This window comes from Microbacterium sp. zg.Y909, from assembly GCF_024626565.1.
In genome coordinates this window covers 1-48,225 of sequence record NZ_JANJFJ010000010.1, presented here as the reverse complement: position 1 = coordinate 48,225, position 48,225 = coordinate 1, and the positions used below count along the sequence as shown (strand labels likewise).

40 protein-coding genes, 1 tRNA gene and 1 pseudogene are annotated in these 48,225 nt (G+C 67.3%); 16 read left to right on the top strand and 26 right to left on the bottom strand.

Going from position 1 to position 48,225, the window contains the following annotated elements:
* A partial coding sequence (locus NQ160_RS02105) for a helix-turn-helix domain-containing protein (RefSeq protein WP_257513582.1) occupies positions 1-1,970 on the top strand: 1,970 nt, incomplete at its 5' end.
* Between the two features lie 99 nt (positions 1,971-2,069).
* On the opposite strand, the gene NQ160_RS02100 is transcribed toward NQ160_RS02105, so the two are convergent.
* Together NQ160_RS02100 and NQ160_RS02095 are read right to left on the bottom strand one after the other, a co-directional pair.
* Entirely contained in the window at positions 2,070-2,579 is a 510-nt protein-coding gene (locus NQ160_RS02100; RefSeq protein ID WP_257513581.1) for a hypothetical protein, read from the bottom strand.
* Positions 2,580-2,589: 10 nt separating this feature from the next.
* Positions 2,590-3,114 (bottom strand): hypothetical protein, encoded by a 525-nt coding sequence (locus tag NQ160_RS02095; RefSeq protein ID WP_257513580.1) that lies wholly within the window; start codon positions 3,112-3,114, stop codon positions 2,590-2,592.
* An 82-nt stretch (positions 3,115-3,196) separates the two neighbouring features.
* Between NQ160_RS02095 and NQ160_RS24825 the strand changes: the two genes are divergently transcribed.
* Both NQ160_RS24825 and NQ160_RS02085 read left to right on the top strand, forming a co-directional pair.
* Positions 3,197-3,337, top strand: coding sequence for a helix-turn-helix domain-containing protein (locus NQ160_RS24825; RefSeq protein WP_257513579.1), 141 nt, complete (start codon positions 3,197-3,199; stop codon positions 3,335-3,337).
* 87 nt (positions 3,338-3,424) lie between these two features.
* The gene (locus tag NQ160_RS02085; protein ID WP_257513578.1) at positions 3,425-4,141 is read left to right on the top strand and encodes an NAD(P)H-binding protein; all 717 of its coding nucleotides are present in this window, start codon (positions 3,425-3,427) and stop codon (positions 4,139-4,141) included.
* Between the two features lie 22 nt (positions 4,142-4,163).
* Here NQ160_RS02085 and NQ160_RS02080 read toward each other — a convergent pair whose 3' ends face one another.
* Entirely contained in the window at positions 4,164-6,449 is a 2,286-nt protein-coding gene (locus tag NQ160_RS02080; protein WP_257513577.1) for a hypothetical protein, read from the bottom strand.
* Between the two features lie 968 nt (positions 6,450-7,417).
* Here NQ160_RS02080 and NQ160_RS02075 point away from each other — a divergent pair.
* From NQ160_RS02075 to NQ160_RS02055, 5 genes are all read left to right on the top strand, one after another.
* Positions 7,418-7,591, top strand: a complete 174-nt coding sequence (locus NQ160_RS02075; protein ID WP_257513576.1) for a hypothetical protein — start codon at positions 7,418-7,420, stop codon at positions 7,589-7,591.
* 104 nt (positions 7,592-7,695) lie between these two features.
* A complete protein-coding gene (locus NQ160_RS02070; RefSeq protein ID WP_257513575.1) occupies positions 7,696-8,610 on the top strand; it encodes an ABC transporter ATP-binding protein in 915 nt (304 codons plus the stop codon).
* Positions 8,607-9,479, top strand: coding sequence for an ABC transporter permease (locus tag NQ160_RS02065; protein ID WP_257513574.1), 873 nt, complete (start codon positions 8,607-8,609; stop codon positions 9,477-9,479). The genes NQ160_RS02070 and NQ160_RS02065 overlap by 4 nt, the downstream gene beginning before the upstream one ends.
* Before the next feature lie 49 nt (positions 9,480-9,528).
* On the top strand, positions 9,529-9,945 hold the full coding sequence (locus NQ160_RS02060; RefSeq protein WP_257513573.1) for a GNAT family N-acetyltransferase: 417 nt from the start codon (positions 9,529-9,531) through the stop codon (positions 9,943-9,945).
* Between the two features lie 66 nt (positions 9,946-10,011).
* Positions 10,012-10,950, top strand: coding sequence for a CPBP family intramembrane glutamic endopeptidase (locus NQ160_RS02055; RefSeq protein WP_257513572.1), 939 nt, complete (start codon positions 10,012-10,014; stop codon positions 10,948-10,950).
* Here NQ160_RS02055 and NQ160_RS02050 read toward each other — a convergent pair.
* Both NQ160_RS02050 and NQ160_RS02045 read right to left on the bottom strand, forming a co-directional pair.
* A complete protein-coding gene (locus tag NQ160_RS02050) occupies positions 10,928-11,092 on the bottom strand; it encodes an ester cyclase (RefSeq protein ID WP_257513584.1) in 165 nt (54 codons plus the stop codon). The two genes, NQ160_RS02055 and NQ160_RS02050, sit on opposite strands and share 23 nt — an antisense overlap.
* An 82-nt stretch (positions 11,093-11,174) precedes the next feature.
* On the bottom strand, positions 11,175-14,015 hold the full coding sequence (locus NQ160_RS02045) for a cell wall-binding repeat-containing protein (RefSeq protein ID WP_257513571.1): 2,841 nt from the start codon (positions 14,013-14,015) through the stop codon (positions 11,175-11,177).
* Positions 14,016-14,399: 384 nt separating this feature from the next.
* On the opposite strand from NQ160_RS02045, the gene NQ160_RS02040 reads away from it, so the two are divergent.
* Positions 14,400-14,672, top strand: coding sequence for a DUF4242 domain-containing protein (locus NQ160_RS02040; protein WP_257513570.1), 273 nt, complete (start codon positions 14,400-14,402; stop codon positions 14,670-14,672).
* Between the two features lie 9 nt (positions 14,673-14,681).
* On the opposite strand, the gene NQ160_RS02035 is transcribed toward NQ160_RS02040, so the two are convergent.
* Positions 14,682-17,576: a helix-turn-helix transcriptional regulator gene (locus NQ160_RS02035; RefSeq protein ID WP_257513569.1), complete on the bottom strand. Its 2,895-nt coding sequence runs from the start codon at positions 17,574-17,576 to the stop codon at positions 14,682-14,684.
* Between the two features lie 154 nt (positions 17,577-17,730).
* Here NQ160_RS02035 and NQ160_RS02030 point away from each other — a divergent pair, with 154 nt between their 5' ends.
* On the top strand, positions 17,731-18,495 hold the full coding sequence (locus NQ160_RS02030; protein WP_257513568.1) for a hypothetical protein: 765 nt from the start codon (positions 17,731-17,733) through the stop codon (positions 18,493-18,495).
* A 59-nt stretch (positions 18,496-18,554) separates the two neighbouring features.
* On the opposite strand, the gene NQ160_RS02025 is transcribed toward NQ160_RS02030, so the two are convergent.
* Positions 18,555-19,169, bottom strand: a complete 615-nt coding sequence (locus NQ160_RS02025) for a hypothetical protein (RefSeq protein WP_257513567.1) — start codon at positions 19,167-19,169, stop codon at positions 18,555-18,557.
* Positions 19,170-19,494: 325 nt separating this feature from the next.
* On the opposite strand from NQ160_RS02025, the gene NQ160_RS02020 reads away from it, so the two are divergent.
* Positions 19,495-19,806: a hypothetical protein gene (locus NQ160_RS02020; RefSeq protein WP_257513566.1), complete on the top strand. Its 312-nt coding sequence runs from the start codon at positions 19,495-19,497 to the stop codon at positions 19,804-19,806.
* A gap of 92 nt (positions 19,807-19,898) precedes the next feature.
* Positions 19,899-20,036, top strand: a complete 138-nt coding sequence (locus NQ160_RS02015; protein WP_257513565.1) for a hypothetical protein — start codon at positions 19,899-19,901, stop codon at positions 20,034-20,036.
* Positions 20,037-20,081: 45 nt separating this feature from the next.
* Here the strand turns inward: NQ160_RS02015 and NQ160_RS02010 are convergent, their stop codons facing one another.
* Positions 20,082-20,549 carry a VOC family protein gene (locus NQ160_RS02010; RefSeq protein WP_257513564.1) on the bottom strand — a complete coding sequence of 156 codons (468 nt, stop codon included), beginning with the start codon at positions 20,547-20,549 and terminating at the stop codon, positions 20,082-20,084.
* 100 nt (positions 20,550-20,649) lie between these two features.
* Here NQ160_RS02010 and NQ160_RS02005 point away from each other — a divergent pair, with 100 nt between their 5' ends.
* The gene (locus tag NQ160_RS02005; protein WP_257513563.1) at positions 20,650-21,654 is read left to right on the top strand and encodes a helix-turn-helix transcriptional regulator; all 1,005 of its coding nucleotides are present in this window, start codon (positions 20,650-20,652) and stop codon (positions 21,652-21,654) included.
* A gap of 124 nt (positions 21,655-21,778) precedes the next feature.
* A complete protein-coding gene (locus NQ160_RS02000; RefSeq protein WP_257513562.1) occupies positions 21,779-22,459 on the top strand; it encodes a DUF3626 domain-containing protein in 681 nt (226 codons plus the stop codon).
* Positions 22,460-22,506: 47 nt separating this feature from the next.
* On the opposite strand, the gene NQ160_RS01995 is transcribed toward NQ160_RS02000, so the two are convergent.
* The 11 genes and pseudogenes from NQ160_RS01995 to NQ160_RS01940 form a co-directional block, all read right to left on the bottom strand.
* Positions 22,507-23,280: a hypothetical protein gene (locus tag NQ160_RS01995; RefSeq protein ID WP_308211433.1), complete on the bottom strand. Its 774-nt coding sequence runs from the start codon at positions 23,278-23,280 to the stop codon at positions 22,507-22,509.
* Positions 23,281-23,717: 437 nt separating this feature from the next.
* Positions 23,718-24,329, bottom strand: a complete 612-nt coding sequence (locus NQ160_RS01985) for a hypothetical protein (protein WP_257513560.1) — start codon at positions 24,327-24,329, stop codon at positions 23,718-23,720.
* Between the two features lie 14 nt (positions 24,330-24,343).
* Positions 24,344-25,462 (bottom strand): DUF4062 domain-containing protein, encoded by a 1,119-nt coding sequence (locus NQ160_RS01980; RefSeq protein WP_257513559.1) that lies wholly within the window; start codon positions 25,460-25,462, stop codon positions 24,344-24,346.
* Positions 25,463-25,647: 185 nt separating this feature from the next.
* Positions 25,648-26,783 (bottom strand): annotated as a pseudogene (locus NQ160_RS01975) (IS3 family transposase).
* Between the two features lie 328 nt (positions 26,784-27,111).
* Positions 27,112-27,873, bottom strand: coding sequence for a DUF4435 domain-containing protein (locus NQ160_RS01970; RefSeq protein ID WP_257513558.1), 762 nt, complete (start codon positions 27,871-27,873; stop codon positions 27,112-27,114).
* 64 nt (positions 27,874-27,937) lie between these two features.
* On the bottom strand, positions 27,938-29,245 hold the full coding sequence (locus NQ160_RS24820) for an AAA family ATPase (protein ID WP_257513557.1): 1,308 nt from the start codon (positions 29,243-29,245) through the stop codon (positions 27,938-27,940).
* Positions 29,246-29,848: 603 nt separating this feature from the next.
* A complete protein-coding gene (locus NQ160_RS01960) occupies positions 29,849-32,404 on the bottom strand; it encodes a GIY-YIG nuclease family protein (protein ID WP_257513556.1) in 2,556 nt (851 codons plus the stop codon).
* Positions 32,397-34,001 carry an Eco57I restriction-modification methylase domain-containing protein gene (locus tag NQ160_RS01955; protein WP_257513555.1) on the bottom strand — a complete coding sequence of 535 codons (1,605 nt, stop codon included), beginning with the start codon at positions 33,999-34,001 and terminating at the stop codon, positions 32,397-32,399. Before NQ160_RS01955 ends, NQ160_RS01960 begins: the two co-directional genes overlap by 8 nt.
* Entirely contained in the window at positions 33,998-36,157 is a 2,160-nt protein-coding gene (locus tag NQ160_RS01950) for a GmrSD restriction endonuclease domain-containing protein (RefSeq protein ID WP_257513554.1), read from the bottom strand. The genes NQ160_RS01955 and NQ160_RS01950 overlap by 4 nt, the downstream gene beginning before the upstream one ends.
* On the bottom strand, positions 36,154-36,756 hold the full coding sequence (locus tag NQ160_RS01945) for an SAM-dependent methyltransferase (RefSeq protein WP_257513553.1): 603 nt from the start codon (positions 36,754-36,756) through the stop codon (positions 36,154-36,156). Before NQ160_RS01945 ends, NQ160_RS01950 begins: the two co-directional genes overlap by 4 nt.
* A gap of 181 nt (positions 36,757-36,937) precedes the next feature.
* Positions 36,938-37,009, bottom strand: a tRNA-Arg gene (locus tag NQ160_RS01940).
* 172 nt (positions 37,010-37,181) lie between these two features.
* Between NQ160_RS01940 and NQ160_RS01935 the strand changes: the two genes are divergently transcribed.
* Positions 37,182-37,463: an iron-sulfur cluster biosynthesis family protein gene (locus NQ160_RS01935; RefSeq protein WP_257513552.1), complete on the top strand. Its 282-nt coding sequence runs from the start codon at positions 37,182-37,184 to the stop codon at positions 37,461-37,463.
* 89 nt (positions 37,464-37,552) lie between these two features.
* On the opposite strand, the gene NQ160_RS01930 is transcribed toward NQ160_RS01935, so the two are convergent.
* The 6 genes from NQ160_RS01930 to NQ160_RS01905 form a co-directional block, all read right to left on the bottom strand.
* On the bottom strand, positions 37,553-40,966 hold the full coding sequence (locus tag NQ160_RS01930; RefSeq protein ID WP_257513551.1) for an error-prone DNA polymerase: 3,414 nt from the start codon (positions 40,964-40,966) through the stop codon (positions 37,553-37,555).
* Between the two features lie 30 nt (positions 40,967-40,996).
* Positions 40,997-42,532, bottom strand: coding sequence for a DNA polymerase Y family protein (locus NQ160_RS01925; RefSeq protein ID WP_257513550.1), 1,536 nt, complete (start codon positions 42,530-42,532; stop codon positions 40,997-40,999).
* A complete protein-coding gene (locus NQ160_RS01920) occupies positions 42,529-43,233 on the bottom strand; it encodes a hypothetical protein (RefSeq protein WP_374113619.1) in 705 nt (234 codons plus the stop codon). The genes NQ160_RS01925 and NQ160_RS01920 overlap by 4 nt, the downstream gene beginning before the upstream one ends.
* A 290-nt stretch (positions 43,234-43,523) precedes the next feature.
* Entirely contained in the window at positions 43,524-44,021 is a 498-nt protein-coding gene (locus NQ160_RS01915) for an HNH endonuclease (RefSeq protein ID WP_257513549.1), read from the bottom strand.
* 312 nt (positions 44,022-44,333) lie between these two features.
* Positions 44,334-45,125, bottom strand: coding sequence for a M23 family metallopeptidase (locus NQ160_RS01910; RefSeq protein WP_257513548.1), 792 nt, complete (start codon positions 45,123-45,125; stop codon positions 44,334-44,336).
* A gap of 362 nt (positions 45,126-45,487) precedes the next feature.
* The gene (locus NQ160_RS01905; RefSeq protein WP_257513547.1) at positions 45,488-46,189 is read right to left on the bottom strand and encodes a metal-dependent transcriptional regulator; all 702 of its coding nucleotides are present in this window, start codon (positions 46,187-46,189) and stop codon (positions 45,488-45,490) included.
* Positions 46,190-46,297: 108 nt separating this feature from the next.
* On the opposite strand from NQ160_RS01905, the gene serC reads away from it, so the two are divergent.
* Positions 46,298-47,410: a phosphoserine transaminase gene (gene serC, locus NQ160_RS01900; RefSeq protein ID WP_257513546.1), complete on the top strand. Its 1,113-nt coding sequence runs from the start codon at positions 46,298-46,300 to the stop codon at positions 47,408-47,410.
* Positions 47,411-47,530: 120 nt separating this feature from the next.
* Here the strand turns inward: serC and NQ160_RS01895 are convergent, their stop codons facing one another.
* Positions 47,531-48,223: a DUF3027 domain-containing protein gene (locus NQ160_RS01895; RefSeq protein WP_257513545.1), complete on the bottom strand. Its 693-nt coding sequence runs from the start codon at positions 48,221-48,223 to the stop codon at positions 47,531-47,533.
* Positions 48,224-48,225 lie beyond the last annotated feature (2 nt).

Genomic DNA, 48,225 nt, shown 5'->3' with positions numbered 1-48,225 from the left:
GCCGATCCCGCAGCCTGCCCGCCGACACCCAGCTGCTGCTGCTCGCCGCGGCAGCGGACCCCACCGGAGACGCGGCGCTGCTGTGCCGCGTGTCGGCGCAGCTCGGCGTCGCTGAAGACGCCCTCGCGCCTGCCGAGGCCGCCGGGCTGCTGGTTGTCGACAATCGGGTCACCTTCCGGCATCCGCTCGTACGCTCGGCCGTCTATCGTGATGCGCCGCCGCCCGACGTGCGTCGCGCGCACGACGCCCTGGCGGCCGCCACCGACCCCGACACCGACCCTGACCGCCGCGCTTGGCACCGCGCCCAGGCGGTACAGGGCACCGATGAGGATGCCGCCGCCGAGCTGGAGCGGTCGGCGGGTCGCGCACGTGCCCGCGGCGGGCTGGCCGCATCGGCGGCGTTCATGGCGCAGGCGGCGACGCTTACTCCGGAGCCGGGCGCCCGGGCGCGCCGGGCGCTGGAAGCTGCGTATGCCAAGCACGAGGCCGGTTCGTCCGAAGCGGCATCCGAACTGCTGGCGATGGCCGCCGCGGGGCCGCTCGACGCGTTGCAGCGGGCCCGCGTCGAGCTGCTGCGCGCGCGGATCGCGTTCCACGTCGCACGCGACGGTGAGGGGGCGGTGATGCTGTTGAAGGCGGCCGAGAGCCTTGCCCGCCTGCATCCGGCGCTCTCACGCGAGACCTACCTCGACGCACTCGACGCCGCGATCAGCACCGGCGACCCCGGGATGGGCTCCGCGGTGCGGGACGTGGCTGAGGCCGCCCGCAGGGCACCCGTCCCCCCTGGGCCACCACGACCGGCGGATCTGCTGCTCGACGGGCTGGTGACCACGTTCACCCGGGGGCACGCGGCGGGCGTGCCGGAGTTGCGGCAGGCGCTGACCGCATTCTGCGACGGCGTAAGCGGTGACCCGGCGGCCGACGCAGACATCCGCCGCTGGGGATGGCTCGCGGCGCGGACGGCGATGACGGTCTTCGACGAGGACCTCTTCTTCACGCTCGGCGCGCACCATATGCGGTCGGCCCGTGAAGCCGGCGCGCTGGCCACGCTCCCCGCGGCTCTCCTCGTCCAGTCCGTCATGCTCGTGCTCTCCGGTGAGTTCACCCGGGCGGCCGAGCAGACCGAGGCCGCAGCGGCCACCAAGGCCGGACTCCACCTCCACGCGCGCCTCATCCTGGCTGCGTGGCGCGGCCATGCCGGAGAGACCGCGGAGATCACCTCAATGATCGGCCTGGCGGGCCCCGCCCGCGGGCGCAGCGCCGAGATGACCATTGCCGGGTACGCCTTGGCGGTGTTGCACAACGGTTCGGGCGACTACGCGGCGGCACACAGCGCCGCGGCACGGGGCATCGAATGCGAAGGCCTGAAGTACAACAACCTCATCTACTCCGAACTCGTCGAGGCGGCCAGCCGTTCCGGCCAGCCGGAGAGCGCGACCGAAGCACTCGCAGAGCTCACCGCACGCGCGAACGCCGCCGGCACCCCCTGGGGCCTCGGACTCGCCGCCCGCTCCCGGGCGCTGACCACGACCGGTCCGGCCGCCGAGGACCACTACCGCGAGGCGCTGGATCACCTCGCGCGCAGCCGCATGGCGACCCACCTCGCCCGCACGCACCTCGTCTACGGCGAGTGGCTGCGCCGCGAAGGCCGGCGTCAGGATGCCCGCGAACATCTGCGCTCCGCTCACGACATGCTGACGGCCATGGGCGCCGAGGCGTTCGCCGCCCGCGCGGCCCGCGAGCTGCGCGCCACGGGCGAGCACCCGCAGAAGCGCACCGCACAGCCGACCGACGCACTCACCGCCCAGGAGCTGCACATCGCCCGGCTCGTGGCCGCGGGGGCGACGTCACGTGAGGTCGGCACGCAGCTGTTCCTCAGTCCCCGCACCGTCGAGGCGCACCTGCGCAACATCTTCCGCAAGCTCGGCATCACGTCCCGACGGCAGCTGCGCGACATGCCGCTGGCCTGACCTGCGTTCACGCCCCCGCTTGACCCGGTGCCGGGAACCGGGGGTGGACTCTCCCCTGCGTCGTCTTCGACGAAGGGAGCAATTAGCCGCCGACACCGCTCAGTAGCTGGGTTCCTCCCAGACCGTGATTGACCGCACGTCTTCGACCTCTTCGGGCGACGCAGACTCGAATGGGTCTCCACGACCAACGACCGAGTCCTTGGGATCGATCTTGCGGGGCGAGTTCTTGTCGAGGGTCAGCTTCTCGACCTTCTCGACGTACTCGGGCTCCTGCATACCTCTAGCGATGGCACCGAAGCCGAGGGCACCGGTGCCGCCAACGTTGACTCGTCGCGTGCGGAATGTTCGGGCAAGCGTGAGCTTCGGTGCCACCTCGATCGCGCGGACCACGATCTTCACCATCTTGATGTCGCCGAGCGTTTCGCCGGTGTCCGGATCCGTGATCCCCACGGCGGACGGGTCGAGGATCGCGAAGTACATGCCCACATGTACACCGTGTTCGCTCCCGCGATTAAGAATGACTTCTCGATCGCTGACGACTTCTGCGACCTTCCCGTAGATGCGCTCATCCGGATCGACAACTTCTGCCAATTCGATCGCGTCGTCCATGTATTGCTCCTCATCCATTTTCTTCAGCCTGCTTCGCCAGAAGAGCGAATGCCTTCTGCCCCTCGCCACGTAGACGGTTGACCTCATCCAGAGACCCAGGCGCCACCGAGTTCCACTCCGCCATGGAGGTGTAAAGCGCCACGCGCACGGCTTGAAGCCGATCCTGCACATCCACCAGGCCGAGCGAGACGCGCCCGTTCTTCGGGTTTGCCGCTTGCGAGAGCTGCGTCGCCAGCAGCTGCGCGTTCTCCACCTCTTCGGCAATCACGAGCAGGCCGCGCACGGCGCTTGCTCCGTTTGCGGTGAAGTCCCGCTCGCGCGGGGTCGTCTGAAACAATGCTCCGAGCAATGCGCCGAGCACGCCAGCAACTCCGATACCCACGCCCGCCCAGCCGTTAGCCGGAGTAACCCAAACACCCAGCCCGATCAGAAGAGCTGCCATTACGCATCCCGCCCAAACCTTCGGGCCGAGCACGAGCTCGGAGTGTCGGAAGCGGAGGACCGGCCGCGTGTCTTTGGGCTTACCGGTCGTCATGGCCCTGAGCCTATCGACCTGGCTGTCCGCAGGCCGCCAACAACGCCAACCGGGCAGATTGTTCCTGCATATCGCCCGGCTGGTGGACGCCGGAGCGACGTCGCGCGAGGTCGGCACGCAGCTGTTCCTCAGCCCTCGCACGATCGAGGCGCACCTGCGCAGCATCTTCCGCAAGCTCGGCATCACCTCTCGTCGGCAGCTGCGCGACATGCCGCTGGCCTGACCCGCGTCCGCACCCTCTCTTGACCCGGTGCCGGGAACACGGGGTCGGCTTCGCCCTACGTCGTCTTCGACGGAAGGGAGCAGGTGCATGAGGGTCTTCATCATCGGGGTCAGCGGCGCGATCGGCGGCCTGCTGGCGCAGGAGCTGCTGGACCGCGGCGACCTCGTCTCGGGTCTCGTGCGCCGCGAGCAGCAGCGCGCCGACCTCGCGGCCCGTGGCGTCGAGACGCGCGTCGGCGACCTGGCCTCCCTGAGCGCCGACGACCTGGCATCCCTTCTGACGGGGATGGATGCCGTCGTCTACACCGCCGGTTCGAACGCGGGCGCCCGCGACGTCACGGTCGCGATCGACGGCGAAGGCGTGGTGACGGCGCTGGATGCCGCGTCGCTCGCCGGGGTGCGGCGCTTGGTGCTGGTATCGGTGCTGCCCGAGGCGGGCCGAGGGCAGAACCTCAGCGCCGACGAGGAGTTCTACTTCGCGGTGAAGAAGCTCGTCGACGTGACGGTCAGCATGAGCGAGCTCGACTGGGTGATCCTGCGGCCGTCGCTGCTCACCGACGACCCCGCCACCGGCACCGTGGCGCTCGGGCCCGCGCAGCCGCACGACGAGATCCCCCGCGCCGACGTCGCCGCAACCCTCGCCGAGATCCTCCACGAACCGCGCATCTCCCGGCAGATCCTCGAACTCACCCAGGGCGCGACCCCGATCGCGCAGGCGGTGCGGGCCGCGCGTCCCGCCAGACAGGGAGATGGACCTGACTCAGGAAATGAGGATCGTCCGCACCGAAAGGTTGAACTCGCGTAACGACGCGCCCACGGGCGCGGTGCTAGCGGACCTCTCCACTCAGCGCTTCGAGCATCTTCATTAGTCGTGCAAAGTCGCGTGGCAGAGAGGTTCTGTCGGCCGCTCGGCGCAGCACCGCAGGGTTAATGTCAACCTTTCTCCGCACGGCAAGCCACTTCTTAAAATCGGTCGGCGGGCGCCGGTCCGGGCGTGCGGCTGCGAGTTCGTCCTGATGCTGCTTGTCTAGTTCGTCCCAGCTTTCCGCGTCCGGGACGATTTCGGCCACCGAGAGGTACCGAATGATGTCAACCTCCTCCAGTCCGTAGGGGGTCGCCCGCGACGCCAGCCCAGCGTCTATAGCCTTAGTGAGCCAGGATCGCATGTATCCGGCTTCGTCTCCCTTGCGTTTCTTGTCGTCGGGAAGCCCGTCGAGGACGGCGGCCTTGGCTTTCATCGGTTCACCCCTCGCAGCGAGATCGACCGCGCGCTCCCACACTTCTCTCAGTCTCGCTGCGCGCATGTTGTCCAGGACCGCCACCACGTGCGCGTCGGTGTGCTCGAACAGCACCTGACTGTCGACGGTTCCGGGCAGCTTTGATCCGCCGTGAAGCGGGAGCACACGTACCCGAGCGGCGCGCAGGCGATCGCCGAGAAAGTGGTCTAGGAGGACATCGTCGTGCTCCCCCTCTACGAGGAGGATCACGCGAGGCCAGCGAAGAAGATCGCTAGGCATCAGGCCGAGTTCGGCGAGAGTCGTCCTGTCGGACTGGTCTAGTTCATGGATGAGCGATCGGCCGTGGGATCCACCCCCTCGTTTCACTTCGATCACACGTCCCTCGGGTGCGTCAAGGAGCTCGGGAGAATGTGTTGCCGCGACGAGGATCACGTCATCGCACGCGCGGCGCCGTAGCGTCGCGGCCATGTGAGCTTCCGCTCCGCGATGGAGCGCAGCCTCGGGCTCATCCACGATCAGCATTGTGGTTCGGCTACCCGACTCACCAAGAGCGAGGTCCCGCATTTGAGCGTGAATCGCCTCGTGAATTGCGCGCGAGGCCCAGAGCTGCTCAGCTCGCGAAAGGTCGCGTAGCCGCAGGCTTCTGCGCCCGAACTTCCATACCAGCGGTTCTCTCACGAATCGCAAGAACGGCGATTCGATATGCAAGGACGCTGCTGGCGCGTCAAGCAACACCGACTGGAGGATGGCGTTCACGCGGACCTCCAGTTCCGATGTCACCTCCTTCATCACTGCTTCGACGGCAGTGATGTCCACCCCAGAATCGTGTTCTTCCTCGTGTGCCGGGAACAAGCGCTTGAGCTCATGACTCCAATCGACTTCGGGCTCCGCGTCGGCGACGAGTCGTTCTCGGACGTCCGGGTCCAAGAGACGGATCCCGCCTTCGCGGAAAGTCCGGAGAGATAATGCCGCTTTATCCTCCCCTCCGGCCGCGGACGACAGATAGGAATGAAGCACACCAAAGTGGGCACGCGTGGCATCGTTTGCTTCACGAGAGGTATCAACTAGTTCGAGCCCAAAGTCGATCTTTCCGCTCACACGGACTGGTTCCACCTGATCGGCACTGTGCTCTCCGACCTGGTATGCCATCAGTGGGGTCGGTTCGAGCAAATGACGATTGAGCCCCAGGGACCAAATCTCGTTCCACTCCGACGCGAAGAGCGGGGAATTAGAAGCGGCGTCCTCTAGATCCCCGTGCGCGTCCAACATGTCCGGATTGTCACCCAGCATATTTGCATAGCGCTCATGGAACTCGTCCAGTTCCCTCAGTGCCGCGCTGGCTTCAGGCTTTCGCATGTCTGCCACTGGCCAGACGTTCCATGAGGGCACGGATCTCGTGCCCGTTGGCGCGAGCAAGAAGAGACTATCTTTGCTGATCTCACTAGCAACCGGAGTACCTTCACCAGCACGCGCTCGCACCCATTCGTCGAGCAGCTCTCGTACCGCGCCGGGGCGAGGGCTCCGCTGATCAAGAGGCGCTGCGAACTCGCGATCCTCCAACGGAAAATCGCGTGGCGTCGCGAGCGCAGCAGCGATCGCTTGCGCCGGCGTCCGTCCGTACGCGCGAATCTGTGCCAGCGCTCCTTCTTCTGTGGTCACCTCCTCCTCGCCGTCCCTATGAATCCGAATGACGAGAGCAACATTTGTGGCACCGTCAGCCCCGAGGAGCGCATTCTCAATCGCGGCGAGTAACCGGGACTTGCCGGCGCCGTTGAGTCCGTATACGACGTTGAGTCCGGCGCCCAGCTCGAGAGGCTGCTGGGCCTCGAGCAACACGTCTCGAGAAATGATCAGGCCGACAATCGCGGTGTCCACATCGTCACGGTATCGGACACTTCCGACGGGGGCCGGAAGCAGGGGAGAAAGGAAGGCAACCCGCGACCGTTCGGCGGTTGCTCACTTCGAGCTAGGCGGCATATCCCGCGCAGTGCCCACGACTCGTTCGTTGTCACGGACCGCTAGCGCTTGACCCACGGGCCGCCGCCGCGCCGCGGGCACTCCACTCAGAGTATCTTCGCTCAACGATGGCGCTTGGGCCACAGATCTCTAGCTTGGCGATGGCGGATGTGGGCGCCCGCTGTCAGCACAGCAGAAGACCCGCGTCAACCCAGCGCGAATCGTGCAGTCGCGACGCAGCTCCTTAGCGGATCCTTCAACAGCCACGCAGGGTCGCTTTACCTCGGAACCGGCGTGTCAACTGGGCGAGTATGCGCGCTTAGCCAATGGTCGCGCAGCCGCTTCACTGCACGATCGCGATTGTACGTGAACCATCTAGCAGCACAGGTTCCGCAGCTCGTCGTCCACGCTCGGCCGGGACCCGTCTGCAAGGTCAGCCCGTAGACAGTGCCACCTTGGCCCTCTCCCCGCACTTCGCCACCTTCGGTGATTTCCACATGGGCTATGCGTCGGAGCATCGCGGGCCTCCCCAAATGACGCGGCTACTTCGATCAATATTAGGCGCTGTCCCATCTTCAGCTCGCCCTTTTCCGCCCGATCGGACCTTTCCATATGGTGAGCGCGACGGTCACGGTCGTCGCTGCGATATCCAGCGCGATCCAGCCCGGGACGCTCTACCCCGACCCGGTCTACGCAGGTAGCACATCGCCGTTGTCGAGAGAAGACCATGCGTTCCGAATGGTGCGGTTGAGTCGCTCGCCGTCAGCGCCATAGGCCCGCCAGGCGCTTCGCTTGGCTCCCCGTGTGGGAGCGCGTCTGATGCGGTGGCCGCGACTCATTGCCGTGTCGCTGCAGGCGGCGGATGAACAGCCTGGCGGGGCGAGGTCGTGGACACCGCGCCCACCGAGCACCGACTCGTCTTCGACCTCGGCATGGTGTCGTCCATCGACGACGTATCCCGCCGCATGCTGCGCGAGGTCGTGTACCGACTCAGGTCAGAAGGACACCGCGTCGAGGTCGCCGACCCGGAATCGGTCATGGGCGATCGCGCCCGCACTTGACCCTGTGCCGACCACACGGTGTCCACTGGGTGGGCCCCCGCGGGAGCCGCCTCGGCCCCCGCCCGCACGGCGTCCTCGGACACAGAAAAACCTGGAGCACCTCAGTGATCGAAGCTCACTCCCTGACCAAGCGCTACGGCGCGAAGACCGCCGTCGACGGCATCGACTTCACCGTGCGCCCCGGAATCGTGACCGGGTTCCTCGGCCCGAACGGCGCGGGCAAATCCACGACGATGCGCATGATTATGGGACTGGACCACCCGTCATCCGGCTCGGTGACGGTGAACGGCATGCCCTATGCCCGGCATCGCGACCCGCTTCATCAGGTGGGAGCGCTGCTGGATGCCAAGGCGATGCATCCCGGGCGCAGCGCCCGCAACCATCTGCTCGCGGTGGCAGCCACGCATCGCATCGGGCCCAAGCGCGTGGACGAGGTGATCGCGCTCACGGGGCTCGACTCCGTCGCGCGCAAGCGCGTGGGCGGGTTCTCGCTGGGCATGGGTCAGCGGCTCGGGCTCGCCGTGGCGCTGCTGGGAGACCCGGCGACGCTGATCCTCGACGAACCGGTGAACGGGCTCGACCCCGAGGGCGTGGTGTGGGTGCGCCGGTTCGCGCGAAGCCTCGCGGCGGAGGGGCGCACCGTCTTCCTCTCCTCGCACCTGATGAGCGAGATGGCGCAGACGGCCGACCACGTCATCATCCTCGGCCGAGGACGCATCGTCGCCGACGCTCCCGTGAGCGAGATCCTCGCGGGCACCGAGGGCGAGTCGGTGCAGGTGCGCACGCCGCGGGTCGTCGGGCTCTCCCGCCTGCTCGAAACGGAGGGTGCGACCGTGACGCCCCTGGAACACGACCTGGTGTCGGTGATCGGGCTCACCGCGCCGCGCATCGCCGAGATCGCCGCAGCCGCCGGCATCGTCGTGTACGGACTCACCCCCGTGGCCCGGTCTCTCGAAGATGCCTACCTGGAGCTGACCCGAGACGACGTCGAATACCGCAGCACGGAGGCGACCCGATGAGCACCACCGCCACGCACCCCGCCCCCTCCCCCGTCGGTCACGATCTGCGCTTCACCGGTGTGGTGCGCGCGGAGTGGATCAAGCTCCGCAGCATCCGCTCCACCTGGTGGGCCTACGCGATCCTGGTGGTGCTCACCGTCGGGTTCGGGGCGCAGATGTCCGCGTCGCTCAGCTTCGAGGGCGTCGAGGCCGTTCCCACCCAAGACGCGGTGCAGGACATGGCCGTGTACGCCGTGATGGTCAGCACCGACGTCGGCGCCCTCATCGTCAGCGTGCTGGGCGTGCTCATGATCGCCGGCGAATACGGCACCGGCATGATCCGCTCGACCCTCACCTCCGTGCCGAAGCGTGTGCCGGCGCTCGTCGCCAAAGCGCTCGTCTTCGCCGTCGCGACCTTCGTCGTGAGCGCCGTCGCGTTCGCGATCACGGCTCCGGTCTCGGCGGCGCTGTTCGCGGCCGACGGCCTGAACGTCGCCCTCGACGACCCGCAGTACTGGCTGGCGCTGCTGGGCGGCGTGACCTACCTCGTGCTGGTGGGGCTCATCTCGTTCGGCATCGGAGCGCTCCTGCGCAACACCGCCGGCGGCATCGCCGTTGCGCTCGGCGTTGTGCTGGCGGCGCCGCTCGTGCTCGCCCTCGTGCTGGGCTTCGCGCCGTCGGGGTGGGCGCAGAACCTCGCGATGCTGCTGCCCTCGACCGCTGGCAGCATGCTCTTCGCCTACCCGACCGAGCAGAGCTGGGTGGACCTTCTCGCACCGGAATCCGCCGGCTGGCTCACCGAACCGTGGCAGGGCGGGCTCGTGCTCGTCGCCTGGGTGGTCGTGCTGTTCACCGCCGCAGCGGTGCTGCTCAAGCGCCGGGATGCCTGATCTTCGCCGACCACGATCTCGGAACCTCACCACAGATAAGGAGAAGGACATGACCCAGGAGACAACGACCGGTACGGGCGACACCGCGACGGTGCACCTCGCTATCGGGGATCGGATCAGCAGCTACATCGCGACGTCCGCCGACGGGCGCGTCGCCGGACGGGCGGACTTCATCGACGCGCCAGAGGGACGCGCCGAGCGCATCTTCTTCCACACCGAGGTCGACCCGGCGTACGGCGGCCGTGGCTTCGGCGTGCTGCTGCTGCGCGAGGCGCTCGCCGACAGCATCCGCCAGGGCGTCACCGTCGTGCCGGTGTGCCCGCTGTTCGCCCGCCACCTCACGCGGCATGGCGGGGAGTACGTCGCCGAGGGTGGGGCGTACCGCACGCCCCGGCTGGCGGACATCGATCTCGTGAAACGCGCGGTCGGGGGCTCCGGGCGCGCGGCCGGTGCCGACCGCGCTTGACCCTGTGGTGAGCACACGGTGTCCAGTGGATGCCACACGCTCATTCCCATGAAAGAAGGACCCGCCATGACCGCCCAGACCGACACCCTCGCCCCCGGGCTCGAATACCACCGCGTGCTCGCCGGCGACCAGCGGCGCATCGGTCGCGGCATCCTCGCGATCGTGCTGCTGATCGGTGGGATGTTCTTCCTCAACATCCTCTTCGCCGCTGTCGCGGTCATGGTCTACCCGGTTCAGCAGGACGGCGGTGCGGCATATACGCCTCTGCTCCACGCGGCGGGAATGGCATCAGTGGCGCTGCTGACCCCGTGGAGCATGCTCATCCAGCGGTGGCTCTACGGCGTGAAGGGCGCGTCGCTGCACTCGGTGTTCTCGCGCTTTAGGTTCGACACCTTCGGGAAGGCGCTGCTGCTCGTCGTTCCGGCGTGGAGCATCGTCTCAGTCGTGCTGTACTGGTCACCGCTGCCCGAGGCCAGCTGGAGCCACACGGATGTGCTCTGGTTCCTGCTCGCCACGATCCTGCTCACGCCGCTGCAGGGCGCAGGTGAGGAGTACGGCTTCCGGGGTCTGATCTTCCGCGTCGCCGGCGGCTGGGCGCGCGGGGCGCGGGCGGGACTCGTGCTCGGCATCGTCGTCTCAAGCGTGCTCTTCGCCATCGTCCACCTCTCGAGCGATGTGTGGCTGAACGCCTGGTACCTCGTCTTCGCCGTGGGGCTGTCGCTGATCACCTGGCGCACCGGAGGACTTGAGATCGCGATCGTGCTGCACGCGATGTTCAACACGGTGAACTTCGTGTTCGACGTCGCGCTGCGCGTGGACATGGCCACTGCGTACGACCGGTCGGCGGGCGTGGCCTCGGTGGAGACGCTGGCGCCGATGGCCGTGATCGTCATCGCCGTCGCGGTGGTGTGGGTGCGGACGCGGGGAAAGGGAGCGGTGCGGACGCCTGTGGATGCCGCGGGGCGGGTCGACGCGCTGCCGGTCAGGTTCCCCGCAGCTGGCTGAGGAGCTCGCTGTCGCCGCTGCCGGTCATTTCGGCGATGCGGCCGCTCACCACGCGGTACATGGCAAACTCGGCGACGTTGACGTGACGACGGGTGGGCGCGATGCCCCGGAACAGACCCTGGTGGGCGCCGCTCGCCCGCAGATGTGCGGCCGGGACAGCGCGACCGTCCTCCTCGACTTTGGGAGGGTGCCCGACGTCGGGTGTGATCGGCGACGACCGCGTCTCAGCCGCACGTCTTCAGCTTGGCGACGCCAGAGCTGAGCACTCCATCCCCTCCCAGCAGGACCACTCGCGTTGAGCCAAGCGCGCGAATTGCCGCGGTGACTTCGCGTGGGATGCAATCCCTTCTGCTGATGTACAGCGGCGCATCGTTCTTACCGGCGAGAGCAGCGCCAGCGAGTGCATCCGCATACCCACTACCCGTCGCGAGATAAACGACCTCTGCAGACTCGAACGCCTTCTCATTCACAGTCACAGATGTCGCGTACCGATCCCCACCGCCGTTGCGAGCGACGTTTTGAGCGCCGAGTATCGTCCGCAGTTCGCGTTCGATCCCGGCGCTGACTGCCCCGGCTCCGCCTGCGATCTCGACGCTGTCCACCCCGAGGGATCTCAAGAGACTCAATGTTCCCGCATCCATTGCCGGCGATGTCCCCCGAACCAGCACGACAGGACCATCAAAGTGTGCCGCGGCGGGGCTGGCCGATAGCGCATCAGGGAAGTCGGACCCAGTCGCCAAGTAGGCAGTACCCAGCTCGCTTGCTGCCCAGGTGGCTTTCGCGAGATTCCGCGACGTTTCATAGCGATCAGCGCCGGCGATACGCTGAACCGTTGGCTTGAATGGCAGCGCTTTGATTGCTCTCTCGACTGCTGCCGAGACGGCACCGGTCCCGCCCACGATTACGACTCGTTGCGGTCGAAGCCGCTCGAGCTCCGTCTTGACGCTCGGAGGCAGACTCCCGCTACGTGTCAACAGCAGTGGCGCGCCGAACCGTGCAGCGACCGGTCCAGCACCGAGCGCGTCCGCGTACCCCTCTCCCGTCGCGAGATAAACCCGGCTTGCACTCTCGAACTGCCGCGAGATACTGACCGCGGTTGCGTACCGGTCTGATCCCGACAGGCGGGTTGTTGACACCGCACCGTTAGATACTGCCGCAGTAGGCGCAGACGTCACGGAGGCGGGTGTGTACCGTTCTGCCGCACCGGTAACGACCACACTGAGCTCGGAACCGAGATCCGCTGCACGAACCGTGTACGACGACTGGGTCGCGCCGCTGATCTTCGCCCCGTCTCGCAGCCACTGGTAGGTGAACGACGACGGCTGAGGACTCCAGTCGCCGACCGCCACTGTGAGCGATTCGCCCACGCTTGGCAAACCCTGCGATACAACTGGGGTCCCAGTGACGAATACGCCCGGTATAAGCGTGTTGGTGAAGGTACAGAGGACATCGGCTGAAGTCACGGTGAAGGTACCGCCATCGGCAACGGCACCTCCGTGATCGCAAGAAACGGAAGCGCTGTACTTCGCCGCGTTGCTGTCCGAAAGCCTCTGCGAGATCGTGACTACTGAACCGACGGGCACCGCGTGGGTCACCGTGCTACCGAGATCCGGCCCGTTCGCACCCGAAGCCCGCGAATTCCCCACCTCCCGGTTGTTCAGGCTGATGGTCGAGCGGTCACCGGCCGCTGCGCTGACCCAGGCCGTCCGCAGCGTCACCTGAGATACTTCAGAGGCAAAAGTCGCCGCCCGAAGAATTTCATGGCCGCCTTCGTCTGCTTTCCACGCGGTGACGACGCGGCCGGAGTGTGAGATGGCTACGCTCGGGTACTCCGCCATCTTCCCGCTGGCGCCGAGGTCGAACGGCATGCTCCATGCCGCGCCGGCGTCGAGGGACGCCGCTGCGCGGATGGTGCCGGTCTCGAACCCGGTCCCGTCGAACCAAGCGACGGTGAGCTTGCCGTCTCCAGTTCCCGCGATGCGCGGGTAAGACGCGTTGCGCCCGGTTCCCGACACGCCTGACGCTGCACTCCAGGTCCCGCTCCCTGCGTCCCGGACGGAGCTCGAGATGATGTCACGTCCGGTGCTTCGTCCGGACCAAACGACCGCGACGTTTCCGTTGCCCGCCGCAGCCAGCTGGGGGTTGAACGAGTCTCGGCCATCCTCGGAGAGAACGGCCGGATCGCTCCACGTCGCACCGGCATCGCGTGAGGTTGAAGCCTGAACGAACGATGCTGAACCGTCATTGCCTTGCCATACGGCGGTCATTGTCTCGCCGCCATGCGCCGCCAGCATCGGCACAACTGCATACACGCTGGGCTCCGAGATATCGACGGGTGCGGTCCACGTCGCGCCGTCGTCGTGAGAAGTCGAACTTTGAATGATCGGGCGGAAACCGTTGTTGCGTGCCCACACGGCGCTGATCGATCCCGTCGCAGTGACGGCAATCTGTGCGTCATAGGCCGGCTTTCCCGCCATAGAGAGACTCACCGGGGCAGCCCAAGACGCACCACCATCGTTGGAGGTCGAAATCTGGACTTGATAGCCGTCTGGAGCGACGATCCGCGTCCACGAAACCACGAAGGTCCCCTCATCCGTGACCGCGACCCGGGGGTCGTCTGCGTCGCCCGTAGGAAGGTCGACGGGGACCCCCCAGGTCGCACCCCCGTCCGTGGAAGTCGCCACCTGGAGCCTGTTGTAGAACCCATCCCAAGTTCCCCACACGGCCATGACGCGGCCATCCTTTGGAGAGATCACCACCTGAGACCGAAAAGTGTCGATACCGGGCACCGAAATGTTCGTAGGCGGAGTCCACGACACACCCTCGTCGCGCGAAATCGAGGACTGGATCGTCTTCGTGCTTCCGTCGAAGCTGCTCCATACGGCGATCATGCTGCCATCGTCCGCGATCGCAACGTTCTGGTCGCTGGCATTCCGCCCTCCCTCTGAAACCGCGACGGTACGGGGCCAATCGGTCGGCATCGCGGATGCGGGCGCGGGCGCGGCGCCACCGAGCACCCCCAGGATCAGCGCAGAAACGGTGGCAAACACATAGGCGGCGCGCATTCGCCGTCCTTCCCCTAGAACGGTGAGCACCAAAGCCGGTTTCCCCGATTATCGGCTAGCTTATCCACGCCCCGCGACATTGTGATGATGAAATTTGTCCCTCTTCCTGGCCGCGCTCCTGAGGGTGCTCCGATGCCCCAGCTCCGCGCCGGTACTGACCGGTGGGGCGCGGCATCCTGCTGCCCTTTCAGCGGCATGCGTCCGGGGTGGCGCGCACGCGCAATGTCGCCTACGCGGCGGGCGGGCGTGCGCACCTGCTCGACATCTACCACCCGGATCGGCAGTGGTTTCGGTCGTGGCACAGTGCTGCTTGTCTCCCGCCGCAGCGTGAGTAGGCTGAGCCCACCGAGCACTCCCTGACCCCACATCCAAGGTGGTGATGGCATGCCGTACTTCGTCATCGAGCGAACCTTCGCCGAACCGGTGGCCCTGCCCGTGGATGCCGCGGACGATATCAACCTCATCAACGATGAAGAAGATGTTCGGTGGGTGTTCTCCTATCTCTCGCTCGACCGCACCAAGACCTACTGTCTCTACGAGGCGCCCTCGGCAGAGGCGATCCGCGCCGCCGCCGAGCGGGCCGGCCTCCCTGCGGACAGCGTGATCGAAGTCGCCGGCCGCGTCATGCCCAATGGCCACCTCATCGAAGCGGAGTAGTGCGCACCGTCACATCAGGCCCTCATCTCGGGCGTAGCGGACGGCATGGGATCGGTTGGAACTCGAGGTCTTGGTGAAGATGCTGCGCATGTGGTTGGCCACGGTGTGCTCGCTGATGAACAGCTGCGCGGCGATGGCGCGATTGGTCAGGCCCTGATCGATCAGACGGAGGATCTCGATCTCGCGGGGTGTCAGCCCGTCGGCGCGACCACGGAGCCTCGCATCCCGCTCGACCGCGTGCAGCACGCGGGCCCAGCCTGCGGCTGTGGCGTCCGCCCGCACGCGTTCGGCGAGGACGAGCGCGTCCCGCGAACGGGCATCGCGAGAGATCAGCCAGTGGGCCAGGGCGGTGCGGGTGTGGGCGGCATCCAGAGTGGCGCCGAGCCGATCGTCCAGCGCCAGCGCGGCGTCGAACGAAGCTTGCGGATCGCCGGAATCGAGCAGGCCATCGAGCTGTCCGAGGTAGCGGTCCGCCGAGCCGAAGCACGAGACGAAGTAGCCCGACATGAGGTTCAGACCGGCGTACTCCAGCATCAGGGGTCGCAGCCTCGCCGCCGCGTCCCGGTCCTCGAGGAACAGCGCAGCCTCCGCGAGCAGTGCCAGCATGGCCGGCCACTCCGCGGACTCGTGCCGCACCGCGGCATCCTGATCCAGCAGCCACGCCAGCATCCTCGCTGCCGGCCGCCTCATCTCGAACTCCGTGTACAGGCCGAGCAGCCCGGGCGCCCAGTGCTCGTGGGGTGATTCGGTTCCGGTGATGACCCCGCGCACCGGCGCGAGCTGTCCGAGTTCTCGCTTGATCATGTACAGCTGCTGCGCGGCGACGCTGGACCGCGCATCCGACAGGAACGCCGCTTCGGCTCGTGCCGCCCGCCGGTATGCGGTTCTTGCTGCCTCCAGCCGGCCGGCGATGAAGTGGCGGCCGTAGTCGACGCAGTCGCGCCAGTACTGCCAGTAGCTTCCCGCGCGCGCCGCTGCCGCGATCAGGGCCGTCTCGGCCTGTTCGAGTCCGCCTTTGTCGCCGAGGACGTACGCTGCGGCGGCCCGATAGTTGGGGGCGGCATACAACCACTCGCCGATGTCCGCCGGGCTGGTCGCACGCGCGGTGCCGACTGTCCAGATCTCGCCGGCATGGTCGTACGCCTCTCTGAGGATCTGGGGCCGGAAGCTGTGAAGATATGCCGTCCGCAGCACCCGCAACAGCAGCTGCGCATCACCGAGCGCGCGAGCCTGCCGAGTGGCCTCTGCCGCCCGCACCCGTGCCTCGTCCAGGCGCCCCGAGAACGACGTCGCCCGCGCGAGCGCCGCGAGCGCTTCGACCCGTTCCGCACGTGTACCGGATTCGCCCGAACGGTCCAGGGCACGCATCAGCAGCTCCACCGCCCGCGCACCGTGGATCCCCGGCCGCCAGGTCGCTTCCTCATATTCGATGGCGCCGCGCAGCTGATCCGGCGGAGCGCCCAGCGCGCAGACCTGTTCGGCGAGCGCGCGCGCCCGGGCGAAGTCGGCCGCGAGTCGCCAGTTGCGCGCTGCCGCCAGGCGCAGCTCGTCGCGCCGGCTCGGCGACTGGGTCAGGTCCGCCGCCTGCTCGAACAGTCGCGCCGCCTCTTCGTACGCGATTCTGGATGCCGCGAGCTCCGCCGCCGCAGCCGTGTACAAAACCGCCTCGTCCCGAAAGCCCAGGTCGAGGGCATGCACGTAGTGGTAGGCGAGCCGCTGCGTCAGCCGGGCGGGGGCGGGCGCCCGCTGCTCGAGCATCGCGGCCGCGCGTGCGTGCAGCGCCGGCCGGTCTCGCGCGGGAATGCCGTCGAGCACCGCCTGCCGCGCGATCGCGTGCGGAAAGCGCAGGTCGTCGACTGCGCCATGGGGCGCTTCGAGCAGTCCCGCCGCCAGGGCCCGCTCGAGCGCATCCAGCACGGTCTCGGCCGGTTCCCCGGAGATCGCGGCCAACTCGTCGGCGACCACGTCCATGCCCAGCACCGCTGCTGCCTCGAGAAGATGGCGCTGCGCGGGATCGATCGTGTCCAGCCTCGTGTACAGCAGATCGTTGACCGACTCGGGCAAGGAGATGCCGGCGACATCGGGGCCGGCGATGTCACCGGCATAGCGCCACGCCTCGCGCAGCAGAAAGGGGTTGCCTCCCGTCAAGAACCGCAGTCGCGTTGCCACCTCGAGCAGGTCTGCGTCGGATGCCGTCGACCGGGTGCGCACATAGGCGAGCACCTCGTCCGGCGTCAGCGTCTGCAGCGAGATGCGCCGCACTCCTTCGAAGGACGAGAGGTTCGCCAGGACCCGGTCCACGACCGCTGAGCGGTCCGGATGCGTGGAACGCACTCCGCCGAGCAGCAGCACCGAGCTGTCCTCGAGCCCGGCGATCATCCTGGGCAGCAGCCGCAGCGCGGCCTCATCGGCCCAGTGAAGATCGTCCAGGATGATCACGATGGGCCGGCTCTCGGCGGCCTCACCCAGCAGACCGACGATCGCCGTCGCCAGCCGGTGCTGATCGCCCGGGTCCCGTGCCTCCGGCCCGGGGTCTGCGCGGTCCGCCGTGATGGCCTGGCGTATCAAGCGGCTGGCGGCATCCGTCGCCGTCGCCCCCCGGACAAGGTCCAGCAGCCTGCGCAACGGGGCGTCGAGCGGCTCGAACGGCGCACCGAACTCGGCGACGCACGAGCCTGCGAAGACGGCGGCACCGTGCACGCTGAGCCGGGTCGCTGCTTCGGCGATGAGCCTGGTCTTGCCGACTCCCGGCTCTCCCGTGACGAAGACGCAGTGCACCGCCCCGCTCACCACGTCGGGCCACACCGAGACCACGGCATCCAGTTCCTCTTCCCGCGCGACGAACGGCGGCTGATCGGAGCTGCGCCATGCGCGGGGCAAGAGCGGTGGTTTCCAGGCCCGCATGCGGCCAACATATGCCCGCCACCGGCTCACGTCGATCCCCGCATCAGCGGTTCGAACGCCGCGTCGAAATGGGCATTTCATGTCATGTGGCGGTCAGCCCCTCACGCCTAGCGTCGCCCGTATCAGGTCACGCTCATTCGAGAGGAAGTGGATCGTGTCCATCAACAGCACAACTCCGACTGGACCGCAGCGGAAGAACACACTCGTCATCAGTGCGGGTATCGCCACCGGAATGATCGCCGTCGTCGGCCTCAGCGGGTGCACGAGCCCCGGCCAGGCGCAGGATGCCGCCAGCCTCGACCTCGCCCTCACCGGCGAATCGACACTGCACGAGTTCGACTTTCCGGTGAGAAATGCGTTCGACGGTCCCCGAGAGATCAGCGACGTGCCGCTGCCGGATCCCCTGGCGGCGACGCCGAGCGCGGCGGTGTACGACGAGCGTCTGGAACCGTACCGGCTGACGAAGGAGGAGGCCATGGCGTTGTCGCCCATGCCCACGGCCACCGCTCACGACATCTCCCCCATGGATCCCTACGACAGGGCGATAGCCGCCGGCGCGCTGGCAAGTCATCTCGCGGCGGTCCTGCGGGAGGTCGACGCTGTCGAAGTGAACGACTCCGTGGATCCCTTCGGTTACACCGTCACCGTCGATGTCGCCGCCGAGGGGATCGCCGGGGTGCCGCTGCTGGTGACTTGGTCACTCAGCGGTGCGGATGTCAGCGCCCATTGGGATGCCAGTCGACTGGGAGCCCGGCTGCAGCCCACCGCCGATGACGGCGCCAGCGTCGACATCTGGATCCCCAACCTCCGTGGCGATGGTGACTACACCCTCGATGTCGATGTCGTCGGTGCGTCCGACGGCGTTGCTGTCGCCGGCGCCAGCTTGCTGGTGGAAGCCGCCGACGCGTCGGCCGAATGAGCCCGAGGTGCCTACGCGGCATCCACCTCGTCCGATCGCCGCAGCCGCGCACGGTCGGTTCACTGCGGGATAGGGAGCAGCTCATCTTTCGTCGGCGGCTGGGAGACCAAGCGCACTGCATCCGCTTTCGACACGTTCGACGGGAAGTTCCAACGGGAGAAGTCACCGCGCGGATCTTCCTTCGCCCGGGGCATGGCGATTGAGGATGCCTCGATGACCGCGCGGGCCACAGCGGCCTCACTAGCCGTCAACGCCAGCTTCTCGCGTCGCCGAAGCATGATCGGGAATCGCGTGCCTGCGGCGTCGCGTAGCACGAGTAGCAGCGTGCGTCCGCCATGACGATTCTGACTGACGAGTACCAACTCGGCTGTGGACAGGTCTGCCCAATTGACGGTTCTCCGACCTGAGCGCAGCTTCTGTTCGGCAACGTTGGCCCACACACCCGGGGTTCTCACCCACATCACAAGCAGTGTGACCACCGCGAACACAAGAAAGCCCGCCAACCCGAGCAGCAGCTGCAATGCGAGTACGTCGGTGAAGAGGCGAGCAACGGCAACGGGGATGTACGCCAGCAACCACAACGGCCCCACCACGATGAAGACGAATCGCCAGTCCACTCGTCCCAAACGAACCCAGTCCGATGGTTCGGAGGGTCCGTCCTGCTCCGCTTTCATGCGTTCAGTATGGTGGGCGCGGTAAGAAACCCGAGAAGGGGTCCTTCCGAGCCATCTCTGAGGCTTCGGAGCGCGGCGACGTCCGTGGCTGTGGATACGCTCGAGTTTCACCCACCAGCAGAGAGGCTCTCCTATGAAGGACCGAACTGCCGCAGCAGCCGCGTCCACTTCGCTGATTGCGATGCTCGCGCTAGTCGGCTGCGCTGGCGGAAGCGCCGCGGACACAGCAACGACCGCGAGGTCAGAAGCGTCGGCTCCCGCGGAGTCGAACGCTCCCGCGGAATCTGAAGCTCCCACCGAGCCGGTGTCCGATATCGAAGCCTCTGTGGCCGCGTTCGTCGGGGCACTCGATGAGCTGGGGATCGCGCACTCAGAGCCCGTTCGGGCAGAAGTCGGCTTGTCGGGAGCTAAGGCACGGTTCGACATCACTGTTAACGGCTTCGAAGCCGGAATCAACGTCTTCCCGGATGCCGAAATGCTCGCGACCTGGGGCGAGGCCAGCGACTCCTTCGGTGGAATCTACGTCTCCTACGGCAACGCTGTTCTGACGCTGAACTCGAGCGAGGGCATCGCCAACTCGGCCGAGATCGCACCGCAGATTGCGACCGCGGTCGGCGGCGAAGCGCACGGCGTCTAGCGAGCACCAACACGGGCGCGAAGGACTCGGCTCTCCCGTCCGGGCTCGCGCGCACGGTGGCGGATGCCGTGCGCGAGCGGTCGGCGGCGCCGATGATCCACGCCGAGCTGCCGCACGCGCAGCACAGCTTCGACCTGTTCGCGTCGGTGCGGGCACGGGCTGCGGCGAATGCCATCGAGGCGTTTCTCGGGTGGGTGCGGTCGCAGCGCGCTGCGGCCTCCGGACGCTGAACGGCGGGGAGACACGCACACCGCACGCGCGTGCCTCCCGCAGCGTCAGTGGCCGTTGTCTGAGGCGGCGACGTCGAGGATCCAGGTCACGCCGAAGCGGTCGGTGAGCATGCCGAAGCCGGGGCTCCAGGCCGAGGCGGCGAGCGGCTCGACGATCGACGCGCCGGCCGAGAGCGCGTCCCAGTAGCCCTGCACCTCGTCGAGCGCGTCGCCGCGCACCGACAGGAAGAACGGCTGGTCGGTGAGGGTCACGCCGTTCTCGCGCCGCGTCCTGCCGACGTTCGCCGCCGAACCGCCGCCCTCCCCCGGGATGTCGTACGCCATGACCCGGAATCCGTTCTCGCTCTCGAGCTGCCCGAACACGACGTTCTGGGCGCCGGGGGCTTCGGGCGGCATCCCGAAGTCGCCGTAGGTGGCGATGGAGAGGTCGCCGCCGAACACGGAGCGGTAGAACTCCAGGGCTACGCGGGCGTCGCCGCGGAAGTTCAGGTGGGTGGTCGTGGTGATGCTCATGTCTGCTCCTGTAGGGATGTCGCCGGGTCCGTCCCGGCTGCGCCCACTCTCGCAGCAGTAGAGGACTGTTTTGGTCCTCCACCCCCCCTAGAGTCAAGGCGTGACGACGACAACCTCCCGGCTGCTGAAACTGCTGTCACTGCTGCAGAGCAGACGCGACTGGCCCGGCGCCGTGCTCGCCGACCGACTGCAGATCAGTCACCGCACCGTGCGGCGCGACATCGAGCGCCTGCGCGAGATGGGCTACCGCATCGACGCGACCATGGGCCCCGACGGCGGATACCGACTGGAGGCCGGCAGTGAGCTGCCCCCGCTGCTGTTCGACGACGACCAGGTCGTGGCCTTGGCCGTCGCCCTGCAGGCGGCGACCGTCGCCGGCGCCGGCATCGAAGAGGCCGCGCTGCGGGCGCTCACGACCGTGCGGCAGGTCATGCCGTCGCGGGTGCGCCAGCGGCTGGATGCCATCGCCTTCACCACCGTTCCCCGCCCGGGCGACGGCCCCGCGGCATCCGTGTCGCCGCAGGTGCTCATCGCGCTGTCGAGCGCCGTCCGCGCGCACGAGGTGCTGCGGTTCGACTACGCGAGCCCGCGTGCATCCGGCGGCAAGGCTCCGGATGCCGAGCCGCCGCGTCCGCGCCGGGTGGAGGCGCACCACCTCGTCGCGTCACAGGGCCGCTGGTACCTCGTCGCATGGGACCTCGACGTGGAGGACTGGCGCATCTTCCGCGCGGATCGCATCACGCCGCGCGCCCCGACGCGGCTGGCGTTCGCGCCGCGCGAGGTGCCGGGCGGCGATGCGGCGGCATTCGTGGCCGGGCGGTTCATGGGGTCGGCGGACGGCGCCGGGTGGCCGTGCACGGGAACAGTCATCCTGCACCTGCCCGTCGACGCCGTGCTGCCGTTCGCCGGCGACGGTGTGGTCGAGGCGCTGGGGCCGGACCGCTGTCGGTACACGGCGGGGTCGTGGTCGTGGGTCGCGCTCGCGGCGTCGCTCGGACGGTTCGACGCCGACATCGAGGTGGTCGAGCCGCCCGAGTTGGCGGAGGCGTTCGCGCGGCTGGCGGGGCGGTACGCCGCGGCGGGCGGAACGCCGCCGGTCACCTGACGCCTGCCCTCACCCGCCCGCGGCGCGCACACGGCCTCTTGCTAATCTCGCCCCGTGCCCGCGAGAGTCCTCCTCCACTTCCCAGCCGGACTGGCCTTATCGCAGCACAACAGTTCTCGACGCCATGGTGTCGAGCGGTCGGTACCTCTCGCAGTTCGAGACCGGCACGTCCAACGGAGGCCTCACGGCTCATCCCGGCGGCGGTCGCTGGCACTGGGAAAGCCGCCTGTTCAACAGCCGTTACGACACGACACCCGCTGACGCTCGCCCGGTGTACGGCGCGGTCGACCTCGGAGACATGCACGGAGCCGCTCCGCGATTCGGCTCAGCGTTCCTTCGCCTCCGGCCCGAGGCGTCTGAACGAGCGACATTCTGTTACCCCGATTCGGTGTTCGAACCGCACCGGATTGGGGGCGTGGATGAGCTGCCAACCCTCGTCGAGCGGATGCTGTCCGAAGACCTCGAACCATTGGATCGCTATGTCGAGGCGCACGTCCACGGCGGCGTCGCCTTCGCAAGGGATGTCGAAGCGATCGTTCTCGACCCCTGTTACCGAGGAACGGCCGTTCATGCGGCAGCGGCGCGCCTTTCGCAGGTCGACTTCCATCCGGGCTTCAGAGTCACCACGGATGCGCTCGACCCCGGGTACCGAGGACCGCGGTACGCAGCTCTCGCTGCATCCCTCGCGGATGAGTTGACTCCCGACGTCTTAGGGGTCGCCGCCCGTTCAGGACTCCACCCCGCGCAATCGCTCAAGAAGGTGTGGCACTTGCTCGCGCGGTATGGGCGGCGCGCGGACGAGTAAGACAACTAGGCGTCCGAAGACGATCAGGTAGGCACCCAGCGCTGCACCTAACGCAGCTCGGCATCCACCTCGCGAGCCCCGACCGCGCTGCGATCGTCGGCCGTGAGATCGCCGCGCAGCGCGATCACCGCGAGCAGGCAGCATCCCACGAACACCACCGCTCCCCCGGCAACGGGAATCGACAGGTCGATCGCCCCGAGCATGCCGCCCAGCGCGGAGCCGGCGGCCAGCCCCAGCAGGCCGAGCACGCGTGCGGCGCCGCCGACCCGTCCGAGCAGGGCGTCGGGCACGAGCCGCTGCCGCAGGGAGAGTGCGCAGATGCTCCAGACGACCGCGTGCAGGATGTACAGCGCCAAGAGCACGCCGGCGACGATCGGATCCGTTGTGACGGCGAGACCGCCGAGGGTCAGCGCACCCAGCAGCAGGCTGGCCACGATCGTCCACCGGTATCCCAGCCACGTGCGCAGCCGGGGCGCGAGGAACGAGCCGAACAGCCCACCGAGGGCGGAGAAGGCGAGCCGCAGTCCGTACCCGGTGGCGTTCAGCCCCAGCCGCTCCTCGGCGAACAGGACGAGGATCGAGAAGGGCAGCATGTAGCCGACGCCGGGCGCAGCGCATCCGCGACCAGCGCGGCCAGGAGTTCGCGGGCCGCTTCCCGGTTGCGGGCCCTGGGCACGATGGTGGGATGCCGCGATCGTCAGCGCTCCCCCGACCAGGCAACCGCACAGGCGCTGAAGGATCCGCTCGCGCTGATGCGGTGTCAGCGACGCGGAGCCGGCGGCATCCCACACGAGCTCCACGCGCGAGCCCGTCGTGTTCACGCCTGCCCGCCGAGGCCGGATTAACGCGAGAAACGCCAGGTCAACTCCGACTCGCGATCGTGAGCCCGGGCGTGACGCGCAGTCCGGGACCATGGACGGCGGGCATGGGTGCATTCTGGCGGCTCTGAACAGATCGTGCTCCGGGACGGCCCACGCCGGGCGCTCGTGTCTGCTGCTCGGTCGCATGTCGCCGGCGACTCAGACCAGGCGCCTCGGCATCAACTCCGAACTGAGCCCCAGGGGAGAGCTCACTTCGACGTTGGCTGAGCTGCGCACCGCGAGCGGCCGCCCGAGATGAAGCGCCTGTCACGCCCATCAAGACACCGTCGGCTAGTCGACGTTCACCGGAGAGCGGCCAGGGCGGCACTTCATGCCCCGCCGGTCGTGCCCAGTCGCTGACCCGAGGCGAGCCGCGAGGCACTCACCGACGGCACCCCTCAGACTATGGCGATGACGGGCTCGCCAGTGACCGCGAGCGGAGTCCTGAGATCGGCGCGCAACGCGCTGAACACCCGAAGGTCGTCGCCGGTGCGCCACTTTTCCCTGTCGCCGTAGTCATCTGCGTGCGGAATCAGGAACGACTGAGACACCCCCGCATATCGCAGTGTGAGCCGTATCGTGTCGGGCTGGGGCCCGACCAAAGTCATGTCGTCTGCTCGAAGCAATTCCAGCTGGGACCTCGGGACAACGACTACCGACACCGAGGCAACGGCCACCTGGCCACTGTCCTTCTGGACATCGACGCTCACGAACTGAGTCATGGTCAGCGCTCGCAGATAGAGAGTGTCTGAGTTGAGCGCGTTCCACGGGACGAAAGTGCCCGATTCGCTCGCCGCCTGTTCGGGCACGGGGCCGTAACTGGCCTCCAGATACAGCGGGTCGTCGAGCTCGTCGCCTACCCATAGTTCCAGCTGCGTCGCGAGCTGGCGCAACCAATCCGGGTCTCCCTCATACTGCGGTGCGATCTCGTCCCACTTCTCCGCAAGCCAGTCGGCACGAGCAGCCTGCCGGCTGCGAAGCGTCTTCACATCTCCCGCGCTCTCGGTCATCGGTGGATCCGTTCTCAGATCGGCGCGACAGTGCCGGTGACAGCGCGCTCGGCCGGCGTCGGCTCGTTGACATAGCGGCGCGGAGGGAACCATGACACCTCGAGCAACCTGCCTTCCGCCTTCGGTGGTCCGAGCGTGAACTTCGAAGTGCCGCCCTTGATACCCCGGTGCCGGAGCGCCTCGTCCGTCAGTACGCGGGCGAGCGAGCGCACAACCGGGTCGGGAAGGTTGCGCCCGCGAAGGATCTCGAGAGGGTCCTCTATGGTCGCGAGACCCCAGAAGGGGTTCTCAACGGGCTCGCCGAACAGGGCGCCGCGCAGGGCCTTCTCGAACACATCGTCCGCGCTCATGCCGTTGATGGACATCGGAGTCGGGTGCTGCTGCTGACCGGCCCTCTTCATCGTGATCTCGAGAGTCTGACTGCCTGCGGACGTCGATTCGGTCGACACGTCCGTCACCCGCACCTCGGCGGAATCGTGAGCGCCGGCATATCCGAGGCCACCGCGTGCGCCTGGAAAGCCCTTGACAAGTTCTGCGACCCGACCGCTGCGGATGGTAGCTCGTACGCCGATCGTGTCGCCTGAGGTGTGGGTGGAGTTCGCTCGGAATGCCGTATCTCCCAGGACCATCCACGGCGTGAGGGACTCTGTCGCCATGACCCTCAACCGCTCCTGGACGCGCTGACCGAGCTGGGCAGCATCTGCGTATGGAGCCGTGGTGTACCGCGCACGGAGCCCACCGACGAAGTCCTGCTGCGGGCCATCGGCCCCGCCGAACGGATCCCGCACGAACAGCGCCATCCGCATGTTCGCGATGTCTGCGTTCCGGTACTCGTCGTGGGTTGCCGAGTAGCCGTTACCCAGCGGCTGGCCGTAACGGGGGCCGTAGATGCCGAGGTAGATGGTGGATCCGGCGAGACCGTCGAGGTACGCGCGGTCGGCCGGCACCTCCTGTCCGCCAAGGTCATGCTCGAACATCACCGGACGGGCACCAAAGGATGTGACCGCCGCACGAACCGCAACGCGCTCATCTCGCATGTCGCCAATGAGGCTGGATACGAAGACCGACTGTTGAGCCGCCCACAGACGGACATCCGCCTCATCGGGGGGAACTTGACTCGATGCGAGGTCCACGGTGAGGTCAGTCCTGAGAGCCATATCTGTACTTCACCACAAGTTGCCGACGTACGCTCTAATCTTCTGGATGGACAGCGCCGGCGCAGTGTGGTTCCGCTCGACAACTAGCACGATCGAAAGAACAAAGCCGATTGCCCGGCCACGTCCGTGGGACTGCTGCACGGATAGGTGACAGTTCCTAGTCACGCCGCCAGAGCGACGGCCGTGTTCATGATGGTCTCGAACTCGATAGGCGTTAAACGGCCCAGGCGGCGCTGGCGTCGGCGCCGATGGTAGGTCCGCTCGATCCAGGTCACCATTGCGATGCGCAGCTGCTCACGGGTGGTCCAGGAGCGGCGGTCGAGGACGTTCTTCTGGAGGAGCGCAAATAACGATTCCATGGCGGCGTTGTCCCCGCTCGAGCCGACTCGACCCATGGACCCGACCATGCGGTGACGGGCCAGAGCACGCAGGAATTTGCGGCTCGAAACTGAGGTCCTCGATCCGAATGCACCACACAGCTGGCGATGTCGCCGCGCACCGCGACGGCGTTCTCCAACGCCTGCACGGCCAGTCGCGACTTCATCCGGGAGTCGATCGAGTAGCCGACGATCCGGCCGGAGAACACGTCTTTGATCGCGCAGAGGTACAGCTTGCCCTCGGCGGTCTTGTGCTCCGTGATGTCAGTGAGCCAGAGCTGGTTCGGCGCCTCGGCAGCGAACACGTGCCTGACCCTGTCGTTCGCATCGACCGCGGCGCAGCGGTCGTCATGGACGGGCGGCCGGGCCTGCGGGCCTTGCCGCGCTTGGGTTTCCCGAACGGGACTGAACCAGCCGTTGGCCGACGCGATCCGCCACGCGGTCCGATCAGCCATCACCTCGCCGCACCCCGGGCCTCGTCGGCGAGCAGCCGATGCCCGAACTCCGGGTCGTCCTTGTGAGCGTCGAAAAGCGCATTCGCGCGATGGGCCGAGAGAGCTTGAGCACCCGGCACGTCACCGTCACAGGAATCCCTGCGTCGGCGAGCTCCGTCACGAGCGGGTAGAACCTTTTCCCGGCAGATTCGCCTGCGACAGATACGCCGCCGCGCGCCGGAGGACGTCGTTCTCCTGCTCCAGAAGCCGGATCCGCTTCCGCGCCTCCTGCAACGCGGCGCCCTCCGTCCGGGACTGGCCGGGCTTGGCGCCCTCGTCGATATCTGCGCGACGCATCCACTTCTGCAGCGTCATCGGGTGGACACCGAAGTCTTTGGCGATCTGCTCGATCGTCACTCCGGGCTCCCGGTTCCTCGCGACGCGCACGACGTCGTCACGGAACTCACCCGGGTAGGGCTTGCGCACAGCAACATCCTTCCAGGCCACCCTCCAGGGCAAGCCAGATCAGATGTCACCTATCCGTGCAGCAGTCCCAGTGGAAACCGGGTCACGCTCCAACCCCCAGCTTCAGTGGCCCGGCTACAGGCGAGGCGGTTCCGCGTACCGGCTTTCACATCGCGGGATACGTGCGCCCGGGAGACACACCGCGAAAACGTTCGCTTAGTATGCTAACGCGGCGCACCCCTTTGGCCCGAGCTAGGCAGCAGTCGGACCGGATTCACCCAACTCCCCGGTGCACCGCGCCAGTTGATCCCGGAGATCATACTGCACCCCACCGCCGCGTTCCGGCTCCTTACGCTGCCGTACGGTCCACTTCAGCAGCCGCTTGCTCGATCGACTGCCTGAGCATCGCCATCCACTGGGATCGTTCGAGAGCAAGACCCGCACTGGAACGCAACTGTGCGCAGATGACATCTGCGCTCGTAGCCGCAGCCGGCAACGACCCAAACCGGGCTCGCAGCCCAAACCCGGCGAACGCCGCGATGTCCTTCCCGCGCGGACCACGCCCGTCGAGCGGGCTCCCCACCACCACCGCGACCACGTCGGTCGTTGATGCCTCTGTGTCGCTGCCCTGAACGAGCGCCGCCGCAAATCGCCTTATATCCAGCTCGAGCGTGCGTTTGTCCGCTTTCGCAGTCACGTCAAGCGCGTCGAAACGTAGTCCCCAGGAGTTGCGCGCGTTTGCCGCGCGAATCTCTGCGACCGAATGTGCAGCGCGTTGGACCAGCTCACATGCCGCATCGACGCCGCCGAGAGCTTCGAGCTTGGCGGACGAGCCTTGATGCTCTAGCACGGTGCGTAGGACGCCCAGCGACGCCAACATCGCTTCTAGATCGCGACCGTCGTAGGTGATTACGATGCCCTCTTCCTCGAGTGGACATGATTCGTCGAAGTCCGCATCGACAACCGCCCTCACACCCTCCAGACCCCACTCAACGAGCCTCTCGACCGCCCGAAGGGCGTTGGGCTTCCCATCGGCGGGGAACAGGGTCCCTCCGGGAACATGAGACGCGAGAACTAACAGATCATCCGGTCCCTCGACGATGACCAGCACGCCTTTATCGACCTGACGGTGCTGACGAAGACGGTCCTCCAGCCGATCTAGATCGCGAAGCGAACTACTCATCGAAGTCCTCATCAGTCAAGGAATCTACATCGGCGTCATCCAGACGAGCATCTGTACTGAGCACTAGCTCCTCGGTCAGGTCCCACCGCCCATTGACGATGCCTGCCGAGTGCGTTGCTATTACGATCTGCAGATTACTCACTTCCGCAACCCGTGTGATGTCCGTGAGGAAAGCATGCTTCCATGCTGCATGAAGCGAAATCTCGGGCTCATCCACCAGAACAAGCGACCCAGGCTTAGCTGCGAACAGTAACAAAGTGAACAGCGCAACGAGGTGTTGCTCTCCCGAGGAAAGCCTGGAGACCGGCAACCGCAGACCTGAAACGTTGTGAAACTCCAAAGCCCCTCGGGCAGAGATTGATGTCCGCTTCCCGGACGGTGCAAGCTTGCTGTCAAGGATGTCGCGCAGCGTTTGCAGTTTCTCATTGACGGGCAGAAGAGGCTCGAGTCGCCGATCCCAGTCATCAAGGAAAACGCTGAGAATACGACGCACGGTAGGAGAGGTCCTCTCCGGGAAGGGAATTGGAGCTTCTCCCACCGCAAGACCGTTGCGAGCGAGCGCCTCGTAGCGTTCGACCGTGTCGTCATACCGCTTGTGGAGCTCGGCTTCCTTGATCGTACGGTCCGCCGCTTCGAGTGCGCGCTGCGCAAAACTAAGATCCGCGCTCTGCGTAGCTTGGACCGATGCGCGGCGCGCCTCGGTGATCTCCCCGCTTAGCTTTTCCGTATACCCACGAATCCGTGATGCCGCGGCAGCGCCCGACCGGCCCCGAGGAGAACCCCAATCCCCCAGCATGCGTGAGTCGTCTGCTCGCGCGTCCAGTCTCCAAGTATCGATAAAGACGGGGCGAGGGTGGCCACACAGCTGCTCAATCTGAGGAGCCTCTTTCAGCCGGCCCGCTAACGCGTCGGCTTCAACCCCGTATCTGCGTTTGAGGTCATGGGCGCCAAGTTGCATACCCGTACGCTCGTTGACCCAGCGCCCGGGTCCCACCTTGGCGATGCCTGGGGGGAGAACCTGCGGAGTGTCTAGGTCCTCCATAGCGATCGAGAGACCCGCGCCAGCCTGTTCTCCGTAAAGAAGCGCGCGCATGCTCACCCGTGGCCCGCGGTCCTCCACGCGACGGGTCGCCGTCAGGCAGTACCCGTCACTGAACTCGATCGAGAGCTCGTCATACACGGTTTCGAGGAGCGTCTGCGCGTCAAGCGATAGCGCGGCCGCCGTAAGGCGCAGAATGTGCGTTTTTCCGGCCCGGTTCGGCGCGAGAAGAATCGTGGGTTCCGCACTGCGGAACTCCACAGAGTGTCTAGCATGGCCGAATAGTCCAACGACCTCTACACGCGTTACCCGTCTCACGCGGCGCCCCCGACCCTGCGTCATTGAATGATGGCTGTTGACTCATTCTTACAACATCCTGGGGCTTTGAGCACTAGTTTGGTGGTGACTTTGCCGGGCACAGCCACCGATTTTGGCTGCACATCCTCGCGCGGGTGGATCGACCGGGAACACCGAAGGATTGATTCGACAATTCGGTCCGAGTCGCCGAGTCACTGAGGCATACGCATAGGCGCCCGCGCAGGCGACCATTGCGGGCCTACGCGTGCGGCACCTAGCGAGAACGCTCAAAGAACCCCATCGAGCAACTGCCCGCGTCTCACGAACTGCTCGCACAGTTTTGGAACCGCTGGAAACGAGCTCGCCAGGCCCCTGGCCGAGTCCAGCGGCGACGACCAACCGGTTCTATGCCCAAGACTGTAGGGCGGGCATCGGGGGTCTCCAGCAGCCCCACTTCCGCTGGAGGACTACCACGGCATCAATGCCAAGATTCGCGACCGGCGAAGGGATCACCGCCCAGCTCCAGCCGAAGACGCGACGAAGCGTCATTAAAGACGCAACCAGGTTTCAGTTTGCTTCGACTGCGACCACCGTGTCGTACAGGCCATATCTCCGGACTCCCTTGTGGGACTCGATGCCGGTATACGAAAGCGACGCATCTTCGTAGCGCCGGAAGGCGAAGACGGCCTGGTTCATGTGCCCCGCGTTGAATACGCCGAGCGAGACCAGCAGGTTGAAATCCTCGACGGTGAGGCCTGTAACGGCTTTGAACAACTCTGGCTCGATCTTCGTGATCACGTCGTACAGCGTGTTCTCCCGATAGTCGGTGAGGTACATGAAGGCCGGGATGCGCGTCGCGAACTTGATCAGCTTCTCCTGGATCTGCTTTCGCTTAGACTTGTACTCCTTCTCCTCCGCGCTGAGTTCCTTCTTCTCGCCGGGGGTGATGTCGTCACCCCGCTCGGCCTTCGTCTTCTTCACCGCCTCACTCTTGTTGATAACGGTCTCGAATACGTTCGAGCCGAGGGCGCGGAAGCCCTCGATGTTCATCACTGCATCCATCGCGGCCTGCGAACCTAGGATCTTCCGCAACGTCGCGTTGTCGACGTTCACAAGGATCGCTGACTCCCACTTGCGCGCAAGCAACGTCGCCGAGGTGCCCGCCATGGCGATGTCCAGGATGCCCCCGGCATCCACCTGCGTCATGTTCGACCCGTCGTAGGCGAGCACAGGCAGAAACTTCACAAGCTCCTCGACCGCCTTCTCGGGATTGCGCTCCTCTGGTGCGAGTCCGACACCATACTCGCTCATCTGCCGAAGCGCGCGCGTGGGCGCAAAGTCGAATACGAAGCAAACGGGTTTAAGGATGTCGAGGCGCGACGGGTCATCGCCGTCGGGGTTCCGGATCGTCCACGGGGACTGCACCCGGAACGCTGCTTGAAAGTAGGTCTCGGGAGCCTGGAGATTCCGGAGCATGAGGATCGACGACCACTGCGGGACCGTCACCCCGGTCGTGAGCTTGCCGACCGTGAGAGTGATCGTCTTGGTGTCGAAACCGCTGCCTATGGCCTGACGCACAGGCGGCAACGCGTCCAGACCCACGCCGACGCCTGGAGCCGAGACGTTCACGACCTGGTAGTCATGCCAAAACGCGTTCTGTGGTTCGGCGAGCAGGTTAGCCATGGCGGCGCAGGATGCCGTGCGGGGCAACATCCAGATGGAGTGCTGTAAGTAAGGCAGAAGCCGCGCATCGGAGTATGGGAACGGCGGGCGCGTGCCCGCCTTTAGATAATCGACCTGCGTGGGCGCGTAGCTGCCGCGGATGATCTCGAGCCACTTCTGCACGTCGTCTTTGTGCACGAACTCGGCATCGGTGCCGGTTCCCTTAGCCTCGAAGAACGCGTTGAGGTCGAACTCGTCGAACTCGCCCTGACTAGCGATCGCGAGGATTTCCTCGGGCATCTGATAGGTCAGTAGCCTCATCTCGGGCAACGATGCGTAAGGACTGAGCTGATCCGGGTACTGTTCGGCGAAAGCCGCCTTGGCGCGCTGCTCGTCGGTGTACGTCCAGTTGAAGATCTGCTCCTCGATGAATCTCCCCTCCTTCAGCACTTTGAACGGCGTTCCTGAGAGGTACAGATAGGAGCGGGCTTTGATCGGCACGAAGGCGTCTTCATCCAGTCCCGTCTCTTCGAGGTTCTCCGCGAAGGTCTCGAGGTCTTTGCTGAACTCGTTCTCGGTCGCCTTCTTCTGCGCCTTGTCGTCTTCGCCTTCGAAGAGCTCCTTGGCGGCATCACGCCACGCGCCGAAGTGGTACTCGTCGAACACGACCAGGTCCCAGGTGAGTTCGGTCAGCCATGCGTGCTTGGCCTTGAAGTTGCCGGCCGCGTCGCGCCCCATGAGGTCTTGGAACGACCCGAAGAACACGAGTGGACGCTCCGGATCGACAGCCGCCGGGTCCCCGCCTGTCTTACGCGACAGGTACTGCCAGCCGTCGAAATCGACATGCGTCTTCAGATCGGTGTCCCACGCATCTTCGACCGCTGGCTTGAACGTCATCACGAGGATCCGCTTCGCACCCATCTGTCGTGCAAGCTGGTAGGTCGCGAAGGTCTTGCCGAAGCGCATCTTCGCGTTCCAGAGGAACTCGGGCACCGCGTCGGCGTCGTCTGCCCAGATGCTCGCGAAGTAATCGAGCGTTTTCTCGACGGCGGATGCCTGTTCCCTCCGCATACAGAAGGTCGCGTGATGCGTCCCCTCGTAGCGTTTGCCTGCGCGGAGTTCTGCGATTGCCGTGCGGACGTCGTCAGCGGTGCACCTAACCCACTCCCTGCTCGATTCAAAGACCACGTTCTCGAAGTTCTTCTCGACAAGGCGCCGTCGGACATCCGCGTCAGTGATGAGGCTGCCGTCGGGCCGCGCTGCAGGTTCGTCGACCTCTAGCGTGTAGTCGACGCGCGCCTGCCCCTGCGACTGCTTGATGCGAGCGTTAACGTCTTGGCTGGTCTGACCGATCTTCAGGCAGCCGCGCCACCGTCGCGCAACCTCGTTGGAGGACCACGCATACAGTCGAGGGCGGCGCTCGGGCTTCGCTGGGAGAAGCGAGCCTGCGGACCTAGTCATCGGTCGCCCCGTTGGCCACAACCATCGGTTTAATCTGCGTCTCGATAAACGTGATCTCTTCGTCAGTCAGCCCATACTTCACGTACAGTTCCTCGTCAGTCCAGTCCCTGGTTAGCAAGCGCGGCACCCAGGTGAATGTCCCCCGGCCCGTGTGCTGAGTAATCTTGCGGAGCGAAACTAGAAAGCGGAAGAACCGAGTCGCGTAGTAGTCCCTCATCCGCAGAGCCTCAGCCTCGGTCGCAAACGGCCCAATAGCCAGGTACGTCCCGGTGCAGACTTCCCCTGGCCCCGCGACGATGGGGCGGCCGACAATTTGGTGCGGCACCCCATCGCCTCCGTTGAACCCCTCCGGCGCAAAAACCTTCCACGCGTCGATCAACGTCGCGCCGCGCGTGACCTGCGACGGCGCGATGTAGCCGACTAGCCGCTTGCCCGGACGCACATAGTGGAGCACCAGATCACCGGGCCGCTTGTCGTGATGGAAATCCTTGAAGTCCGAATTGAAGGCGAACGGGCGCCAGGCGCTGACCAGGCTCGAAATCGACTCCTCTTTGAACGCAAGTACCTTGTGGAGGATCGCGACTGCAATCGAGTCGCGCACAAAGACGTCAAACTCATCCAGTACCCGTGGCGTCGGGCCAGCGACCTCTGCTCCGCGGACCTGCGTCACCATGGTTGGACCGTGGTAATTCTGGCTCCAGAGGAAGTAGCACACGCCCCCCTTAATCTCAGTGCCAACAAAAGCATCCGACGCGAGGGGGAAATCCACCAAAGCCGCGATCCGGTGGTCCCGAAGCATCTCTGCACGAAACTCGTCAAGTCCCCGCCCTCCCGCCATCCAGCGGCTGGGCATGATCATGCTCAGCAACCGTGGCTCGAGCTTTTTCGCTTGCTCCACGAAGCGGTGGTAAATCGGCATCGCGCTCGCACCTGCGCCGCCGTCGCTCAGCTGATAAGGGGGGTTTCCAATGATGACGTCGAACTGCACGTCGGCTCCAAACATTTGTCGCAACCTAGACGAAAGGTCGACAGCGTGGGTGAATGCGTAAGCGTGAGTCTCGAGCTCCTCTGAGCGCTCGTAGCTCGCCCGGTTGGCGGGGCAGTACGCACAGCGATCGCCCGCCCATGTGTGTTCAGTCCGTTCGAACCAGATGTTGCCCCATTCGCGTTCGAAGCTCCTCGCGATGGAGTGCTTGCCAGTGGCATCCTTCGAGCAGTAGACGCTCCGGCGTGCGAGCAGGGCGGTGAGTTTCGTGATACCGATGCCGTAGACCTGCTTAGTCAGAATGTGGTCCACGCGCTCCTGCAGGTCGGGAATCTTCGCCGCGAGCCCCTCAGCCAGGCGCGACGTAATCTCGCGCAAGAAGACGCCCGACTTCGTGAACGGGTCGAGGAACGTGACGTCGGGGTTCTGCCAGATCGAGGCTCCATCGTGGCTCTCGGCCCAAGCGTTCGCCACGCTGTCGAGCATCTGCTTCGCGAGCTCCGGCGGCGTGAAGACCTCGTCGTTCGACAGGTTCGCGATGCAGGTAAGCACGTCGGGGTTGTGTCCACGCAAGGCGAAGCTCGCTTTGCTCTCGAGCACGGGGGCGCTCATGCTGCCGCCCCGGCGACGTCGTCGGCTTCGTCGTCACCTTCCCCGTCACCGTCACCAAAGCTCGCGAGGTAGTCCGCCCGCACATCCGTCAATCGCCGGCCGGTGCCAGCTATGCCCCAGAACCACCAACCATTGACGGCGCCTTTGCCCGAGTAGGCGGCTCCGGCGGCAGCCGAGGGAGTGTCGTACGCCGTGTCGCCGATATAGAGGCGGCCGTCCTGCGACACAATCGCGGTCGCTCCTGACACCGCCTGCTGCCGGGGGACCAGCTCAGTGCCGGTGGCCAGCCAGCCGGCGTCGACAAGCTGCGCAACGTCGACGCTCGCCCGCGTGACGGGAGGTGGCGGTGGTACCTCCATTCCGATGTGGCCGGGCGGCGCCGGCCAGACGGTAAGGATCTGGTCGATCATCTGCTTCGTACGCGCAGCGATCGCCCGCTCATCCCACGGCCGGTCCCCCGCGAGAGCCAGCGCCTGCTTGGTGATGAGCACGTCGTCCGACGCGAGGAAGTGCGCCCGCTTCTGCTCCCACGAACCGTTTGAGATCCGGCTGTTGAGTGCCTGCGTGACGATGGTCAGGTTGCCCAGCTGATGTACGCGCCGATCTCGCTCGCGCTCTTCGTCCTCACTTAGGTCAGCTGCCCAGTGCGCTCGCCATTTCTGCGGCATGAGGTGCTCGATTGTGGCCTTGCCACGCACGATCGGTCCCATGGCGAGCGGATTAGCCCCCGGGTATCCGCGCTTGGCGTCTTCGATGGCCTCGAGCACCATGCGGACGCGACCGCGACGGTACTGTCCGTAGACGTTGGCCTCGGTGAGCGCTGCACGAACTTCGTCATCGCCCGGCCAATAGCCGAGGACCGTGTGATTGGCGACTAGGAAATCTTCGACGCCGCTTGTCAATTCGTCCTTCGGCCGGCGGCTTAGAACCCGGAGCATGTCGACGAGAAACCTGTTGGAACCCTGCGAAGGGGCCTTGACGAGCGCACGACGCACGAACCAGCTCTCCAGAAGGCTCAGGATGCGCGTCCGATCGGCGTCCGGCACGCCCGCTTGCTCAGGCTCATCCAGCCAAATCAAGAGTGGGCGGCTGATCTCAGAGTCCAGCGTTCCAACGCGGTAGCTAAATAGCTGCGCGCGGCTCAGCGGACCATTCGGGTTCTCAGATCCCTCAATGATCGTCCGGTATCGGTCGGCCGCCGCCTTGATCTGCGGCAAAAGCGCTGAAACATCCTTTTCCACGGTGTTGACGTAGTGCTTGAACTGGGTGAACACTTCGCGGATAGGGAAGTCCGTCAGTGTGCGCGCCACGAGCCACTGCCAGAGGAAGAGAGAGGCCCGTGGATTCTTGATGCGGCCGGATGTCACCTCGGTCTCCCACCAGGGAGTCTCGAAGTCGGCCCAGTAGGTGAGGTAGTCCTGCTCGGCATTCGTCGCATCGATCTGTTGGAAGATGTAATTCTTGATCAGATCCGCGGCCGAGAGCGGCGTTCCGCGTGCGTTCAGCGTCTCGAAAATCGCTTGTGCGTCCTCGTTCGCGTCCAAACGGATACTCGCGATCTCAAGCCGCTCGGTGATCGCCCCGACGAGAAGAGACGCTCTCTGCTCGGCGTCGTCTTCACCGAGCCACGTGTCAATCGCGTCGGAGAAGTAGAGGTGCGCGTCGCGCAAGCGAGAGGCTGGTAGGGAGGCGTATGTGATCGGGGGTGGCGCTGACATGACTGCCGCGAACGACGCACGATCCCGGTTGGTCGGCCACAGCTTGAAACGGTCTTCGCCCGCTTTGCGGAAGCTCTTGGGGTTTTCCACGAGAGGGAGGACCTGATCGGCGTAATCCCCAAGCCCGCGCCTTTCGAGCTGCGCATGCAAGGCGTCGAGGAGAAGCTGCAGTGTCGTCAGCCGCTGTTGACCGTCGATGACGTTCCACGTCGGTAGCGCACCAAGGCGGGCAGGAACCTGCTGGATGACGATCGCCCCGAGAAAGTGCGTCGCGTCCTGGTTGTGCCCCTCGATGACATCAATGAGACGCACGAGGTCTTCCCACAGTGGTTCCCACTGCTCTCGCTGCGACCAGACATAAGGCCGCTGGAACAGTGGGACCGTCAGCCGTGTGGGGTTATAGAACACGTCCTGGGGTTTGACGACCTCAGTCTTCACTCGGCGATCTCCTCTGCGAGCTGCGCGATGGTTATTGCTGGGTAAGTGCGTATCGGGGTGAAAATCTCGTGTTCTTCGAAGGCGTCGAAGAGCGTGCCAGATGCCGCGGACCGCTGAGTAAGCGCATCGAAACGAAAGTCACGACGCTGGTACTTGCCGCGTCCGAGGTAGCCCCATTCGGGGAAGACGATGGGGGCACCGGTGCTATCCGTCATCGCAAGCGCGTCACCTTGCACGATGTTCGCGGCTGCGACCACACGAGCGGCTCGGACCAGCGGATCCTCGGCTGTGAGCTTCAGCACGCTGGCAAGGGTCTCAGCGAGGTTGTTTCGACACTCGGCCGCGTTGTCGGGAAGCAACTCGATGCCGTAGATGCACATGATGCCAAACAAGGCGTAGTGGCGTCGCTCGAAGTCGCTCTTGCCATATCGCGCATGTACGACTGCAAGCTTGCGCTCGAGGACTGGTATGAGGAAGTTACCCGAGCCGCAGGCTGGCTCGAGGAACCGCGAGTCGATCCGCTCGGTCTCATCTTTGACCAGGTCAAGCATGTCCTCGACGAGCCAGCCTGGCGTGAACACCTCGCCGTGATCAGCCACTCGCTGACGCGACTTCACAAGCGGCTTATCACGCGACAACCTGTCCTCCAAATGCTTGCTTCGATCCTAACTCTCGGGTCTGACGCCCCCGCGCTCGTGGGAGCTGATCTTCGGGCCTCGGCTACGGCAACGTCGAACCTGCTAGCCGAGACCCCCGCAGCGCCTGCGGGACATCACAGAGTGCCCCTGGAGGGACTCGAACCCCCAACCGTTTGCTTAGGACGCAACTGCTCTTCCATTGAGCTACAGAGGCTGGCTGATCGATTCTAGCCGCGACCGGCCGGCATCCCCGGCCCGCCCCGAGCCGCGAGAGCCGAACCTCCGTATCCGGTGGGAGTCGGGTGCGAAGGTGCGTCGCGGGTTGCATCTGCGGTCCTTTCTCGGAATCGTGGCCGTCTTCGTCGCAATCCACGGAAGGGAGCATCATGCTCACACTCACCGAGAACGCCACCAGCGCCGTCAAGACGCTCACATCGCAGATCCCGACGGAAGAGGGCGGACTGCGCATCCGCGGTGCGGACCAGGCCGAGGCCGGCTTCGAGCTCGCCCTCGTGTCATCGCCCGAGCCCGAGGATGCCGTCATCGAGACCGACGGCGCCCGCGTCTTCGTCGAGCAGGCGGCCGCGCTGCCGCTGGACGACCGGGTGCTCGACGCCCAGATCGGCGAGGACGGATCGCTGAGCTTCGCCCTCGGCGTGCGCGCCTGACGCGCACCACGAGACACGACAGGCCCCGGGTTGCGACCCGGGGCCTGTCGTCGTGCCGGGCGGCGGCATGCGCCAGCGCCAGAACCTCGTCACCGGAAGTCCCGCGAGCGGTGCATCACCCCCACCCGCAGATCCTCGAAGGCATCCGCCACCAGGTTCGTCACGCCCTCCGGCGAGCGCTCCAGCAGCCCCCGCGCGATGAGGGCGGGCGCATCGCGCAGCACCCGCCGATAGCGGTTCCACACCCCCACCGAGCACACGATGTTCACCAGGCCGTGCTCGTCCTCGAGATTGAGGAACGTGACCCCGGATGCCGTCGCCGGCCGCTGCCGGTGCGTCACCAGCCCGGCGACTTCCACCCGGCGGCCGGTCTCATGCTCGCGCAGGTCGCCGGAGGTCAGCACCCCGCGGGCGTCGAGCTTCGCCCGGTAGTGGGCAAGCGGATGGTCGTCGGTGGAGATGCCGGTGGCCCACAGGTCCGCGGCGAGCACCTCGTAGCTGGTGGGGTCGGAGAACAGCGGCGGCTGCACGGCCACGAGGGTGCCGGGGAGGAACTCGGCCCGGTCCTGCGCGGCGGAGCCGGCGAGCCAGATCGCCTCGCGGCGACTGAGCCCGAAGCATCCGAACACCCCCGCTGTCGCCAGCGCCTCGAGCTGCGCGGCGGTCGCCCCGGTGCGCCGCACCAGGTCGCGCAGGTCACGGTACTCCCCCGACGCCTCGCGCTCGGCGACGATGCGCTGGGCGAGCGGCTGGCCGATGCCTTTGACCGCTGCGAGGCCGAGGCGTACGGCGAAGGCACCGTCGCGGCGGTGAGCGGCGGATTCGTCGGGGGCGGTGGGATAGAAGACGGGCACCGGGGGTTGCTTGCGGTCGGTGCAGGCATCCCGCCCCGTCGGGCGGCGTTTCGTCTCGCTTCGCTCGCTCAACGACCGGTCGGTGGGCTCTAGGGTCGCCTCCACGCCGGAGCGGTGCAGGTCGGGGCGGAGGACCTCGACGCCATGGCGGCGGGCGTCGGCGGTGAGGGTCGCGGGTGAGTAGAACCCCATCGGCTGCGCCCGCAGCAGCCCGGCGAGGAACGCCGCCGGGTAGTGCAGCTTCAGCCACGAGCTGGCATACACCAGCAGCGCGAACGACAGCGAATGGCTCTCGGCGAACCCGAAGTTCGCGAACGCCTGGATCTTCGCGTAGATGTCATCGGCGAGGTCCCCGGTGATGCCGTTCTCGGCCATGCCGGCGTAGAGCTTCTTCTTCAGCGAATCGATCCGCTCGATGCCGCGCTTGGAGCCCATCGCGCGGCGCAGCACATCGGCATCCGCTCCGCTGAGTCCCCCGACGGCCATGCCCATCTGCATGAGCTGCTCCTGGAAGACGGGAATGCCGAGGGTCCGCTCCAGCACCGGCTTGAGCTTGGGGTGCGGGTAGGTCACGGGCTCGTGCCCGAGCTTGCGCCGCACGTACGGGTGCACCGCCCCGCCCTGGATGGGACCGGGCCGGATCAGCGCGATCTCGATCACGAGGTCGTAGAACCGCCGCGGCTGCAGGCGGGGCAACAGGCCCATCTGCGCGCGGGATTCCACCTGGAACACCCCGATCGAATCGGCCCGGCACAGCATGTCGTAGACGCCCTGCTCCTCTTTGGGCAGGGTCGACAGCTCCCACCGCTCCCCCGTGGCATCCGCGATGAGATCGAAGCTGTACTGCAGGGCGGCGAGGATGCCGAGCCCCAGCAGGTCGAACTTCACCAGCCCCATCCACGCCGCGTCGTCCTTGTCCCACTGGATGACCGTGCGGTTCTCCATGCGCGCGTGCTCGATCGGCACCACTTCGCCCACGGGCCGGTCGGTCAGCACCATGCCGCCCGAGTGGATGCCGAGATGGCGCGGGGCCTTCAGCAGCTCGGTCGCATACTGCAGCACCCGGTCGGGGATGTCGTGCATCTCGGCGGCGGCATCGGCTTCGGGCAGCGGCCCCCAGTGCTCCACCTGCTTCGACCAGGCATCCTGCTGCCCCGGCGAGTGCCCGAGCGCCTTCGCCATGTCGCGCACGGCGTTCTTCGGCCGGTACTGGATGACGTTGGCCACCTGCGCCGCCCGCTCGCGCCCATAGGTCGCGTAGACCCACTGGATGATCTCCTCGCGCCGGTCGCTGTCGAAGTCGACGTCGATGTCGGGCTCCTCATCGCGCAGCGCCGAGAGGAACCGCTCGAACGGCAGGTCGTAGGCGATGGAATCCACCGCCGTGATGTCCAGCAGATAGCAGACGGCGCTGTTGGCGGCGGAGCCTCTCCCTTGGCAGAGGATGCCGCGGCGGCGCGCCTCTTGCACGATGCCATGGACGATGAGGAAGTACCCCGGGAAGTCCTTCTGCTCGATGACCCCGAGCTCCTTCTCGATGCGCGCCCGGTCGGCGTCGGTCGCGTCGGGGTACTTGCGGGGCACCGACTGCCACACCAGGTGCCGCAGCCACGTCATGGTGGTGTGCCCCTCGGGGACGGGCAGCTTCGGCAGCGCGGGCTTGGCCCGCCGCAGCGGAAAGGCCAGCTCGTCGGCCAGCTCGACGGTGCGGGCGATGGCGCCGGGGTAGCGGGCGAAGCGCTGCGCCATCTCGCGACCCGAGCGCAGGTGCGCGCCGGCGCCCGCGGGGAGCCACCCGTCGAGCTCGTCGAGGCTGCGGTTGGCGCGGACGGCCGCGACGGCGGCGGCGAGGTCGGCCCGCTCGGGGGCGGCATAGTGCACGTTGTTGCTGGCCAGCACCGGCAGGCCGCGCTCGGCGGCGAGGGATGCCAGTACGTCGTTGTCGCGGGAGTCGAGCGGGCTGCCGTGGTCGATGAGCTCGACATTGACGGCATCGGGGCCGAAGACGTCGACGAGCAGGTCGAGTTCGCGGGCGGCGCCGGCGGGTCCGTCGGCGGCGAGCGCGGCGCGGACGGCGCCCTTGCGGCATCCGGTCAGCACCGCCCAGTGGCCGTCGGCGCGGGCGGCGAGGTCGTGCAGGTCGTAGACGGGGCGGCCCTTCTCCCCACCGGCCAGCTGCGCGTGGGTGAGGGCGGCCGCGAGGCGGTGGTAGCCCTCCTCGCCGCGGGCGAGCACGAGCAGGTGCCGCCCGTGCGGGTCGGGCTCGCCGTTCTGCGGGCCGGGCAGCCCCAGTGACAGCTCGGCGCCGAACACGGTCTTGACGCTGCGGGCCTCGGCGGCCTCGGCGAACCGCACGATGCCGTAGAACCCGTCGTGGTCGGTGACGGCGAGGGCGTGCAGGCCCAGGCGTTCGGCCTCTTCGACGAGTTCCTCCGGGGAAGAGGCGCCGTCGAGGAACGAGAACGAGCTGTGGGCGTGCAGCTCGGCGTACGGCACGACGTCGTCGGGGCGCGCGATGGGCGGGGGTTTGTAGGCGCCGCGCTTGCGGGACCAGGCGGGGCTGTCGCCGCCGTCGGCGCCGGAGGGCTTGCGGCCGCTGAGCAGGCGCTCCATCTCGGACCACGACACCGAGGGGTTGTTGAAGCCCATCAGCGGGGGTCCGTCGTCTTCGGGCGGGGGTCAGTCATAGCGGCCCTCCGCCGACCAGTCACCGGCCTCGCACACCAGCAGCCACGCCGACTGCTCGGCATCCACCACCTGGAACCGGTGGGCCCGCCGCGCGCGAGCGGCATCCCACCCCCGCTCGCGCACCGGCCACGGCCCCGCCCACGCGTCGATGCGGCGGCGGCGTCCGTTCTCGACCAGCACCGCCGGCGGGGCGGTCAGCGCGTCGCGGTCGCCGACGGCCACCGCGTCACCGTCGGCGTCCACCACGGTCACCGGGCGCGGCGGGTCGAACACCGTCGACGGCAGCGGGTCGGGAAGGCTCCCCGGCCACGGCCGCTCGCGGGGCCGCGGCACCACCGGGCGGTCGCCCCACGGCACCAGCACCTGCCGCTCGCTCAGCCACCGTCCGCCGCCGACGACGGGGGTCACCACCCCGCGATGCCCCAGCATCGCCTGCACCCGCGACAGCGCATGGTGCACGCGCTCGTCGGGCCCGCCACCGAAGAGGGAGCGCACATGGTGCGCCGCGGCATCCACCGTCTCGGGAGCGATGCGCACCCGCGTGACGGCGCTGCGCAGCCCCGCCTCGCCCAGCTGCCAGCGCACCCGGTCGACCACCTCGCCGGCGGTGAACGCGCCGGGGTGCAGCCACACCCGTTCGCTGTTCTCGGCGCGGTCGCCGGTGATCTGCACCCGCAGCTCGGTGCACACGAGGTCGAGGGCGCCGAGCGCGCCGATGAACTCCTCGGCGGCGACGCGCATGGCGAAGGCCACCTGGTCGGCGATCTCGAGCGGCGGCTCGAACGCCACCTCGCGGTCGAGGTCCGGCGGCGGCGTGCGCGGCTGCACGGGACGGGAGTCGCGCCCCGCTGCGAGGGAGTGCAGGCGGATGCCGCGCTCCCCCAACCGCTCGCCGACGCGCTCGGCGGGGAGGGCGGCGAACTGCCCGAGGCTCTGCACACCCAGGCGCCCCAGCAGGTCGACGACGTCGGGCTCGTCGAGCACGGTGATGGGCAGCGGCGCGAGGAAGGCGGCGGACTCCCCCGCCGCCACGATGCGTACCGGCGCCTCGGCGAGGGTGCGGCGGGCGGCCTGCTCGGCGGTGAAGGGGCCGTCGGCGATGGCGATGCGGGCATCGGTCTCGCCCATCGCGTCGCGCAGGGTGTGGGCGGCGCGCTCCTCGCCGCCGTAATAGCGAGCCGGCCCCCGGGCGCGCAGCGCACACAGCCCCGCCCGCATGAGCTGCACCCCGGGGGCGAGCTCCTCGATGCGGGCGATGAGCGGGGCGAACACCCGCTGGTCGCGGGTGGGGTCGGCGTCGGCGACCGTCAGCTGCGGGCACCGGGCCTGCGCGTCGCGGCGGCGCTGGCCACGGCGCACCCCCTCGGCGCGGGCGGCGGCGGAACAGGCGACCACCGCCCCCTTGTCGAGCACGGCGACGGGCGCGGCGGCATCCACCCCCGCCTCACGGGCGAGGGCGACGACCGGCCAGTCCGGCAGCCACAGCACGAGGGTGCGGGGCACGGAGGCATCGGGCGCGGTGCTCATCCCGCCGCCCGGATCGGAAGCGGCATCGGAGCCGAGCGCGGCACCGGAGTGGATGCCGCGGCCACCTGCCCCGACGACGCCGGCAGCTGCACGCGCGCGCGGCGCGGCACCGGGGTGCGGCGGCTGCTGACGGTGACGGTGAGTTCGCGGGCGGCGAGGTAGCCGTAGCCGTCGCCGACCCCCGACCACACCGGGTCGCTGACGTCGATCATCGCCTCGGTCTGCGGCCAGGTGCCCTGCACCAGCAGCACCGCGCCGCGCTCGCGCAGGCGGGCGGCCAGCCGCGAGATGTCGGCATCCCGAGCGCGCGAAGGCGGGCGTACCGCCACCACCGGCAGCACCTCGGCGACGGCGGACGTGACCGCCAGCCACCGGGTGCCCGGCTCGGGGATCAGCACCAGCTTGTCGAGGTCGACCCCCACCCGCTCTGCCGCCTCGGCGCCGAACTCCGGCATGCCGACCACCCCGCACCACGAACCCGCCTGCGACGGCGGGGCCAGCAGTGCCGACAGCAGCGTGAGCGAGGGTCCGAGCGAATACGCCGACCCCGGTCGCAGCCCCCGCCCCGGGAGCAGGCCCGCGAGGGCCGGGTCGGCCGGCAGCACGGGGGCATCCATCCGCCGCCCCTGCACGCGCTCGAGCTGGGCGCGCAGACGCTGCACGTCTTCTGCCGCAGCCTGGTTCCGCACGATCGACCTCACCAACACAGACTAGAACGGATGTTCTAGATCATCAACGTCGTGGTCGAAGATACGCTCGGGTTCCGACATCGCTTCGGGGACCGCCCCGCGCAGGAGAAACCACTTTTCGGATGAGAAACACCGCAGTGCGTGGTTTCTCATCCGAAAACTGGTTTCTCACCCGGGAGGCGCCGGGGAACGAAGGGCGCGCCGGCGAGCGGATGCCGCAACCGGAGCGGATGCCGCAACCCGCGACCCCGCAACATCCCGGCCCCGCCACGCCCGGAACCCGCGACCCCGCAACCCCAGCCCTACGCGGCCAGCGCCAGGTACGGCTCCCACCGCGGGTCGGCGCGCTCGGTGCCGCGCACGGTCCACTGTGCGCCACGCGGGGCGCGGGGCACGAGGCGCAGCTCCCACCCGATCTCCTGCGGAGTGCGGTCGCCCTTGGTGTTGTTGCAGCGCACGCACGCGGCCACGAGGTTCTCCCACGAGTCAGCGCCCCCGCGCGAGCGCGGCAGCACGTGGTCGATGGTCGTCGCGGTCTTGCCGCAGTATCCGCAGCGGTGCGCGTCGCGGCGCAGCACGCCGCGGCGGGTCACCGGCACCGTGCGGGCCCCCGGCACCCGCACGTAGCGGGTCAGCAGGATGACGGCGGGGCGGTCATACGCCCCTCTCGCGGCCCAGACCGGGTCACCCTCGACGCGTTCGACGATGGTGGCCTTGTCGTTCATCACGAGCACCAGGGCCCGCTTGAAGGAGACCACGGCGAGCGGCTCGTAGCCGGCGTTCAGTACCAGTGTGCGCACAATCGATGTCCTCTCGAATGGCCGGGACGGATTCTCGGATATTCGACTCACGTGACGATCGATCGGCGGCGGCACGAAAAAGGGCATGAAAAAAGGCGCTGTCTACACAGACAGCGCCTGGGGCGCGACGGCAGAGCCGCAGCATCCGATCTCATGATGCCGAAGGGCGAACAGCCCGAGCACATCCGTGGTTCGGATGCGTCGCGTGTCGCCCATCGGCTTCCCTCCGCCTTCTCTCAGCGTCGGGATCAGGGTAACCCACCCACACCCCACCGGCGCCGGAGCGCGGATGAACGGCAGGTGCGCGTGTCGTCAGCCGGCGTTGGACTGCAGCCACGCCAGCGGGTCGATGTACGAACCGTTGACGGCGACCTCGAAGTGCAGGTGCGGGGCCGTGGCGTACCCGGTCTGGCCGACCTGTCCGATCAGCTGCCCGGCCTGCACGGTCTGGCCGGCCGAGACGACGCGGGTGCCGTAGGACATGTGGGCGTAGGTGGTGCTGACCTTCTGGCCGCCGACGACCGAGTCGATCATCACAACGGCGCCGTAGCTGCCGCCGCCGTCGGTCGAGGTGCGCACGACACCGGATGCCGCGGCGAAGATCGGCGTGCCGGTCCCCGTCATCATGTCGAAGCCCTTGTGGCCGGCGTATCCGCCGAACAGGTTGTAGCTCTGGTAGCTGAAGTCGGCGACCGGCCAGCGCACTTCGCCCGATCCGGCGGCCGTCATCGACAGGTCGACGGAGGCGACCGATCCGGTGCGGCGGGCGCTGGCGGCGGCGGCGGCGGTCGCGGCGGCGCGGGCGGCGGCGGCTTCGGCAGCGGCCTCTTCGGCCTTCTTCTTCTCGATCTCCTCGGGCGTCGTCGCCGAGTAGCTGTAGCGATCGAGGGCCTCGGGCGTCGCCTCGGAGGCGACGACGAGGGACTGCGCGTTGATGGCGGCGGCCTGGTGCAGCGTGACCGCTTCGGCCTGGTCGGCCGGGCGCGTGGTCGCGGCGTAGGCGGGCAGCGCGACGGTGGCGATGAGTCCGACGACCATGGCGACGATCGCAAAGCTGCGAGCGGGCTTCGCCTTCTCGCGACGGGCGAGCGGCGAGGCGGGCACCGTCGCCGCAGAACGGCGGCGAGCCAGCCGCGAAGCTGTCAGCGTGGAACCGAGGCGCGTCCGGCGCGTCGCGCTCGTGGGAGCGATCTCAGCGTCATCACGAGACGGATCAAGGTTTTCGGTCAAATCACCCTCCGGCGCCTCGGCGCCGGGTGGACGCTGGCTCGTCGGCAATCGGTGTCGGGGCACAGATTTGCGGGGTTTCCCTCGGGGACGACGAGCCGCAGAGGCGATCCCCGTGGTATCCGTTGGCGTGCTTCTCGCCGTTGGACCCTCCCGACGCTACCGCAAGATAACGAACATGTCACGCTCTGGTGGACAGGTGCCCGAACCTGCCTGCTGGGGAGGCGTCGCCGCGCCGCTCAACTGCGGTCGTCGACGAGGAAGATGTGCGACGCGACCTCGACCGGAAGCTCGAGCGCCTCGTCGTTGTCGTCCATCTGCACGAGCACATATCCCTCGTTGAACCGGAAGTCCCCGACGCCCCCGGGGACGACCCCGGCCAGCCGCAGCTGCATCAGCAGCTCGGGGTCGACCTGCGCGGGCTCGGCGAGGCGCCGCACGGTGCCGCGGATGGGCGCGTCGGCGGCATTGAGGCGCCGCACCAGACCCACCACGCCCTTGTCGAAGGTCGTGGCCGGCACGTCGCCCAGCTGGTCGAGACCGGGGATCGGGTTGCCGTACGGCGACTCGGTGGGGTGGCCGAGCAGCTCGATGAGGCGCCGCTCCACCTGCTCGCTCATCACGTGTTCCCAGCGGCAGGCCTCTTCGTGCACGTACGCCCAGTCCAGGCCGATGACGTCGCTGAGCAGCCGCTCCGCAAGGCGGTGCTTGCGCATGACGTCGACGGCCTTCTGCCGCCCGGCATCCGTCAGCTCCAGCCGCCGGTCCTCCGAGACGACGACGAGACCGTCGCGCTCCATGCGTCCGACGGTCTGCGACACGGTGGGGCCGGAGTGCCCGAGCCGCTCCGAAATACGTGCGCGCAGGGGGATGATGTCCTCCTCCTCGAGCTCGAGGATGGTGCGCAGGTACATCTCGGTCGTGTCGATCAGATCGGTCATCAAAGCCTCGATGTCAGGAGCGGTCGCAGCCCTTCCAGCCTATCGCCTGGCCGTCACACGGCTCCGGAGCGGCCGGGATGCCGTCGGCTACAGCCCTACAATCGGCACATGGCCCACGTGACGCTGCCCCGAGAGATCCTGCCCGTCGACGGTCGCTTCGGATGCGGCCCCTCGAAGGTGCGCGCCGACCAGATCGCTTCCCTCGTCGGCCCGGGACTGGCGATTCTCGGAACCTCCCACCGGCAGGCGCCGGTGAAGAGCCTCGTCGGCAGTGTGCGCGCCAACCTCGGTGAGGTGTTCCGCCTGCCCGACGGCTACGAGGTCATCATGGGCAACGGCGGCTCGACCGCCTTCTGGGATGCCGCCGCCTTCGGCCTCATCGAGAACCGCAGCCAGAACCTCGTCTTCGGCGAGTTCGGCGGCAAGTTCGCCGCCGCGGCCACCACCCCGTGGCTGCAGGCGCCCGACGTGCGCAAGGCCGAGCCCGGCACCCGGGCCGTCGCCGAGCCGGTCGAGGGAGTGGACGTCTACGCCTGGCCGCACAACGAGACCTCCACCGGTGTCATGGCGCCCGTTCAGCGCGTGCGCGGCGATGCCGGCGCGCTCACCGTGATCGACGCCACCAGCGCCGCGGGCGGCATCGACTGCTCGGTCAGCCAGGCCGACGTCTACTACTTCGCACCGCAGAAGAACCTCGGATCCGACGGCGGCCTGTGGTTCGCGTTCGTCTCCCCCGCCGCGATCGAGCGGATCGAGCGCATCGCGGCATCCGGTCGGTACATCCCCGAGTTCCTGAGCCTGAAGAACGCGCTGGACAACTCGCGCCTGAACCAGACGCTCAACACCCCCGCGCTGACGACGCTGTACCTGCTCGACAACCAGCTGGACTGGATCATCGGCAACGGCGGACTGCAGTGGGCCGACGCCCGCACGCGCGAGTCGTCGACGGCACTCTACGAGTGGGCCGAGGCGACGTCGTACACGACGCCCTTCGTCGCCGACCCCGCCGACCGCTCGCAGGTCGTCGTCACGATCGACTTCGACGACTCGGTGAATGCCGCAGAGGTCGCCAAGGTCCTGCGCGCCAACGGCATCGTCGACACCGAGCCCTACCGCAAGCTCGGCCGCAACCAGCTGCGCGTGGCGACGTTCGTCTCGATCGAGCCCGCCGACGTGCGCCAGCTCACCCGCTGCATCGAGATGGTCGTCGACAACCTCTGACCCGGAGGGCCCGGTCCCACCGGCATCTGCCTGGCTTCAGTCGTCGCGAACGTCCCCAACAACCCCGCCAACGGGGCCGTTTGCGACGACCGAATCGCTGGCGCCACCGGAGCTAGGGCTTCAGCTGACGGAATGGCCCTCGTCGTCGTCCGAGTCCTCGTCGTCCTCGTCGTCCGAGTCCTCGTCCGAGTCCTCGTCGTCGTCGTCCGAGTCCTCGTCGTCGTCGTCCGAGTCCTCGTCGTCGTCGTCGTCCGAGTCGTCGTCCGAGTCCTCGTCGTCCTCGTCCTCGTCGACAACCACGCTCTCGTCGAGCTCGTCGATGTCCACCCCGTCGAGGTCGCCGCCGTGCAGAATCGCCGAGCCGTCCTCGTCGAAGTCCGCGGCATCCAGGTCGTCTAGGTCGTCGACGTCGTCGTCCTCATCGGCGTCGCGTTCGTCGGCATCCTCGTCGGGCAGCTCGCCCGCTTCGAGGGCCGCCGCGGCCGCAGCCGCCTGCGCGGCCTGGTAGTCCGCCAGTCGCACCGCCCACGGCACCCACTCGGGGGCAAGCAGCGCACCGTCGCCGGGCAGCAGCTCGACCTCGAGCACGGTCGGATCGGAGCCTTCGACCACGGCGATGCTCACGGTCCAGAACCAGCCGGGGTAGCCCGGCATGCGGTTGTTGAAGCGCAGCGAGACGACGCCGCCCTCTTCGACCGTGTAGCCGGCGGCGTCGCCGATCGTGGCATCCGGCGTCACTTCGCGCAGGGCCGCGCGGGCGAGGTCGTGCGCGTGGAGCAGCCGCTCGTCGGCAGGCTCAGGCTTCGAAGTCATCG

Coding starts and splice junctions, on each gene's coding strand:
- NQ160_RS01955 (WP_257513555.1), bottom strand. CDS start 34,001: ATGAGCGCCCCCGTGCTCGAGAGCAAAGCGAGCTTCGCCTTGCGTGGA.
- NQ160_RS02085 (WP_257513578.1), top strand. CDS start 3,425: ATGAGGGTCTTCATCATCGGGGTCAGCGGCGCGATCGGCGGCCTGCTG.
- NQ160_RS02065 (WP_257513574.1), top strand. CDS start 8,607: ATGAGCACCACCGCCACGCACCCCGCCCCCTCCCCCGTCGGTCACGAT.
- NQ160_RS01905 (WP_257513547.1), bottom strand. CDS start 46,189: ATGACCGATCTGATCGACACGACCGAGATGTACCTGCGCACCATCCTC.
- NQ160_RS02045 (WP_257513571.1), bottom strand. CDS start 14,015: ATGCGCGCCGCCTATGTGTTTGCCACCGTTTCTGCGCTGATCCTGGGG.
- NQ160_RS01930 (WP_257513551.1), bottom strand. CDS start 40,966: ATGGGCTTCAACAACCCCTCGGTGTCGTGGTCCGAGATGGAGCGCCTG.
- NQ160_RS02095 (WP_257513580.1), bottom strand. CDS start 3,114: ATGACGACCGGTAAGCCCAAAGACACGCGGCCGGTCCTCCGCTTCCGA.
- NQ160_RS02100 (WP_257513581.1), bottom strand. CDS start 2,579: ATGGACGACGCGATCGAATTGGCAGAAGTTGTCGATCCGGATGAGCGC.
- NQ160_RS02060 (WP_257513573.1), top strand. CDS start 9,529: ATGACCCAGGAGACAACGACCGGTACGGGCGACACCGCGACGGTGCAC.
- NQ160_RS02000 (WP_257513562.1), top strand. CDS start 21,779: ATGGTGTCGAGCGGTCGGTACCTCTCGCAGTTCGAGACCGGCACGTCC.
- NQ160_RS02025 (WP_257513567.1), bottom strand. CDS start 19,169: ATGAAAGCGGAGCAGGACGGACCCTCCGAACCATCGGACTGGGTTCGT.
- NQ160_RS02055 (WP_257513572.1), top strand. CDS start 10,012: ATGACCGCCCAGACCGACACCCTCGCCCCCGGGCTCGAATACCACCGC.
- NQ160_RS02040 (WP_257513570.1), top strand. CDS start 14,400: ATGCCGTACTTCGTCATCGAGCGAACCTTCGCCGAACCGGTGGCCCTG.
- NQ160_RS02035 (WP_257513569.1), bottom strand. CDS start 17,576: ATGCGGGCCTGGAAACCACCGCTCTTGCCCCGCGCATGGCGCAGCTCC.
- NQ160_RS01925 (WP_257513550.1), bottom strand. CDS start 42,532: ATGAGCACCGCGCCCGATGCCTCCGTGCCCCGCACCCTCGTGCTGTGG.
- NQ160_RS01985 (WP_257513560.1), bottom strand. CDS start 24,329: ATGACCGAGAGCGCGGGAGATGTGAAGACGCTTCGCAGCCGGCAGGCT.
- NQ160_RS01895 (WP_257513545.1), bottom strand. CDS start 48,223: ATGACTTCGAAGCCTGAGCCTGCCGACGAGCGGCTGCTCCACGCGCAC.
- NQ160_RS02015 (WP_257513565.1), top strand. CDS start 19,899: ATGATCCACGCCGAGCTGCCGCACGCGCAGCACAGCTTCGACCTGTTC.
- serC (WP_257513546.1), top strand. CDS start 46,298: ATGGCCCACGTGACGCTGCCCCGAGAGATCCTGCCCGTCGACGGTCGC.
- NQ160_RS01960 (WP_257513556.1), bottom strand. CDS start 32,404: ATGACTAGGTCCGCAGGCTCGCTTCTCCCAGCGAAGCCCGAGCGCCGC.
- NQ160_RS02010 (WP_257513564.1), bottom strand. CDS start 20,549: ATGAGCATCACCACGACCACCCACCTGAACTTCCGCGGCGACGCCCGC.
- NQ160_RS01935 (WP_257513552.1), top strand. CDS start 37,182: ATGCTCACACTCACCGAGAACGCCACCAGCGCCGTCAAGACGCTCACA.